Annotated in this window: 41 protein-coding genes and 1 pseudogene; 23 read left to right on the top strand and 19 right to left on the bottom strand. The window is 75.9% G+C overall.

The window, feature by feature from the left end; translation table 11 throughout:
* Positions 1 to 119: 119 nt before the first annotated feature.
* Positions 120 to 554, bottom strand: a complete 435-nt coding sequence (locus tag ACI8AF_RS24425) for a WhiB family transcriptional regulator (RefSeq protein ID WP_456542368.1) — start codon at positions 552 to 554, stop codon at positions 120 to 122.
* A 253-nt stretch (positions 555 to 807) separates the two neighbouring features.
* Here ACI8AF_RS24425 and ACI8AF_RS24420 point away from each other — a divergent pair, with 253 nt between their 5' ends.
* The 9 genes from ACI8AF_RS24420 (at position 808) to ACI8AF_RS24380 (ending at position 11,159) form a co-directional block, all read left to right on the top strand.
* Positions 808 to 2,094: an alpha-hydroxy acid oxidase gene (locus tag ACI8AF_RS24420; protein ID WP_456542367.1), complete on the top strand. Its 1,287-nt coding sequence runs from the start codon at positions 808 to 810 to the stop codon at positions 2,092 to 2,094.
* 113 nt (positions 2,095 to 2,207) lie between these two features.
* Positions 2,208 to 3,653, top strand: a complete 1,446-nt coding sequence (locus ACI8AF_RS24415; protein WP_456542366.1) for an Nramp family divalent metal transporter — start codon at positions 2,208 to 2,210, stop codon at positions 3,651 to 3,653.
* Positions 3,654 to 3,662: 9 nt separating this feature from the next.
* Positions 3,663 to 4,619: a sugar kinase gene (locus tag ACI8AF_RS24410; RefSeq protein WP_456542365.1), complete on the top strand. Its 957-nt coding sequence runs from the start codon at positions 3,663 to 3,665 to the stop codon at positions 4,617 to 4,619.
* Positions 4,620 to 4,627: 8 nt separating this feature from the next.
* On the top strand, positions 4,628 to 5,515 hold the full coding sequence (locus ACI8AF_RS24405; RefSeq protein WP_456542364.1) for a dihydrodipicolinate synthase family protein: 888 nt from the start codon (positions 4,628 to 4,630) through the stop codon (positions 5,513 to 5,515).
* 7 nt (positions 5,516 to 5,522) lie between these two features.
* Positions 5,523 to 6,473 carry a C-terminal binding protein gene (locus ACI8AF_RS24400; RefSeq protein ID WP_456542363.1) on the top strand — a complete coding sequence of 317 codons (951 nt, stop codon included), beginning with the start codon at positions 5,523 to 5,525 and terminating at the stop codon, positions 6,471 to 6,473.
* 40 nt (positions 6,474 to 6,513) lie between these two features.
* Positions 6,514 to 7,455: a phosphoglycerate dehydrogenase gene (locus tag ACI8AF_RS24395; RefSeq protein ID WP_456542362.1), complete on the top strand. Its 942-nt coding sequence runs from the start codon at positions 6,514 to 6,516 to the stop codon at positions 7,453 to 7,455.
* Between the two features lie 204 nt (positions 7,456 to 7,659).
* The gene (locus tag ACI8AF_RS24390; RefSeq protein WP_456542361.1) at positions 7,660 to 8,814 is read left to right on the top strand and encodes a DUF3500 domain-containing protein; all 1,155 of its coding nucleotides are present in this window, start codon (positions 7,660 to 7,662) and stop codon (positions 8,812 to 8,814) included.
* Positions 8,815 to 8,944: 130 nt separating this feature from the next.
* Positions 8,945 to 9,337, top strand: a complete 393-nt coding sequence (locus ACI8AF_RS24385; protein WP_456542360.1) for a nuclear transport factor 2 family protein — start codon at positions 8,945 to 8,947, stop codon at positions 9,335 to 9,337.
* 64 nt (positions 9,338 to 9,401) lie between these two features.
* The gene (locus ACI8AF_RS24380) at positions 9,402 to 11,159 is read left to right on the top strand and encodes a LuxR C-terminal-related transcriptional regulator (RefSeq protein ID WP_456542359.1); all 1,758 of its coding nucleotides are present in this window, start codon (positions 9,402 to 9,404) and stop codon (positions 11,157 to 11,159) included.
* 50 nt (positions 11,160 to 11,209) lie between these two features.
* On the opposite strand, the pseudogene ACI8AF_RS24375 reads toward ACI8AF_RS24380, so the two are convergent.
* Positions 11,210 to 12,121, bottom strand: a pseudogene (locus ACI8AF_RS24375) (MFS transporter); the annotation flags it as partial.
* Positions 12,122 to 12,384: 263 nt separating this feature from the next.
* Between ACI8AF_RS24375 and ACI8AF_RS24370 the strand changes: the two are divergent.
* Together ACI8AF_RS24370 and ACI8AF_RS24365 are read left to right on the top strand one after the other, a co-directional pair.
* Positions 12,385 to 12,591 carry a hypothetical protein gene (locus tag ACI8AF_RS24370; RefSeq protein WP_456542358.1) on the top strand — a complete coding sequence of 69 codons (207 nt, stop codon included), beginning with the start codon at positions 12,385 to 12,387 and terminating at the stop codon, positions 12,589 to 12,591.
* Between the two features lie 87 nt (positions 12,592 to 12,678).
* On the top strand, positions 12,679 to 13,449 hold the full coding sequence (locus tag ACI8AF_RS24365) for an AfsR/SARP family transcriptional regulator (RefSeq protein ID WP_456542357.1): 771 nt from the start codon (positions 12,679 to 12,681) through the stop codon (positions 13,447 to 13,449).
* On the opposite strand, the gene ACI8AF_RS24360 is transcribed toward ACI8AF_RS24365, so the two are convergent.
* Both ACI8AF_RS24360 and ACI8AF_RS24355 read right to left on the bottom strand, forming a co-directional pair.
* A complete protein-coding gene (locus tag ACI8AF_RS24360; RefSeq protein WP_456542356.1) occupies positions 13,421 to 15,031 on the bottom strand; it encodes a hypothetical protein in 1,611 nt (536 codons plus the stop codon). The genes ACI8AF_RS24365 and ACI8AF_RS24360 overlap by 29 nt on opposite strands.
* Before the next feature lie 8 nt (positions 15,032 to 15,039).
* Positions 15,040 to 15,957: a hypothetical protein gene (locus ACI8AF_RS24355; protein WP_456542355.1), complete on the bottom strand. Its 918-nt coding sequence runs from the start codon at positions 15,955 to 15,957 to the stop codon at positions 15,040 to 15,042.
* 222 nt (positions 15,958 to 16,179) lie between these two features.
* Here ACI8AF_RS24355 and ACI8AF_RS24350 point away from each other — a divergent pair, with 222 nt between their 5' ends.
* The gene (locus ACI8AF_RS24350; protein WP_456542354.1) at positions 16,180 to 16,449 is read left to right on the top strand and encodes a hypothetical protein; all 270 of its coding nucleotides are present in this window, start codon (positions 16,180 to 16,182) and stop codon (positions 16,447 to 16,449) included.
* Positions 16,450 to 16,489: 40 nt separating this feature from the next.
* Positions 16,490 to 16,732 carry a hypothetical protein gene (locus tag ACI8AF_RS24345; protein ID WP_456542353.1) on the top strand — a complete coding sequence of 81 codons (243 nt, stop codon included), beginning with the start codon at positions 16,490 to 16,492 and terminating at the stop codon, positions 16,730 to 16,732.
* 346 nt (positions 16,733 to 17,078) lie between these two features.
* Here the strand turns inward: ACI8AF_RS24345 and ACI8AF_RS24340 are convergent, their stop codons facing one another.
* The 5 genes from ACI8AF_RS24340 to ACI8AF_RS24320 form a co-directional block, all read right to left on the bottom strand.
* Entirely contained in the window at positions 17,079 to 17,228 is a 150-nt protein-coding gene (locus ACI8AF_RS24340; protein ID WP_456542352.1) for a hypothetical protein, read from the bottom strand.
* Positions 17,229 to 17,573: 345 nt separating this feature from the next.
* Positions 17,574 to 17,810, bottom strand: a complete 237-nt coding sequence (locus tag ACI8AF_RS24335; RefSeq protein ID WP_456542351.1) for a hypothetical protein — start codon at positions 17,808 to 17,810, stop codon at positions 17,574 to 17,576.
* A 114-nt stretch (positions 17,811 to 17,924) separates the two neighbouring features.
* Positions 17,925 to 18,344, bottom strand: a complete 420-nt coding sequence (locus ACI8AF_RS24330) for a VOC family protein (protein WP_456542350.1) — start codon at positions 18,342 to 18,344, stop codon at positions 17,925 to 17,927.
* A gap of 49 nt (positions 18,345 to 18,393) precedes the next feature.
* Positions 18,394 to 19,191, bottom strand: a complete 798-nt coding sequence (locus tag ACI8AF_RS24325; protein ID WP_456542349.1) for an SDR family NAD(P)-dependent oxidoreductase — start codon at positions 19,189 to 19,191, stop codon at positions 18,394 to 18,396.
* Positions 19,192 to 19,320: 129 nt separating this feature from the next.
* The gene (locus ACI8AF_RS24320) at positions 19,321 to 19,830 is read right to left on the bottom strand and encodes a single-stranded DNA-binding protein (RefSeq protein WP_456542348.1); all 510 of its coding nucleotides are present in this window, start codon (positions 19,828 to 19,830) and stop codon (positions 19,321 to 19,323) included.
* 144 nt (positions 19,831 to 19,974) lie between these two features.
* Between ACI8AF_RS24320 and recD2 the strand changes: the two genes are divergently transcribed.
* The 4 genes from recD2 (at position 19,975) to ACI8AF_RS24300 (ending at position 25,129) form a co-directional block, all read left to right on the top strand.
* Positions 19,975 to 22,233, top strand: a complete 2,259-nt coding sequence (recD2, locus tag ACI8AF_RS24315; RefSeq protein WP_456542347.1) for an SF1B family DNA helicase RecD2 — start codon at positions 19,975 to 19,977, stop codon at positions 22,231 to 22,233.
* A gap of 123 nt (positions 22,234 to 22,356) precedes the next feature.
* Complete coding sequence (locus ACI8AF_RS24310) at positions 22,357 to 23,805, top strand: hypothetical protein (RefSeq protein ID WP_456542346.1); 1,449 nt, start codon at positions 22,357 to 22,359, stop codon at positions 23,803 to 23,805.
* Complete coding sequence (locus ACI8AF_RS24305; protein WP_456542345.1) at positions 23,802 to 24,860, top strand: PD-(D/E)XK nuclease family protein; 1,059 nt, start codon at positions 23,802 to 23,804, stop codon at positions 24,858 to 24,860. The genes ACI8AF_RS24310 and ACI8AF_RS24305 overlap by 4 nt, the downstream gene beginning before the upstream one ends.
* On the top strand, positions 24,857 to 25,129 hold the full coding sequence (locus ACI8AF_RS24300; protein WP_456542344.1) for a hypothetical protein: 273 nt from the start codon (positions 24,857 to 24,859) through the stop codon (positions 25,127 to 25,129). The genes ACI8AF_RS24305 and ACI8AF_RS24300 overlap by 4 nt, the downstream gene beginning before the upstream one ends.
* Before the next feature lie 28 nt (positions 25,130 to 25,157).
* Here the strand turns inward: ACI8AF_RS24300 and ACI8AF_RS24295 are convergent, their stop codons facing one another.
* Complete coding sequence (locus ACI8AF_RS24295; protein ID WP_456542343.1) at positions 25,158 to 25,703, bottom strand: hypothetical protein; 546 nt, start codon at positions 25,701 to 25,703, stop codon at positions 25,158 to 25,160.
* A gap of 98 nt (positions 25,704 to 25,801) precedes the next feature.
* Between ACI8AF_RS24295 and ACI8AF_RS24290 the strand changes: the two genes are divergently transcribed.
* Positions 25,802 to 26,206: a hypothetical protein gene (locus ACI8AF_RS24290; protein ID WP_456542342.1), complete on the top strand. Its 405-nt coding sequence runs from the start codon at positions 25,802 to 25,804 to the stop codon at positions 26,204 to 26,206.
* A gap of 18 nt (positions 26,207 to 26,224) precedes the next feature.
* On the opposite strand, the gene ACI8AF_RS24285 is transcribed toward ACI8AF_RS24290, so the two are convergent.
* The gene (locus tag ACI8AF_RS24285; RefSeq protein ID WP_456542341.1) at positions 26,225 to 26,815 is read right to left on the bottom strand and encodes a dihydrofolate reductase family protein; all 591 of its coding nucleotides are present in this window, start codon (positions 26,813 to 26,815) and stop codon (positions 26,225 to 26,227) included.
* Between the two features lie 106 nt (positions 26,816 to 26,921).
* Positions 26,922 to 27,764, bottom strand: coding sequence for a nucleoside-diphosphate sugar epimerase (locus ACI8AF_RS24280; protein ID WP_456542340.1), 843 nt, complete (start codon positions 27,762 to 27,764; stop codon positions 26,922 to 26,924).
* 455 nt (positions 27,765 to 28,219) lie between these two features.
* Here ACI8AF_RS24280 and ACI8AF_RS24275 point away from each other — a divergent pair, with 455 nt between their 5' ends.
* Complete coding sequence (locus tag ACI8AF_RS24275; protein ID WP_456542339.1) at positions 28,220 to 30,277, top strand: DEAD/DEAH box helicase; 2,058 nt, start codon at positions 28,220 to 28,222, stop codon at positions 30,275 to 30,277.
* Positions 30,278 to 30,304: 27 nt separating this feature from the next.
* Here the strand turns inward: ACI8AF_RS24275 and ACI8AF_RS24270 are convergent, their stop codons facing one another.
* Both ACI8AF_RS24270 and ACI8AF_RS24265 read right to left on the bottom strand, forming a co-directional pair.
* On the bottom strand, positions 30,305 to 31,111 hold the full coding sequence (locus ACI8AF_RS24270) for an MBL fold metallo-hydrolase (RefSeq protein ID WP_456542338.1): 807 nt from the start codon (positions 31,109 to 31,111) through the stop codon (positions 30,305 to 30,307).
* A 5-nt stretch (positions 31,112 to 31,116) separates the two neighbouring features.
* Positions 31,117 to 32,154: an MsnO8 family LLM class oxidoreductase gene (locus tag ACI8AF_RS24265; protein ID WP_456542337.1), complete on the bottom strand. Its 1,038-nt coding sequence runs from the start codon at positions 32,152 to 32,154 to the stop codon at positions 31,117 to 31,119.
* A gap of 97 nt (positions 32,155 to 32,251) precedes the next feature.
* Here ACI8AF_RS24265 and ACI8AF_RS24260 point away from each other — a divergent pair, with 97 nt between their 5' ends.
* From ACI8AF_RS24260 to ACI8AF_RS24250, 3 genes are read left to right on the top strand one after another with little or no spacing between them, the layout of a single operon-like run.
* Positions 32,252 to 32,971 carry a HEAT repeat domain-containing protein gene (locus ACI8AF_RS24260; RefSeq protein ID WP_456542336.1) on the top strand — a complete coding sequence of 240 codons (720 nt, stop codon included), beginning with the start codon at positions 32,252 to 32,254 and terminating at the stop codon, positions 32,969 to 32,971.
* Positions 32,965 to 33,993: a HEAT repeat domain-containing protein gene (locus tag ACI8AF_RS24255; protein ID WP_456542335.1), complete on the top strand. Its 1,029-nt coding sequence runs from the start codon at positions 32,965 to 32,967 to the stop codon at positions 33,991 to 33,993. The genes ACI8AF_RS24260 and ACI8AF_RS24255 overlap by 7 nt, the downstream gene beginning before the upstream one ends.
* A gap of 56 nt (positions 33,994 to 34,049) precedes the next feature.
* The gene (locus ACI8AF_RS24250; protein ID WP_456542334.1) at positions 34,050 to 34,631 is read left to right on the top strand and encodes a TOPRIM nucleotidyl transferase/hydrolase domain-containing protein; all 582 of its coding nucleotides are present in this window, start codon (positions 34,050 to 34,052) and stop codon (positions 34,629 to 34,631) included.
* Positions 34,632 to 34,833: 202 nt separating this feature from the next.
* Here the strand turns inward: ACI8AF_RS24250 and ACI8AF_RS24245 are convergent, their stop codons facing one another.
* The 4 genes from ACI8AF_RS24245 to ACI8AF_RS24230 all read right to left on the bottom strand — a co-directional run bounded on the left by ACI8AF_RS24245 (position 34,834) and on the right by ACI8AF_RS24230 (position 39,468).
* Entirely contained in the window at positions 34,834 to 35,313 is a 480-nt protein-coding gene (locus tag ACI8AF_RS24245; RefSeq protein WP_456542333.1) for a universal stress protein, read from the bottom strand.
* Position 35,314: 1 nt separating this feature from the next.
* Positions 35,315 to 36,745, bottom strand: coding sequence for an APC family permease (locus ACI8AF_RS24240; RefSeq protein WP_456542332.1), 1,431 nt, complete (start codon positions 36,743 to 36,745; stop codon positions 35,315 to 35,317).
* Positions 36,746 to 36,868: 123 nt separating this feature from the next.
* Complete coding sequence (locus ACI8AF_RS24235) at positions 36,869 to 37,519, bottom strand: response regulator (protein WP_456542331.1); 651 nt, start codon at positions 37,517 to 37,519, stop codon at positions 36,869 to 36,871.
* On the bottom strand, positions 37,507 to 39,468 hold the full coding sequence (locus ACI8AF_RS24230; protein ID WP_456542330.1) for a histidine kinase: 1,962 nt from the start codon (positions 39,466 to 39,468) through the stop codon (positions 37,507 to 37,509). The genes ACI8AF_RS24235 and ACI8AF_RS24230 overlap by 13 nt, the downstream gene beginning before the upstream one ends.
* A 138-nt stretch (positions 39,469 to 39,606) precedes the next feature.
* On the opposite strand from ACI8AF_RS24230, the gene ACI8AF_RS24225 reads away from it, so the two are divergent.
* Positions 39,607 to 40,302: a hypothetical protein gene (locus tag ACI8AF_RS24225; RefSeq protein ID WP_456542329.1), complete on the top strand. Its 696-nt coding sequence runs from the start codon at positions 39,607 to 39,609 to the stop codon at positions 40,300 to 40,302.
* 22 nt (positions 40,303 to 40,324) lie between these two features.
* Here the strand turns inward: ACI8AF_RS24225 and ACI8AF_RS24220 are convergent, their stop codons facing one another.
* The gene (locus tag ACI8AF_RS24220; protein ID WP_456542328.1) at positions 40,325 to 40,558 is read right to left on the bottom strand and encodes a GyrI-like domain-containing protein; all 234 of its coding nucleotides are present in this window, start codon (positions 40,556 to 40,558) and stop codon (positions 40,325 to 40,327) included.
* Positions 40,559 to 40,700: the final 142 nt, after the last annotated feature.

Genomic DNA, 40,700 nt, shown 5'->3' with positions numbered 1-40,700 from the left:
ACCGGTGAGTGCAAGCGAGCCTCGCAGCGGACCGCACCGACAGATCGGCTTGAAGACCCGAAGTCAGTCAGGCGCTGGGTCAGGAACGACCGCTGCGGGGCTCGCCCACATCCTCACTGTCAGGCGCTGAGCGGCATGCTGCGGCGCTGCAGGCGGATCCGGCGCCGCTCGCGCTCGGACAGGCCGCCCCAGATGCCGAAGCGCTCGTCGTTGCCGAGCGCGAACTCGAGGCACTGCAGGCGCACCGGGCAGCCGGCGCAGACGCGCTTGGCCTCGCGGGTGGAGCCGCCCTTCTCGGGGAAGAACGCCTCGGGGTCGGTCTCGGCGCACAGCGCGTCCAGCCGCCAGCTCTCGTCACCGTCGGCGGCGTCGGCCTGCGCCGGGGCCTCGTAGGGGAGGGTCGCCGGCGCCGGGGCCCACTCGTCGTTGGGGTAGCCGTCCACGGCGCACTCGACGGCGTAGACGTCCTCGGCGCAGGCCTCGGCCCAGGTGTCGGTGCGGGCGTCCGGGGCCGGCTCGGGAACGAGGGACAGGTACGGGGACGAGTACGACACGGGGAGCTCCTCAGGCGGGGAAGACGCGCACCCGTCGTGACGGACCGGTACGCCCTGTTTGCTGAAAGTGACGGTACGCAGGGACCGGGACGGGCCGCACTGGCACAACGTTGAGGACGTCGGCGGCGTCCTTCGGCATGATCTGCTCACGCGGGCCGGCCCGAACGCGCCGCCGGCCCGAGTTGCGCCCGGCCCGACCTGCGGCGTTCCATCCGGGGAGGAACCGGATCCGTCCCCCGGAGGAGGGCGTTCCGTGCCACCACGGCTACCCCTGGCCCCGATCTCCACCGCCCGGCGCGCGCCGAGGCCCGCCGAGCTCCGGGCCCTGGTGCAGTTCCGGCGGCCCCGGCTGTCGCCGCGGGCCGGGCGGCTGGCCGCGGCGCTCACGGTCCGCGACCTGCGGCGGGCGGCCACGCGCACGACGCCCCGGGCGGTGTTCGACTACGTGGACGGCGCGGCGGAGGAGGAGATCACCGCGGCGCGCAACGTCGCGGCGTACCGGCGAGTGGCCTTCCGGCCGGACGCGCTGAGCTCCGTGGCCGACCCCGACACCTCGGTGGAGCTGCTCGGCCGGCGCATCCCGCTGCCGCTGGTCCTCGCGCCCACCGGCTACACGCGGATGATGCACCACCACGGCGAGGCCGCGGTCGCCCGCGTGGCCGAGCACACCGGCATCCCGTACAGCCTGTCGACGGTCGGGTCGACGTCCATCCACGACCTGCGGGCCGCCGCCCCCGGGGCGGACCTGTGGTTCCAGCTGTTCTTCACGGCCGACGAGCGGCTGAACGAGGCCCTCGTGGCGCAGGCCGAGGAGGCCGGCTACTCGACCCTGCTGCTCACGGTCGACACGGCGGTCTCGGGCATGCGGCTGCGCGACGTCGTCAACGGGCTCACCATCCCGCCCGCCCTCACGGCGCGGACCGTCCTGGACATGTCCCGGCGTCCCGGCTGGCTGTTCCACAAGCTCAGCACCGCCGGGCTGACGTTCGCCGTGCTGGGCAGCGCGGTCGAGGGCAACCCGACACCGGGCGAGGTGGCCGGCATGATGTTCGACCCCGCCATGGACCTCACCGCCCTCGACTGGGTCCGCCGCAGGTGGCGGGGACCGCTGCTGGTCAAGGGCGTCACCACGACCGACTCGGCCCGGCGGATCATGGACCGGGGAGCCGACGGCGTGGTGGTCTCCAACCACGGCGGCCGGCAGCTCGACCGCTCGGCGGCCACCCTCGACGTCCTCCCGTCGATCCGCGAGGCCGTCGGGGACCGGGCCACCGTGCTGATCGACGGCGGGATCCTGCACGGCCAGGACGTGCTGGCCGCACGGGCGCTCGGCGCCGACGCGGCGATGATCGGCCGCGCCTACCTCTACGGGCTCATGGCGGGGGGCCAGGACGGCGTGCTGCGGGTGGTCGAGATCCTCACCGAGGAGTACCAGCGGTGCATGCAGCTGCTGGGTGTGCGGCGCAGCGCCGACCTCTGCTCCCGCCACGTCGCGTTCACCCCGCACGCGGGCGGCGACTACCCGGGCGTCTCGGTCTGACCCACCCCGGCGACCGGCCCCGGTGACGGCCCCTTGCCTCCGGTTGCCGCCGCTCCGCTGCCGTGGGGAAATGGCAGGTGCCCGGTAAGTGACCCGCATCACAGGGGGCGCCCATGGCCACCACGCGCAGAGCCCAGGACCAGCCGGTATCCGTCCTCGACCGCTTCCCGACCAAGCACCTGCCGGCGCCGTCGGTGCGCGACATGCCCGAGCCGCCGGCGAGCTTCCGGCACGTGATCGGGCCGGGCATCATCGCCGCCGGCGTCGGGATGGCCAGCGGCGAGTTCATCCTCTACCCGTACATCGCCTCGCAGGTGGGGCTGGTGTTCGTGTGGGCGGCCTTCGTCGGGCTGGCCACCCAGTACTTCCTCAACATGGAGATCGAGCGCTACACGCTCGCCACCGGCGAGACCGCGCTCACCGGGTTCAGCCGGTACTGGCGGCACTGGGGCCTGGTCTTCGCGATCATGGCCTACTTCGCCAACATCTGGCCGGGCTGGGTGACCAGTTCCGCCACGCTCGTCACGTACCTGTTCGGCGGGAGCGTCGTGCCGATCGCGATCGGCATGCTGCTCCTGATCGGCATCACGCTGACGATGGCGCCGGTGGTGTACCAGGCTCTCGAGAAGATCGAGTTCGCCAAGGTCGCCGCCGTCCTGATCCTCATCATCGTCGCCTGCTTCTTCGCCATCGACGCGGCCGCGTGGTCCGACGTCCCCGACATCGTCACCGAGGCCGACATCCCCGCGGAGGAGCTCGGCTTCGCCCTGCTTCTCGGTGCCCTCGCCTTCGCCGGCGCCGGCGGCGGGCAGAACCTGTGCCAGAGCAACTGGATCCGGGACAAGCGGTTCGGCATGGGCGCCTACGTGCCCCGGATCGTCAGCCCGGTGACCGGTCACCCGGAGGCGGCGCCCTCCACCGGCTTCGTGTTCGAGCCGACGGCGGAGAACCTGGGGCGGTGGCGGCGCTGGTGGCGGCTGGCCAACATCGAGCAGCTGACGACCTTCGTCCTCATCAGCTTCCTGACGATCCTGTTCACGTCGCTGCTGGCCTACTCCACCGTCTTCGGCGAGGAGGGGCTGGCCAGCGACATCTCGTTCCTCGAGGTGGAGGGGCAGGCGCTCAACGACTCGGTCGGCGGCTGGTTCGGCACCTTCTTCTGGGTGATCGGCGCGATCTCGCTCTTCGCCGCCGCGCTCGGCATCGTCGACTACACCAGCCGGCTCGGGGCGGACGTCCTCAAGACCGCCTACCTGAAGAACGCGAACGAGAGCAAGATCTACTTCGCGCTGGTGTGGGGCCTGGTCGCGATCGGGTGCATCGTGCTGCTCTCCGGGCTGGACCAGCCGCTGGTGCTGCTGGTCATCGCCGCGGTGACCGGGGGGCTGATGATGTTCATCTACTCGGCGCTCCTGCTGCTGGTGAACCGGCGCACCCTGCCCCCGGAGATCCGCCCGGGCCCCGGACGCATCGCGGCGCTGGTGTGGGCGTTCCTGCTCTTCGGCTTCCTGTCGGTGCTCACCTTCGATGAACAGCTGGGCAAGCTGTTCGGCGGGTGAGGCGGGGACGTGACGTCGTCGCACGGGGGGCGCGTGGTCACGGCGGGGGAGACGATGGTGCTCGTCGTCCCCACGTCGCCCGGACGGCTGCGGCACGCGACCGGCGTGACGCTGTCCATCGGCGGCGCCGAGAGCAACGTCGCGATCGGCCTGTCGCGGCTCGGCGTCCCGGCCGCCTGGATCAGCGCGCTCGGCGACGACGAGCTCGGCGAGCTGGTGCTGCACCGGGTCCGGGCCGAGGGCGTCGACACCGCGGCCGTGCGCCGGGTGCCGGACCGGCCCACCGGGCTCTACCTGCGCGAGGAGGTCGCCGCGGCGCACCGGGTGCACTACTACCGCCGAGGCTCGGCGGCGTCCACCCTCGCGCCGGGCGCCTTCGATCCCGCGGTGCTCGACGGCGCCGCCTTCCTGCACGTGACCGGCATCACCGGGGCGCTGTCCCCGGAGTGCGCCGAGTTCCTGCCGTGGGCGGCGAAGACGGCGGCGGAGGCCGGCGTTCGGGTCAGCTACGACGTCAACTACCGCAGCCGGCTGTGGGAGCCGGCCGCGGCCCGGGCCGCCACGGAGGCGCTCCTCCCACACGTCGACGTGCTGCTCGTCGGTGACGAGGAGGCCGCCGCGCTGTGGGGCTGGGACCCGACGGCCTGCCTGGACCGGCTCGCCGACGCCGGCCCCCGCGAGGTCGTGGTCAAGCTGGGGGCCCGCGGCTGCGCGGCCGTCGTGGACGGCGAGCGGCTGACCGCACCCGGCTTCGAGGTGCGGCAGGTCGACCCCATCGGCGCCGGGGACGCGTTCGCCGCCGGGTACCTCGCCGCCACCGTGTGGGGGCACGCCCCGGCCGACCGGCTGCGCACGGCCAACGCCATGGGGGCCTTCTGCGTGCAGAACCTCGGGGACTACGAGGGCCTGCCCAGCCGCTCCGAGCTGACCGCGTTCCTCGACCGGACCGTCGACCTCGGGAGGTGAGCTCTCCGGTGACCGATCCCGCCGCCGTCCTCGAGGGCGTCTACGTCGCCAACGTGACGCCGTTCCGCGACGAGCCGCGCTACGGCCTGGACGTCGAGGCCTACCTCGCGCACGTCCGGTGGCTGGCCGGGACCGGCGTCACCGGCGTCGTCCCGTTCGGGACCAACGGCGAGGGGCCGTCGGTGGCGGCGCACGAGAAGCGCGCCGTCCTCGAGGCGCTGCTGCCGGGGGCCGGCGGGCTGCAGGTGGTGCCCACCGTCGCCGAGGGCAACCTGCCGGACACCGTCGACCTGCTGGCCTTCCTCGACGACCTGCCGGTCCGGGCGGTGCTGGTGCTGCCGCCGTACTACTTCAAGCCGGTCGACGTCGACGGCTTGCGGCTCTTCTACGACCGGGTGCTGACGGCGACGCGGCACCCCGTCGTCCTCTACCACATCCCGAAGTACGCGATCCCGCTGCCGACCGAGCTGGTCACGTCGCTGCCGGTGTGGGGGGTCAAGGACTCCGGCGGCGAGGCGGGCTTCGCGGAGGCCGTGCGCGACTCGGGCCGGGGGGTGCTGCTCGGCACCGAGGACGACCTGCCGGGGCGGCTGCCGACGGCCCAGGGACCGATCTCCGCGCTGGCCAACATCGTCCCGGAGCACGTGGTCGCGCTGTACGGGCACGTGCGGGCCGGGCGGAGCGCCGAGGCCGCGGCGCTGTCGGACCACCTGCGGCAGGTGCGGGCCATGACCAAGGAGCACACGTCCGCCGCCGTCCTCAAGCGCGTGGCCGAGCACCGGCACGGGCACCCGATGGGCACCGTCCGGCCGCCGCTGACGCCGCTGCCGGCGTCGTTCGACGTGGGCCGCGCCGCCGAGCGGGCCACGGCCGGTCCCGTCCCCGCCGACCGCTGAGGCCGTCGTGCGGGTGGTCCGGACCGATGCCGAGTACGGCTCGGACGACGTCGAGGCGGCCGTGCTGCGGCCGGCCGGCCACGAGCTCGTCACCGCGCAGGCGCGCACCGCGGACGAGGTCGTCGCGGCCGCCGCCGGCGCCGACGCCGTCCTCGTGCAGTACGCGCCGGTCACCGCCGAGGTGCTCGACGCCCTGCCCCGGCTGCGGTTGGTCAGCCGGTACGGCATCGGCGTCGACGGCATCGACCTCGAGGCCGCCCGCGCCCGCGGCGTCTGGGTCTGCAACGTGCCGGACTACGGGACCGCCGAGGTCGCCCTGCACACCGCCGCCATGCTGCTGGCGCTGCTGCGCAACCTGGCCGGCCACGACCGCGAGGTCCACGCCGGGCGGTGGGACTACCACCTCGGGGGTGAGCTGCGCCGCACCGGCGAGCTCTCTCTCGGCGTGGTCGGGCTGGGCCGCATCGGCCGGCTGACCGCCGAGCGGGCCGGGCCGTGGTTCGGCCGGTGCCTCGGGTACGACCCGCAGCTGCCGGACGGGTCGTGGCCGGCCGGTGTCGAGCGGACCTCCCTGGAGGACCTGTTCGCCCGCAGCGCGGCGGTCACCCTGCACGTGCCGCTCACCGACGGAACGCGGGGGCTGGTCGGCGACGACCTCCTCGGCCGGATGCCCGCGGGCTCCTACCTGGTGAACACCGCCCGCGGCGGGCTGGTCGACCTCGACGCCGTGCTCCGGGCGCTGGACTCGGGCCGGCTGGCCGGCGTCGGGCTCGACGTCCTGCCCGACGAGCCGCCGGGGGAGCACCCGCTGCTCCGCCACCCCCGTGCGCTGCTCAGCCCGCACGTGGCCTGGTACTCCGCCGAGTCCGAGGTGGAGCTGCGGCGCAAGACGGCGCAGAACGTCGTCGACTGGGCGCGAACGGGCCGGCCGACCTCCGTCGTCGTCGAGGGCCGCTGACGGTGCACCGCGGTCGCGGGCCTGGTTGACTCCGGAGCCCATGAAGCTGCTGCTGCCCGACTCGGTCCCGCTGGCCCCGGAACTGCCCGACGGCGTGGCCACCGTGGTCTACGACGCGTCGGCGCCGGTGCCCGACGAGCACCTGGACGCCGAGGCGCTGGTGGTGTGGGGCAGCTCCGAGGCCGACCTCGCCGCGGTCGCCGGCCGGATGCCCCGGCTGCGCTGGGTGCAGACCCTGGCCGCCGGGCCGGACGCGGTGCTGGCGGCCGGCTTCCCCGACGACGTCATGGTCACCTCGGGGGCGGGTCTGCACAACCGGACCGTGACCGAGCACGCCCTGGCGCTCGTGCTCGCCCTGGTCCGGCGGCTGCCGGCCGCCGGGCGGGCGCAGGCTGAGCACCGCTGGGCGCGGGAGCTCGGCGGCCTGCAGCCGCTGCACCCCGCGGGCGCGGTGACGACGCTGATCGACGCCCGGGTGCTGATCTGGGGGTTCGGCTCGATCGGGCAGTCGCTGGCGCCGCTGCTCCGCGACCTCGGCGCACGGGTGCGGGGGGTGGCGCGCAGCGCGGGGGAGCGGAGCGGGTTCGCCGTCGTCGCCGAGGACGACCTCGAGCAGGAGCTGGCGGGGACCGACGTCCTGGTGATGATCCTGCCCGCCACCCCCGGCACCCTGCGGGCGCTCGACGCGCGGCGGCTGGCCGCGCTGCGGGCGCACGCCCTCGTCGTCAACGTCGGCCGCGGCTCGACCGTCGACGAGGACGCCCTCACCGACGCGCTCGCGGCGGGGCGCCTGGCCGGCGCCGCGCTGGACGTCACCGCCACCGAACCGCTGCCGGCCGGCTCGCCGCTGTGGGACGCGCCGGGCCTCGTGCTCACCCCCCACGCGGCGGGCGGCCGGCCGGTCGGCGCCGACGCGCTGGTGACCGCCAACCTGGCGGCCCTGCTGGCGGGACGGGAGCTGCGCAACGTCGTCGCGCGCTGACCCCGGTCAGGCCACGCGGCGCACCCCGGTCGACCTCCCGCTTGCCCGGCGCGGCGCGCGTGCAGGCGATCACGGTGAGCAGGTCGCGACGGTCGTCGGTGGGGGTGGGCGCGGTGGTCTCCCGTCTGGCGCCGGGGTGGTGCCGGTCGCGCTACGGAGGCCGGCCGGTGGGCGCACCCGCGGCCGGGGCACTACATTCCGGCCATGGTGGCCGGGACCCCGGAGGACGGCACCCGGGAGGTCGCCGCGCGGATGGCCGAGGCGGCCGGGGCCTGGCTGGACTGCCTGGACCCGGGGCAGCGGGAGGTCGCCGTCGGGGCGCAGCCGGCCGACGACGCGACCGACGCCGAGCGGCGCCGCTGGTTCTACACGCCGACCGACCACGGCGGGCTCACCTTCCACGAGCAGCGGCCCGGCCAGCAGCGCGCCGCGATGCGGCTGGTCGCCGCCGGGCTGTCGCCGGCCGGCTACGTCACGGTGGCGACGGTCATCGGCCTGGAGAACGTGCTCGACCGGGTCGAGGGGTTCGTCGCGCGGTTCGACCGGGAGCGCGGCCGGGACCCGGGCCTGTACTACCTGCGCGTGTTCGGCCGGCCGGGGGAGACCGGGACGTGGGGGTGGCGGTTCGGCGGGCACCACGTCTCGCTGAACAACCTGGTGGTGGACGGCGCGGTGGCGGCCACGACTCCCTGCTTCCTCGGCGCCGACCCGGCCACGTCGCCGCTGCTCGGCGGTGCGGTGAACCGGCCGCTGGGCCGGGTGGAGGACACCGCGCGCGAGCTGGTCCGCTCGCTGGCCCCCGACCTCGCAGCCCGGGCGGTGCTGCTGCCGACGGCGCCGTCGGACCTGGTCACCGGCAACCGGACGACGGTGCAGCCGGGCAACCGGGTGATCCCGCTCGCCGGCATCTGGCGGGCGCCGTTCGCCGATCCGGCCGAGTGGGCGAAGCTGCAGGCGACGAGCGACGCCATCGACGAGGCGGGGGCCCACGGCGACCCCGAGCACGCGGCGCTGGAGTACACCGCCGCCCCGCGGGGCGTGCCTGCGGCGGAGCTCGACGGCGACCAGCGCGCGCTGGTGCGGGCACTGCTGGGCACCTACCTGGACCGCGTGCCGGCGGAGGTGTCACCGCTGCACCGCTACGACGACGAGGCGGCGCTCGACGCCGTCCACTTCGCCTGGGCCGGGCCCACCGCGCCCGGTGAGCCGCACTACTACCGGCTGCAGGGACCTCGGCTGCTGGTCGAGTGGGACAACACGCAGCGGGGCGCCAACCACGCGCACTCCGTGTGGCGGGATCCGACCGCCGACTTCGGCCTCGACGTCCTGGCCCGGCACCGCGCCGCGGCCCACGGCTGACCCGTCACGGGGTCGGCAGGACTGCCGATCCCGCGGGCCCGCCGTCTGCGCACTTCTGCCGATGCCCGGCGGCCCGTGCGCTCCCTAGCGTCCCGCTCGTCCGAACGAGGACCTCGAGGGAGGGGCAGACATGGACGAGCACCCGCACGTGACCACCGTCAACCGGATGACCGGGGCCGTGCTAGGCGGCGACCGGGGCGCGCTGGAGCCGCTGCTGGCGGAGGACTTCGTCTTCCACTACCGCGGCCCGTACCCCGACCCCGGGGACTACGCCGGCCCGGACGGGTTGACGACGGTGATCGGAGCGGTCGTCGAGGCCACGCACGGCGACATCAACCTGGAGCAGCGGTTCTGCGTGGCGACCGACGGCTGGGTGTGCGAGTGGGAGCACGCCGTCCTCGGCCGGGCGGGGAACCGCCTGGAGTCGGACAACGCCTTCGTCTACCGGTTCGACCGCGACCGGATCGCGGAGATGTGGATGTTCATCGGGGCGGCCCCGGGCAGCGAGACCTTCTTCGCCTAGGCCGGGCACCGTCCGCCGCCCCGGGACGCTGGTGCCGCTCCCGGGGCGGCGCGACACTGTGCGCATGCCGCCGCCTGCCGGCTGCACGAGCGGCCCGTCGCCGGACTGGGAGCGCACCTACCGCGAGCTCGCGGCGGGCGCGACCGCCCGCGACGGGTCGGCCGGGGAGCTGGACCGGCTGGCCACGGCCGCCTACCTCACCGGCCGGGCCGGGGAGGCCTTCGCGCTGTGGGAGCGGGCGCACCGCGCGTGCCTGGCCGCCGGCGACGCCGTCGGGGCCGCGCGGTCCGGGATCCGCCTCGCGGAGTGCCTGGGCTTCCAGGGCGACCTGACCCGGGCCGGCGGGTGGGTCGACCGCGTCCGCCACCTGCTCGACGAGGCGCGGGCCGACTGCGTCGAGCAGGGCTACACCGAGCACGCCACCGCGCTCTGCCGCATCGTCGGCTCCGGCGACGTCGCCGGCGCCCACGAGGGGTTCCTCCGGGCGATGCGGACGGCGGCCCGCTTCGCCGACCGGGAGCTCGCCACCCTGGCCCGGATCGGGGTGGGCCGGTGCCTGGTCTACCTCGGCGAGGTGGCCGAGGGGCTGCGCCACCTCGACGAGGCGATGGTCGCGGTCGAGGCCCGCGAGATCCCGGCGGTCGCCGTCGGGGACTCCTACTGCACCGTGATCGACGCCTGCCAGGAGCTGTTCGACGTCCCGCGCGTCGACGCGTGGACGGCGTCGTTCACGCGCTGGTTCCGGTCCCAGCCCGGTCTGGCGACGTACGGCGCGCACCTCGCGCTGCACCGGGCCGAGCTGCTGCTCCTGCGCGGGGCCTGGAGCGCCGCCCTCGACGAGGCCGGGCGGGCGGTCCGCGGCCTGTCCGAGCGGGAGAACCAGCTGGTGCTCGGCGGGGCGTACTACGTGCGCGCCGAGCTGCGGCGGCTGCGCGGGGAGTTCCGGGCCGCGGACGACGACTACCGCGCCGCGCACGAGCACGGTTGCGAGCCGCACCCCGGGCTGGCGCTCCTGCGGCTCGCCGAGGGCCGGGGCGACGCCGCCGAGGCCGCCGTCCGCCGCCTGGCGGCGGAGGCCGAGGGGCCGGTCGCGCGCGGGCGGGTGCTCGGCCCGTTCGCCGAGATCGTCCTCGCCCGCGGGGACGGCGCCGCCGCGGCCGCGGCGGCCGACCAGCTGGCCGCGGTGGCCCGGCACCTCGGATCGGGCTACCTCGACGCCCTCGCCTGCTCCGCACGCGCCGCCGCGCACGTCGCCGCCGGCGAGGCCCGCGCGGCGCTGCCGCTGCTGCGCCGCGCCGGGCAGCTCTGGGGTGAGCTCCGCGTCCCGTACGAGGGCGCGCGCACCCGGGTCCTGCTGGCCCGGGCCTGCGCAGAGCTGGGGGACCGGGAGACGGCGGACCTCGAGCTCGACGCGGCGGCGGTGACGTTCCGCGAGCTGGGCGCCCGGCCCGAGGCGACCCGGCTCGGCCGTGCGCGGCCGCGCACGGCCGGACCGCTGACCGCCCGGGAGGTCGAGGTGCTGGTCCGGCTCGCCCGCGGGCACACCAACCGGGCCATCGCGCGGGACCTCGTCATCAGCGAGCGGACCGTCGCGACCCACGTGGGCCACATCCTCACCAAGCTCGACCTGTCCTCGCGCGCCGCCGCCACCGCGTACGCGTACGAGCGGGGTCTGGTCGGCGGCCCTCAGCCGCCCCGCAGCTCGAACCACAGCCAGGCGGCCAGCGCGGCCGGCACGGCCACGAAGCCCCCCATCGCGGCGACCGGCGAGGTGAGGTCGCCGAGCCACGCGAGCAGCAGCGGCGTGCCGAAGCCGGCGTAGGCGAAGGCGTAGAACGCGCTGTTCACCGCGCCGCGGGTGTGCGGCGGCGCCAGCCGGGCGGTGAGCGTGAGCCCGGCGGTGAGGCAGAGCCCGCCGCCGGCGCCGAGCAGCACGGCCGACGGCAGCAGCCAGGGCTGCGACCCGGCGGCGACGGCCACCACGCCCAGGGCGAGGCCGAGCGCCCCCAGCGCCATCCCCAGCGGGCCGCCGCCGCGCTCCGCCCGCCGGCCGACCCGGGCGGCGACGGCGCTCGAGGCCAGGGCGAGCCCCGCGATCAGCCCGGCGTAGGCGACGCCGACGCCGTCCGGGACGACGAGCAGCGGCAGCAGGGTGGCCGCCAGGGCGGGGAACGCGAACACGCCGAACGCGGTCGGCGCCAGCACCGCCCAGAACGGCCGGCGCGCCTCCGGCGGCAGGCCGAGCGTCATCAGCTGCCCGCGGCGGCGCTCCTGCACGGTCTCGGGCACGGTGAGCAGCGCGCCGAGCCCGACCAGCAGGACGGCGACGTGCACCAGGTACGGCAGCGTCGTCGGGGCGGGACCGTACTGGGCGAGCAGCCCGCTCATCGCCGGGGCGACGGCGAAGCCCAGCGAGGTCGACACCGCCCCGCGGGTCGCCGCCGAGCGCTGCCCGTCGGGGCCGGCCAGCTCCTGCAGCCACGCGTTGGCCACCGAGAACACGACGCCGGACACCACGCCCTGCAGCAGCCGGCCGGCGTACAGCAGGGGCAGGTGGTCCACCGCCGGCAGGAAGAGCAGGGACACCAGGCCGGCCAGCCCGGCGAACGGCAGCACGAGCGCGCGCCGGCCGAACCGGTCGGACGCCGCGCCCGACACCGTGAGCGCCGCGATCAGGCCGAGGGCGTAGCAGCCGAAGACCGCGGTGAGGTCGGCCTCCGACAGGCCGAGGGTGCGCCGGTAGACCAGCAGCAGCGGGGTGGGGATGTTGGTGCCGAGGGCCACCGTGAACAGGCCGAAGGTGAGCGCGTCCAGCCGCCGGCGGGCGGCGGCGGGGCGGAGCACGTCGTCGTGCACCCGGCGCACGCTACCGGGAGGGGAACGCGCCCGTGACGCCCGCCGAGCAGAGTCGGCGCCGGCCACGTCATCCGGTCGGGGGAGTGCACATGTGCAGGGTCACGGGCAGCATGGGGCGGCGACGACGCAGGGTCGCGACCGGGCCGTGCGGCGCACCGGAACGGGTGACGGGGGCGCGTAGAGGGGTGACGGTGGGCGAGGACCGCAGTGCGGCGCTGCTCGTGCGCGTCTGGCTCGAGGACGCGGCCGACGGGTTCCGGGCCCGCGTGACGGCGATCGGCCGCGAGACGCCCGACGAGGACCGCACCATCGCCGTCGCGTCCACTCCCGGTGAGGTCCTCGACGCGGTGCGTCAGTGGCTCGAATCGTTCACGAATTACGAGACGAAGGCGGATTGACAGCGGCGCGGGAGGCTCCGAGCATCGATCGGCACTGAGGCACCTCTCCCCAAGCGCATTCCACCCAGGTGCCGAGGGGGCCGCCCCGTGACTGTCACCGCGGACCTGCGGGTCACACTCCTCGACGGCTTCTCCCTCGAGGGGTCGGGCTCGTCGTGCCGCTCGCTCCGCGACGAGCTGCCGCGCGCGGTCCAGCGCCTGGTCGCCCACCTGTGCCTGTCCGTGCGGCCGCCGCGGGCGGCGGTCGCCGGCCAGCTCTGGCCGGACGTGCCGGAGGAGCAGGCCCACGGCAGCCTGCGGTCCGCGCTGTGGCGGCTGCAGAAGGTGGTGCCCGGGCTGGTGCAGGTGTCCCCGCGCTCCCTGGCGCTGGCCGACGGCGTCCAGGTGGACGTGCGGGAGCTCGGGGAGTGGGCCCGCAGGTTGCGCGATCCGCGGTGCGCCCCGGACGACGTCGCGGTCCCCGACGCCGGGCTGCGCGGCGAGCTGCTGCCGGGCTGGTACGACGACTGGGTGCTGCTCGAGCGGGAGCGGCTGCGGCAGCTGCGCATGCACGCCCTGGAGCTGGCCGCCGAGCGGTTGACGGCGGGCGGCCGGTACGGCGAGGCGCTGGAGGCGGCCTACGCAGCGGTCCGGGCCGAACCGCTGCGGGAGAGCGCCCACCGCACGGTGGTGCGGGTGCACCTGGCCGAGGGCAACGTGGCCGAGGCGCTGCGCGCGTTCGACTCCTTCCGCGCGCTGCTCGCCGACGAGCTGGGAGTGCAGCCCAGCGACCACATGGCACTCCTGCTCGCGGGCGTCCGCCGGTCGCGCCGCCCGCGAGCGCAGGAGCTCAGACCTTCCAGGACAGGGCGCGGGTGACCCAGCCGAGGTTCTCGTCGGCCCAGCCGAGCAGGCCCAGCGCCGAGTCGAGCAGCTGCGGCGGCCGGCGCACGAGGGTGTCCCGGCGCAGCAGGCCGGCGAAGTCGATGAGCACCGGCTCGGCCCGCCGCCGACCGCTCGCGTCGTGGAAGGCCACGCCCGCCGCGGACATGATCGAGACGATCTCCTGGGCGAGGATGCCGTAGCCGACCGTCGTGGGGTGGACGCCGTCGAGGCTGAACAGGCCGCCGGCCGCCCGCCCGCCCCGGCCGTCCGCGGCCAGGAACCGGGAATCCGGCACCGGGCGCAGCGCGGCGAGTGCCGGGGGCAGGGGGTAGGGCGTCCACCAGTCCGGACGGGCGTTGGGGTCGGAGATGTAGCGGCGGGAGGCCAGCCGGTCGAGGAGGCCGGCGACGTCGAGCAGCAGCCAGTCCCGCGGCTCGGCACCGCCGGCACCCTTGCGGGCGGTGCGGACGGTCTCCTCGATGGCCGCGTTGTAGAGGTCGATCGCGGCGTCGACGGCACGGGCGTCCCGCTCGGTCAGGTGCGGGTCGCGCGCCGGGTCGAACCGGTCGTCGGTCACCCACGGGCGGGCGTAGTAGGGGAAGTAGCGCGAACCCGGCCGGACCTTGGCCCCGAGCCCGCGGGTGATCGGGGGGATCGTGACGTGCGGGACGGTGCACCAGATGACGTGCCGTGCCTCGATGGCCCGCACCGCGGCGGCCAGCTCCGACAGCTCGGTGGCGAAGTGGTCGGGCCGCCAGACGGTGTACCGGCCCTTGCGGCGCAGGTCCTGGAACCCCGATCCGCTCCAGACCACCTCGAGCTCGGTCACCGCCTGCAGGGCGTTGTTCGAGCCGAGGAACACGACGAGCGTCTCGATGCCGCAGTCGGTGTCCGCGTCGTGCTCCCGGCCCAGGGCGGCCGCGGCCTGCACGAGCGTCTGGTCCCGGACGTCGTCGTCCCACCGGGGGTACACGCGCAGCGCGGCCCGCTCCGTGGCGTTCTCGACGACCTGGTCGACGAACGAGTCGCCGGGCCGCTCGATCGCCGACTCCAGCCCTGACGCCGTCCGGGAGAGGACGTCGCGGAGATCCCAGCCGTAGACCGACAGGTCGTGGACGTAGCGGCCGATCCGCGGCGGCGTCCGGCCCGGTCCCCGCTCCCAGTAGTCCTCGACCTCGTCCATGAAGCCGCGGGCGGCGAAGACCGCCAGCGGCGTCTCCCAGATGCTCAGCCGGGAGCCGAACCGCTCCTCCAGGCGGCGCAGCATCAGCTCGATGTTCAGCGGCAGGCCACCCGGGCCTCCGTAGGTCGGGTACCGGTAGCCGGCCCAGCCGAGCTCGGCCGCGGTGATGGCCGGCCACGAGAGCTCGGTGGCGTACACGGCGCCGCTCTGGAAGCCGTGGCTCAGCGAGTCCCCGAGGACGACGAGGCGGTGCGGCGGCGCCCCGCGGGGGTGCGGGCGCACCGGGATGCCGAGCGTCGGGTCGAACTGCGGCTCCCGGGCCTGCGTCTGCTCCGCCTGCGCCCGGACGTCGTCGGGGGTGCCGGGTGGCACGCGCGCGCCGCTGTCGACCATGCGACTTGCTAGCAGACGGGTGTCACCGCCGCGTCACCGGTGCCGCGGGGGCCCCCACCCGTTGCCGGAGCCGCGCGAGGTGGCTGCGGGAAGGGCCCGAGGTCCGAGCGGACCGGTTCGGCCGTCCGGGCGAGCTCGGCGCGCCGCCGTTCGAGCCGCTCCACGTCGGCCAGCAGGGCGGCGCGGCGGGCGGCGGCGTCCCGGTCGAGGCGCTCCCGGGCGGCCTCGGCCTCGGCATCGGCCCGCCGGCGCTGCTCGCGTCCGGTCGCCAGCATCTGCACGATCTCGGCCCGTGCGTGCGCCGTCGCCGCGGCGACGTCCTGCTCGGCCCGCCGGCGGACCCGCTCGGCGCGCTCGACGGCGCGCCGCTCGGCGTCGTCCACCTCCGCGAGCCGCTCCGCCGCCTCGACCCGGGCCGCCATGCGGACCCGTTCGGCCTCGTCGACGAGCTGGGCGGCCTCGGCCGCGACCTCCCGGGCCTCCTGCCGCGCCTCCTCGACCAGCCGCTCGGCCTCGCTGCGCGCACCGGCGAGCACCCGCTGCGCCTCGGCGGCGGCCGCCGCCCGGTCGGCCTCGGCGTCGGCGCGCATGGCCTCCGCCTGGTCGGCCGCGGTGGCGAGCACCGTCCCCATCCGCCTGCCGAGGCGCAGGAAGTCGCCGCCGGCGCTGGAGTGGGCCAGGAGCTCCCGGGCCTCTTCGAGAGCGGCCTGGGCGCGGAGGTGCCGGGCCTCCAGGTGCTCGCGCTCGCGGTCGGCGGTGGCCAGCTCCTCCTCGGCCCACCGGACGTAGCTGTCGACCTGGAAGCGGTCGTAGCCGCCGACGGCGCGGCGGAACATCGGCGCGGCGTCGAGGACGGTGGGCAGGTCCCCGGAGACGGCGGGGCGCCCGCGCTCCCCGGTCGCGTCGGCCTGCAGTGCGGCGCTCATGCCCACCCGTCCTTCTCCTGGATCGGTTCCGAGAGGTGGACGCTAGGTCGCCCGGAGCCGGGACGCGGCCCGCTGCGGAGGGCCGGTCACCCGGCGGGGCGACGGCGCTCGCGCGATCCGGGCGCGCCGCCCGGGAACCGTCTCGCAGAGTGACTCGCCCGGTCGGGTGGTCGTCGCGGAGCGGGCGTGCGGCGGCCCGCGGGGGCGCGCACGCTCCGTCCCATGACGCCCGACGCGACAGCGCCCGCCCCCGGCAGCATGACCGTCCCGCCGCTGTTCGGCTGGGAGCTCCTCCTCGCCGGGTCGGCGCTCGTGGTGCTGCTGGCCGTCGTCGGCCTCGTCGTCCTGGCCGCCGGGCGGGACCGCAGCGGCCGGTCGGAGTGGCAGGCCTGGCTCGACGGCCGGTCGGCGCTCCGCCCCGTGGAGGAGGGCGCCTCCCGCCGGAGTGAGCGGCGCCCGGCAGCGGGGAGGAGTCGGGGATCCCACCGCTGACCCCGTGTGCACGGCGGTGCTCCAGGCGGAGGCTGACCGCATGGACATCACCACCGTCAACGACCGCCACCTCTACCAGGGCCGGGTCGTCGTCCAGGACCCGGCGGACCCGACCGCGCAGATCGAGCTGCGCGGCCGGGTCCTCCGCTTCGGACCGTCCGGCTGGCTCACGGTGCTGGCGGCCGTGACCGACGACGCCGAGATCGAGCTCTACCCGACCAGCCGCGTCCTCGCCGTCACGGGTCTCCGCGAGGCCGCGGTGAGCGGCCCCGGGGTCAGCTGAGGCCGCTCGCGCGGCGCCGCAGCGGCCGGGCGGGCACGGGCGCGGTCACCACCGGAGCGGGCGTGTCCGGCGGTCCTGCGCCGTCCGGCACGTCCGGCAGTTGCCCCAGGCGACGATGGCCAGCGGCGTGGTGGGGGAGCCGCACTCGGGGCAGTCGACGGCCTCCTGCGCACGGTCGCGCGCCTCCCTGATCTCGCGGGAGCGCTCCTCGTGGATCGTGTCGTCGCCCCGGCAGGGGCACCCGAGGTGGGCTTCGGCGCAGCGTCCGCTGTGGATGGCGATGGGGTTCCTCTTCCGGGTCGACGCCTGCCCGATCCCGCGCGCGGGATCGGGGAGGCGCGGGGGGTCAGGCCTCGCCGCCGAGCTCGCCGTCGTCCAGTTCCTGCCGGCGACGGCGGTCCTCCTCGACGTCGGCGCGCTCCTCGGCCGGGCTCTCGGCGAGCGGGTCGGGCGTCCGCCCCCTCGGAGGAACGGGGACCTGCGGCTCGATGGTCATGGGGCCCTGTCTGCAGAGGTGGCCGGCTCGCGGACGGGTTCAGTGCTTCTTGCCGGCTGCCGTCCGCTGCACCGCGGACCCGCTGGACTCCTGGGCCCTGCGCTCGAGGCGCTTCTCCTTGATGGACTTGCCGGACTTCTTCGACATCGACTGTCGTGGGGACTTGTCGGCCATCGCCTGCTCCCTCGTCGGGAGCCTGAGCGGCTCCGTGCCCGGACGCTACGCCCCCGCGGCGCCTCCCGGGAGTACCCGCCCCCGGCACCCCCGGAGGCCTGGCCTGACGGGGGTACCGGGGGCGGGTCGAGAGGAACGGGCCGGGGAGAGGACTCGCGGTCCCGGAGCCGGTCAGCGGGCGGCGAAGGCCGTGAGCGCCTGCCGCTGGTGCCCGTCGTCGGCACCGTCGAGGTAGCGGTCGCTGCGGTCGCGGGCGTCGTGGCGGCGCTTCTCCGTCAGGTACCGACGGCGACGGCGGTTCGCCGTCCACCTCTCCCACAGGGTCGGGATCCGCGAGTCGCGGAACTCGGTGGGGACGGGGCGCGCGGCCGGGCGGATCGTCGTGTCCGGGAAGGTGGTGATCGTCATGGTGTGCTCCTGGGTCAGGGGGCTTCTCGACGCCAGGGACGCTAGGAACGCCACCTCCCGCGGACCTTCCACCGCGACCGGCGCCCCGGGAAGGAGCGCGGAAGGTCGCCCGGCTCAGTCCGGCCAGTCGGCCGCGGAGAGGCCGTCGGCGTGGCCGGCCGGCCACTGGACCAGCTCGATCCGGTTGCCGTCCGGGTCGGTGACCCACGCCGTCCGGATCTCGCCGGGATCCGCGGGCGGGTCGGGCGCCTCGACGTCGATGCCGTGCGCGGTGAGCCGGGCGAGGGCCCGGTCCATCGACCCGACCATCACGCCGAGGTGGCTGAGGGCACCGGGTCCGGGGTCCGCCCGCCGCTCCCCGGCCCGGTGCACCAGCTCGAGGGTGACGAACTCGTCGCCGGGGAGCTTCAGCGTGGTCAGGTGCCCGAGCGGGGTGTCGGGGACCTCGCCGACCACCTCGTGGCCGATGCCCGTGCAGAAGGCGAGCGACCGGTCGCGGTCGGCCACGCGGAGGCCGACGTGCAGGGTCCGCACGGGGTTCCCCCCGGGAGTCGTGCCCGGCGCCGGCCGGGGACGCGGCCCGTCAGACGATGTCGCGGCCCAGCAGGCGCACGGTCGCCTCGTGCAGGGCGGCCTGCACCGCGGGGTCCAGGGCGAGGGGGTGGGGGCGGCCGACCTCGCGTTCGTCCAGGTAGCTCCCGGAGGGGGCCTGCACGCGGGTGGCCGCCGCCAGGGTGGCGCCGCCCCGGTCGGGGCTCTCGCCGCCGGCGCCGAACATGGCGTGCAGCAGCCCGGTGGAGACGACCCCGGGGTGCAGGCTCAGGACGGTCTGCCGCACCCGGCCGGCCAGCCGCGCGGTGTGCGTGACGACGGCGAGCTTGGACTGCGCGTACGCCGTCACCGGCGTGTAGGGACGGCGGTCGAAGGTGAGGTCGGCCAGGTCCAGCGTGGCGGTCTGGTGCGTCGCCGAGGCCACGTTCACGATCCGGCCGCCGGCCGGGACGACGGGGAGGAGCAGGTCGGTGAGCAGCGCCCCGGCCAGGTAGTTGACGCCGAAGGTGCGCTCGACGCCCCACGGCCCGATCGTGCACCGGTCCGCACCCGGGATGCCCGCGTTGTTGACCAGCACGTCGACCGCACCCGTCAGCTCGCGGATGCGGGCGGCCAGCGCCGGGACGGCGTCCGGAGCGGCGAAGTCGGACGGGACGTGGTGGACGACCGTGCCGGGGGCCGCCGCCCGCCGGACGGTGTCCAGCCGGGACGCCACCGCGTCCGGCGGCTCGGGACCCTGCAAGACCAGCGTGCCCGGGCGGCGGGCCAGCAGCCGGGCAGCGGCCAGCCCGATGCCGCTCGTCGCCCCGGTGAGCACGATCGTCGCCACCGCACACCTCCGCGGGCATGCTCCCGGCTGACCGCGCCCGAGGCCAGGGGGCGCGGCGCCGGGTCGGACGGCAGCCGGGACCCGGCCCGCCGACCCGGGGGAAGCGCGCCGGCGGACCGCCCGCACAGGTCAGAAGGGCGGCTCCTCGTCGCCGGCGCCCACCGTCGCCGCGGCCCAGGGGTCGGGGGAGGAGGCGCGGCCGGCCGCGGCGGGACCGTCGCCGTTCCCGCCGGCGGACCCGCCGGCGAACCCGTCGCCGTACCCGTTCCCGGAGCGCGTGGCCTTGGCGATCGTGGCCGTCGCGTAGCGCAGCGACGGGCCGATCTCGTCGACCTCCAGCTCGATCACGGTGCGCTTCTCGCCCTCCTTCGTCTCGAAGGAGCGCTGCTTGAGGCGGCCCTGCGCCATCACCCGCGAGCCCTTCGTCAGCGACTCGGCGACGTTCTCGGCCGCCTGCCGCCACACGCTGCAGCGCAGGAAGAGGGCCTCGCCGTCCTTCCACTCCTGGGTCTGGCGGTCGAGGGTGCGCGGGGTCGAGGCGATGGTGAACGTGGCGACCGCCGCGCCCGAGGGGGTCCAGCGCAGCTCGGGCTCGCTGGTCAGGTTGCCGATGATGGTGAGAACAGTGTCGCCGGCCATGATCCGGTCCTCCGTGTCGTATCGGTGCATCGCTCAGGTGAGCACCCGGAGGCTATGCGGACGTGCCGACAGTTCCGGGCGCGCGGAGCTGTCCCCGGGGCGTGGAACCATCGGCGGCGGGATTCCGGGAGCAGGGGGACGGCGGTGGCGCAGACGCGGACGGGGGCGGTCCTCGAGGCCACCCTGGAGCGGATCACGTTCGCCAACGACCGGACCGGCTACACCGTGGCCCGGGTGGACACCGGGCGGGGCGGCGACCTGGTCACCGTCGTGGGCTCGCTGCTCGGTGCCCAGCCGGGGGAGACCCTGCGCCTGCACGGGCGGTGGGGTGCCCACCCCCAGTACGGCCGGCAGTTCCTGGTCGAGGACTACACCACGGTGCTGCCGGCGACCGTGCAGGGCATCCGCCGCTACCTGGGTTCGGGGCTGGTCAAGGGGATCGGCCCGCGGCTGGCCGAACGGATCGTGGCGCACTTCGGGACGGACGCGCTGCGGGTCATCGAGGAGCAGCCGGAGCGGCTGGCCGAGGTGCCCAACCTCGGGCCGAAGCGGACCCGGCTGATCACCGCTGCGTGGGAGGAGCAGAAGGCCGTCAAGGAGGTGATGGTCTTCCTCCAGGGGATGGGCGTCTCCACCTCGCTGGCCGTCCGCATCTACAAGCAGTACGGCGACGCCTCGATCGGCGTCGTCCGCACGCAGCCCTACCGCCTGGCCACCGAGGTCTGGGGCATCGGCTTCAAGACCGCCGACACCATCGCCGCCGCGGTCGGGATCCCGCACGACAGCACCGAGCGGGTCGAGGCCGGGCTGCAGTTCGTGCTCTCCGAGGCCACCGGGCAGGGGCACTGCTTCCTGCCCGAGACCGACCTGATGGCCCGGGCGGTCGAGATGCTGCAGGTGCCGGCCGACCTGGTGCGGCACTGCCTCGTCCTGCTGGTCGCCGACCAGGGGCTCATCCGCGAGGAGCTCCCCGCCGCCGGCGACGACCCGCCGACGGTGGCGTACTACCTCGTCCCCTTCCACCGCGCGGAGGTCTCGCTCGCCGCGGGCCTGCGCAGCCTGTCGGCCGCCGGCGACGACCGCCTGGCGGTCTTCGGCGGGGTGGACTGGGACGCCGCCCTCGCCTGGCTGCACCGGACCACCGGGGCGGAGCTGGCCCCCGGGCAGCGGGAGGCCGTGCGCCTGGCGCTGACCGAGAAGGTCGCCGTCCTCACCGGTGGACCCGGCTGCGGCAAGAGCTTCACCGTCCGCTCGATCGTCACCCTCGCCGCCGCGAAGGGCGCCCGGGTCCTGCTCGCCGCCCCCACCGGCCGGGCGGCCAAGCGGCTGACCGAGCTCACCGGGGTCGAGGCGGTGACCGTGCACCGGCTGCTGGAGCTGCGGCCGGGCGGGGCCGCCGCCTACGACCGGGACCGGCCGCTGCAGGCCGACCTGGTCGTGGTCGACGAGTCGTCGATGCTCGACCTGCTGCTGGCCAACAAGCTGGTGCGCGCCGTGCCGCCGGGAGCGCACCTGCTGCTCGTCGGCGACGTCGACCAGCTGCCCTCGGTCGGCGCCGGCCAGGTCCTGGGGGACCTGCTCGCGACCGGCACGCCCGTGCCGCACGTGCGCCTGACCCAGGTCTTCCGGCAGGCCAGCCGGTCGGGGGTGGTGACCAACGCGCACCGGATCAACGCGGGCAGCCCGCCCCAGGTCCGCGGCCTCGACGACTTCTTCCTCTTCCCCACGGAGGACGCCGAGGAGGCCGCGCGGACGGCCGTCGACGTCGTCGTCCGCCGGATCCCGGCCCGGTTCGGCCTCGACCCGCGCCGCGACGTCCAGGTGCTCACCCCCGTGCACCGCGGCCCGGCCGGCGCCGCGGCGCTCAACGAGCTGCTGCAGGACGCGCTCACCCCCGCCCGGCCCGACCGCGCCGAGAAGCGCTTCGGCGGGCGGGTGTTCCGCGTCGGCGACAAGGTCAGCCAGATCCGCAACGACTACGACAAGGGCGCGAACGGCGTCTTCAACGGCACCCAGGGCGTCGTCAGCGCGATCGACCCCGTGGCGCAGACCCTCACCGTCGTCACCGACGAGGACGAGGCCGTCGAGTACGACTTCGGGGAGCTCGACGAGCTGGTGCACGCCTACGCCGTCACCGTCCACCGCTCGCAGGGCAGCGAGTACCCGTGCGTCGTCGTCCCGCTGACCACGAGCGCCTGGATGATGCTGCAGCGCAACCTGCTCTACACCGCCGTGACACGGGCCAAGCGGCTCGTCGTCCTCGTCGGCTCGTCCCGGGCGCTGGCCCAGGCCGTGCGCGCCACCGGCTCCGGACGCCGGTACACGGGGCTCGCCCACCGGCTGCGCGGTCGGCCGCTGCCCGCGCCCGATTACGCCGACGGCGAACTCCGACACGCCGGTTAGGGCGTCCCGAGCTGGGGCTTCCCGCCGCCACGCTCGATGTGCTTGCGGATGTCACCCGTTTGTGTCAGACCCCGCCCGTAGTTTCCGGGTCGACATCTTCCCCGTGTCGGCAAGGAGTTCACGATGGCAATCTCCGGCCTCCCCACCCGCAAGCCCACCGGCCGCGTGCCGTGGCCCTGCATCCTCCTCGAGGGCGAGGAGAAGGCTGGCAAGAGCTGGGCGCTCGCCCAGCTCAGCACCAGCGACCGGATCGGAACGCTCTACTGGATCGACCTGAACGAGGGCGCCGGCGACGAGTACGGCGCCATCCCCGGCGCCAGCTACGAGCTCGTCGAGCACGACGGCTCGTACGCCCAGGTGCTGGCCGCCGTGCAGGCGGTCAAGGCGGAGGCGCGCCGGGCCGCCGACGCCGGCGAGCCGCCCGTGGTGCTCGGCATCGACACCGGCTCGGCGATCTGGGACGGCCTCAAGGACTGGGCGAGCGCCCGCGCCGCGAAGTCGGCCCGCAACCGCGAGCTGCTCAAGCGCGACCCGAACGCCGAGATCGTCATCAGCCAGAACCTGTGGAACGACGCCGGCTCCCGCTGGCGCAAGCTGCAGACCGAGCTGCTGACCTTCCCGGGCATCGTCGTGGTGACCGCCCGCGGCAAGGAGGTCACCGAGGTCGACGCCAACGGCCGCCCCATCGAGGGGCAGAAGACGTGGTCGGTGCAGACCCACCGCGAGTTCCCGTACGCCGCCAGCGTGTGGGTGCGGCTGCGCCGCGGGCGCCGCCCGCTGATCGTCGGCGCCCGGAGCGTCCACGTCGGCATCAAGCCGAACGACGACCCGGCCAAGGAGGTCACCGACGAGGCGGCGAACGGCCGGCTGCTCGAGTGGCTGGTCTTCGACGCCCTCAAGTGCGACCCCGGCACCGCCCACGTCCGCGACCTCGTCGCCTTCCACGGCGGCGGGCTGCTCGAGCACGAGCGCGAGGAGGAGGCCCGGACCGCCCGGGCGACCCGGCGCACCGAGCCCGACGTCGCCGACCTGGTCGCGCGCATCCAGGACGCCGAGGACGACGACGACCTGCGCGAGGTGTGGGGCGAGGCCAACCGCGCCGCGCTGCTGCAGACCGACGTCCCCACCCCGAGCGGCTCCTACACCGTCGCCGAGCTGATCCAGGCGCGGCACGAGGAGTTCCTCGAGGCGGCCGTGGAGGCGCACCCCGCCGGCCGCCGCCGGGCCCCGGCCGCGCCGCCGGCGCCCACGACGCCCGCCGCGGTGGTCGAGGCCGCCCGCGCCGCCTCGGCGGCCGCCGCGCCGCGCCCCGAGGCGCCGGCCGCGCCGGCGAACCCGCTGCTGGAGGCCTCGCCGACGCCCGACGACCCGCGCGAGCGCCGGCTCACCGCCGCCCGCAAGGGCGTGCTCGCCAGCCTGGAGACCCTGGGCGTGACCGACGAGCAGATCGCCGAGCGGTTCGGCCGGCCGGCCGAGCACGTGGCCACCAAGCGGCTGACCGCGCTCGTCCGCGAGGTCATCGCCACCCAGCGGTCCGGCGTGTCGGCGGGGCAGCAGGAGATCTCGGCGTGACGGCGGTCCTCCCGGCCCGCCCCAGCGCCGCCGAGCGGCGGGCCGCCCCGAGCCTGGCGGCGGCGGTCCGCGACCTCGACCGCCGCCGGGCCCGCTCCCGGCAGCGGATGATCGGCGCCTCCGAGCTCGGCGAGTGCCGACGCCGGGCGGCCTACCGGGTCGCCCGGCGCCGGCCGACCAACACCCGCACGGGGTTGCAGGCCTTCCTCGGCACCGAGCTGCACCGCGGGGTGCTGCGGGCCCTGCGCCGCCAGTACGGGGGGCTGACCGAGGTCGGGCTGAAGGGCGAGCAGGTCAAGGGCCGCTGCGACTGGCTGCACGAGCCGGTCGTGGAGGACCTGAAGACCACGTCCCGGTTCGGCTTCGAGCGGGTGCTCACCCGCGGCGTGCCGGCCAAGCACTGGTTCCAGGTAGCCGTCTACGCGTGGCTGCTGCGCACCGGGCAGACCGCCGACCGGCGGCTGCCGCCCGGCACCGGGCAGGACGTCGACGGGCTGCGCATCCGCTACCTCTCCCGCGACTCGGGCGAGGACGTCGTCTTCGAGTCCGACCACGACCCGGCGCTGACCGCCGAGGCCCTGATGTGGCTCACCGACGTCTACGCCGCCGTGGAGGACGAGGGCGTCGACGCCGTCCCCCGCGACGGGTTCGGGCCGGGGGTGGACACCATGTGCGACTGGTGCCCGTTCCTGGACGCGTGCTGGGGCCCGCCCGTGGACGCCGAGACCGAGGGCGACGTGTCCCGCCAGTCGCGGCTGACGGTGACCGACGAGGACTACGTCTCGGCCGTGCACGACTACGACGCCTGGCGGGCGGCGGAGAACGAGGCCAAGCGGCACAAGGAGTACGCCCGCGAACGGCTGCGCGGCCGGTCCGGGCCGGCCGACGACCTGTACTGCGAGTGGTCCGGCGGCGGTCTGCGCACGCAGGTCGACAAGGACGCCGCGGTCGAGCGGCTCGCCGAGCTCGGCGAGGTCGTCCCCACCCGGCGGGTCCGCAGCCCGCAGACCATCCGGGTCACGCGCAACGGCACCGGGCGGGAGGCGGTCGCGTGAGCACCGTCGCGACCAGCCACCTGGCCGGTGGCGAGTCGGTCCTGACCAGCGACGTCGTCGGCACCGACTTCGGCCTGCCCCTGGTCCGCCCGAGCAAGGGCGGGCACGGCGGCCGGGTGCGGGTGGTGCGGGCGCGCTGCCGCACCTCCGGGGGAGTCGTCGTGTGGTTCACCGACGGCACCAAGACCCCGCCGCTGCACGGCCGCACGAGCTGGGTGGTGGCCGAGCCGGGCGACGAGGGGCCGGCCCCGGCCCGCGGCGTGGCGTGACGCGGCCGGCCGGTCGACCTCCGCGGGGTCAGTACGCCCGGCGGCGCACCTGGTCCTCGTGCTCGGCGACGGCCCGGAGACCCTCGACCGTCGCCTGGGCCTCCACGTCCAACCCGTCGAAGGTCTCCTCGACCAGCTCCAGCCGCTCCCACCAGGCGCGCACCGCGTCCGGATCGGCCAGGTCCGCCGGCTCCAGGGCCAGCAGCCCCCGGATCGACACGTCGGTCTCCTGCAGCACCCCGGAGTCGTCGTCGGGGGAGCGGGCCCGCGCCGCCCAGAAGACCTCCGCCCATAGCGCGGCGACGCCCTGGCTGCCGGCCGGCGGCACCTGCACCGGGAACGCCCGCCGCCGGGCGCGGGCGACGGCGACCAGCCGCAGGGCCAGCAGCCGGCGCATCGGCCGCAGGAAATCGGGCGCCAGGGCGACGCGGGCGGGCGCCGACGGGGCGGCGACCATGCGCTCGCACGCGGCGGCCACCTGCCGCGCGGCCCGCTCCGTGCGCTCCCACAGCTCGTAGGGCGTCAGCTCGGCGAGACCGCTGGGCGGATCCTCCGCGTCGAACCCGTCGCTCACGCTGCGGAACGCTAGAGCCTGCTGCCGACAGGTCCCGGACGCCTCGCCGTGCGCCGTCGTCCGCCGCGACCCGGCGCGGGGCCCTACGGTGCGGCGCCATGGCGCACCGATCGACGCTCCCCGCGGTTGCCGCGACCCAGTTGGCCGCCCAGCTGGTCGGCCACGGGATCGCCCTGCGGCGACGCCTGCCCTTCGACGTCCCGTTCATGGCCGGCGGCCCGGAGCACCTGGTCCGCGACTGGCTCTGGTTCGGCACCGCCTACAGCGGGCCGCCCTACCTGCTCGGCGCGCAGCTGTGGGCCGTCGCCCGGCTCCTGCGCGGCCCGGACGACCGCGCGCGCTGGGTGCTGCGCTGGATCGGCACCGGCCTGACCGTGGGCTACCTGAGCGAGCGGCTGCCCCGCCTCCGGGTCCGTCCGGGCGGTCTCGACCCGCTCGAGACACCCGTGGTGGCGGCGGGGTGGGGCTGCGCCCTGGCGATGGCCGTGCTCGCCCGCCGCTGAGCCCGTCCCCGGGCCCGGTCAGCCGGCGGCGGTGTAGGTGGCGATGACGGCGCCGGTGCTCGTCGCCCGGCTGTCGGCCAGCCGCAGCGGCCGCGGCGCGTCGCCGTCGCCGAACAGGCGCTTGCCGCTGCCCACGACCACCGGGTCGATCATCAGCCGCAGCTCGTCCACGAGGCCCAGGGCCAGCAGGGACCGGAACAGCACGGGACTGCCGATCAGGTGCAGGTCGGCGCCGTCCTCCGCCTTGAGCGCGCGCACGGCGGCGCCGAGGTCGCCGCGCACCAGGCGGGAGTTCTGCCAGCCGAGCGGCTCCCGCAGGGTCGTGGAGACCACGTGCTTCGGCCGCGCGCCGAGCGGCCCGGCGAGCACCTGCTCCTCCGGCGAGGCGCCGGGCCAGTGCGCGGCGAAGATCTCGTACGTGCCCCGCCCGAGCAGGTAGCCGCCCGCGGCGCGGACGTTCCCGACGATCCACTGCACGGCGACCTCGTCGAGGTAGCGGGGGTGCCAGCCACCGTGGGCGAAGCCGCCGCTGCGGTCCTCGTCGGGGTCGCTGGGCGACTGCACCACCCCGTCCAGCGTCATCCACTCGTCGGCGATCACCCTGCGCATGCCGGCCTCCCGGTCGTCGTCCCCGTCCCCACGGGCCCGTCGCGGGACCGCGCGGGCACCCGGGGGACGGAGCCGGCCGCCCGTTCTCGACATCGGCGGGGGCCGGTCAGACGACGCGGCCCAGCACCGCCGCGGAGTCGGCGAGGAAGGCCTCCAGCGTCCGCGCCGGCCGGCCGGTCACGCGCTGGACCGCGTCGGTGACGACGGCGAAGCTGCCGCTGCGCACCCGCTCGAACGTCAGCACGGAGAGCTCCCGCTCGAAGCCGTCGGTACCGGCCACGGCGTCGTCGATCGACACCTCCCGGTGCACCACCGGGTACCCCACGGCGCGGGAGAGCAGCTCGGCGGTGCGCGGCAGCGAGAGCGACTCCGGCCCGGTCAGCTCGTGCACCTGGCCGGCGTGCCCCTCGTCGAGCAGCGCCCGCTCGGCCACCGCGGCGATGTCCCGGGCGTCGATCCAGGCCACGCTCGCACCCCCGCCGGGGAAGGCCAGCTCCCCGGTCCCGACGAGCTGGTCGCGGTAGAAGCGGGGGTCGGTGAACACCTGCATGAACCAGCTCGGCCGCAGGATCGCCCAGCTGCGGGCGCCGGCGCGGACGGCGTGCTCGGCGCGGGGTGCCCACCCCGCGGGTCCGACGTCGTCGGCGTTCCGCTCGGACAGCAGGACGACGTGGGTCCCGCCCGGCGTCCGGTCCAGCAGCGCGCCGACGAGCTCGGGTGCGTCCGCGCGGTCGGGCCGGACCACGTAGACGGCGTCGACGCCGTCGGTCGCCGCCGGCCAGCCCGACGGGTCGTCCCACGAGAACGCGACCGGCCGCACGCCGTCGAGCGCGACCGTCGCCGGATCGCTGCTGCCGCCGAGCACCTCGACGCCCGGTCGGGCGACGAGCCGCTCCGCCAGCGGGACCCCGGTCGTGCCGCGGACCCCGGTCACCAGGACGCGGGTCATGCCGGCTCCTCCCTGCGCGGACGCGGTCCATCGAACACGACGCCCGCCGACCTGCTCGAACTCCGCTGGTCTACGCTGGGCGGGCAACGGGGGCCGGGAATGATCCCCCCGCGCACGCGTTGACACGGGCGGAACGTCCACGGGCCCGACCGCGGTCGCTGACGAGGACCTCGCCGGCCGCGACCGCCGGCCCGTCCGGGGACCACCGGCGCCCGTGGGACGACTGCCAGGCCCGGGCGGTGACCCCGCCGGGGACCGGCCGGCGATCGGCGCACGTGCCGGACGCCGGCGTCGTCGCCGGTGTCGACGACGACCGTGCGGCATGCCGCCGCAGCGCCCCGTCCAGGGCGCGCGAAGGAGGATCTGTGGCTCGACCAGGCCAGCGCCGGACCGGCGCTCGCCGCTCCGCCCCGCGGAACGACAGACGGCCCCGCCACCAGGGCGACGTCGTCTCGGTGCTCGCGCGCACCGTCCGCGAGGTCGAGGCGGCCGCCCAGCGCGGCCGCGTGACGCCCGCCGTGCGGGCGAAGTTCCAGGCCGTCGCGCTCGTGCTGCGGGAGGAGCGGGCCCGCGCACGCTCGGAGGCGGCCGGCAGCGACAGCAAGCGGGCCGAGCTGCTCAAGCGCCTCGACGGCATCGCGACCATCCTCGCGACCACCGCCGTCCGGGACGCCGGGCTGCTGGCGCTGCTCGCCGACGACGCCGTGGTCTCCGACGCGGCACGTGCCGTCCGTCGCGAGCTGCTCGAGGCCGGCGGCGTCGAGCCCGCTCCCGAGGAGGTCCCGCCGCCGGAGACCCGGCCGGCGCCGGCCGCGCCCGAGCGGCGCGTCGTACCGCAGTCGGTGATCTCCCGGCAGCTGGCCAACCCCTTCCTGGCGCCCGACTTCTCCGCCGCGCCGCAGCGCACGGCGCCGCCGCGCCGGTTGGCCGGCTGGGAGCTGCTCGGCCCCCTCCTGAGCTCGTTCGAGCGCGCCGGTAGCGGCGCCTCGGCGTGCATGGCGCTCCCTGCGCCGTCCTCGCTGCGGGTGCCGGAGGGGCTGGAGATGATGCCGCACCAGGCGCGCCTGGTCGCCGCCGCGGCCGCCGGCCACCGGACCTTCCTGCTCGCCGACGAACCCGGCCTGGGCAAGACGGCGCAGGCGCTGCTCGCCGCGGAGGCGGCGAACGCCTACCCGCTGCTCGTCGTGGTGCCGAACGTGGTCAAGACGAACTGGGCGCGCGAGGCCGGCCGCTGGACGCCGCACCGCCCGGCCACCGTCGTCCAGGGCGACGGCGACACCGTGGACGGGTTCGCCGACATCGTCGTCGTCAACTACGAGGTGCTCGACCGCCACGTGGGCTGGCTGGGCGGCTTCGGCTTCCGCGGGATGGTCGTCGACGAGGCGCACTTCATCAAGAACAAGACGTCGCAGCGCTCGCAGCACGTGCTGCAGCTGTCGGAGAGCATCCGGTCGCGCACCGCGCGGCCGCTGCTGATGGCCCTCACCGGGACCCCGCTGATCAACGACATCGACGACTTCCGGGCGATCTGGCAGTTCCTCGGCTGGATCGAGGAAAGCGGCCCGCGCGGCGAGCTGCTGGACGCCCTCGAGGCGACCGGTCTGACGCCGGCCGACCCGGGCTTCTACCCGGCCGCCCGGCAGAGCGTGATCGACCGCGGCATCGTCCGCCGGCGCAAGGTCGACGTCGCCGCCGACATCCCCGCCCGCCGCATCGCCGACCTGCCCGTGGAGCTCGACGGCGCGGCCGGCCGGTCGATCCGCGCGGCCGAGCGCGACCTGGTCCGCCGGATGGTGGCCCAGTACGAGACCGCCCTGGCGGCCCGCTCCTCCGGCGTGGTCGGGGGCATCGACCGCGACCTCGTGCGCCGGGTCGCCCGCTCCGAGCTCAAGGACGCGGCCACCGGGACCGGCGAGAACGTGTTCGGCATGATGCGGCGGATCGGCCGGGCCAAGGCCGGCCTGGCCGCCGACTACGCCGCACAGCTGGCCCGCAGCGCCGGCAAGGTGGTCTTCTTCGCCAAGCACGTCGACGTGATGGACGCCGCCGAGGAGACCTTCGCCCGGCAGGGCGTGCGGTACTCGTCGATCCGCGGCGACCAGACCCCGTCGGTGCGGCAGAAGAACATCGACGCGTTCGTGGACGACCCGGACGTCGCCGTCGCCGTCTGCTCGCTCACCGCGGCCGGCGTCGGGCTGAACCTGCAGGTCGCCTCGAACATCGTCCTCGCCGAGCTGTCCTGGACCGACGCGGAGCAGACCCAGGCCATCGACCGCAGCCACCGGATCGGGCAGACCGAGCCGGTCACCGCGTGGCGCATCATCGCGGCGCAGACCCTCGACTCCCGCATCGCCGAGCTGATCGACAGCAAGGCGGGGCTGGCGGCGCGGGCGCTGGACGGGTCCGACCAGGAGGTCTCCTCGTCGGCCGACGTGCAGCTCGGGGCCCTCGTGGCACTGCTCACCGACGCGCTGGAGGCGGGGGACGACTCGCCCGAGTCGCTGGCCGGCTGACCCGGCTGGCGGCCCCGGGCCGCCGCCCTAGACGCCGATCCAGCGGCGCAGCTCACCGGCGAGGACGCGGCCGAACCGCAGCTCGGGGAAGTGCGCGCCGGCACCGACGGTGTGCTCGTCCTCCAGCTCGCGGAACAGCCGCTCGCGGACCCTCCCGGCCAGCTCCGGGTCCACGTCACCCAGCGCGTGCCAGCTGGGCTCGTCCAGCTGCACGGGGCAGGTGACGGCGTCGCCGAGCAGCAGGGCCCGGTGCTGCCCCGAGGACACCACCACCGACAGGTGGCCCGGGGTGTGCCCCGGCGTCATGGTGACGTCGACCCCGCGGACGACGGTGGTGTCGCCGGTGAGCAGGTGCAGACGGGCACCGTCGGTGTGCTGCAGGCCGTGCCGGATGTGGTCGAGCATCAGGCTCCCCGGATCGAGCACGAAGTGCCGCCAGTCGGCCTCCCCGAACCAGATCTCGGCGCGGGGGAAGACCGACCGTCCGGCCGGGTCGAAGAGCCAGCCGCAGTGGTCGACGTGCAGGTGCGTGCAGATCACCGCGTCCACGTCCTCCGGCCGGACGCCGAGCGCCCGCAGACCCACCGGCAGCTGACCGCCCACGAGCAGCCGCCGGGGACCGTCGTCGCGCATCGCCGGGCCCATGCCGGCATCGACGAGGACGACGGAGGACCCGGTCCGGACGAGGAAGCAGCCGATCGGCAGCCACGCCTGCCCACCGCGGTCGAAGAGGTCCTCGTGGCCGTGCGCCGTGACGTGGTCCCCGAAGTAGCCGGGGGAGGCCCGGAAGGTGCCGTCGGCGACAGGGTGGACGTCGATCTCCCCGACCCTCATGCGGGTCATCCTCCGGCACCCCGGACGGCCCCGCCCGGGACCGCGACGGCCCGGCCGAACAGCGCGCCGAGCGCCGCGTCGGAGGAGCTCAGGGCGTCGCGGTCGAAGGTGCTGCTGGAGGCCACCAGCTCGGCGGCCCCGGTGCGGTCCAGCAGTCCGGCCAGCCGGCTCTCCACCTGGGCGGGCGTGCCGGCGATCGCAGCGGCGGCGGTGCGCTCGACGTACTGCTGCTGGCGGGCGGTGCGCGGGGCGGCCCGCACGGTGGCCACCGGTTCCAGGGGTGGGAACACGCCGGTGGTGCGGGCCTGCGCCATCGCCCACGCCTCGGGCAGCAGCAGGTCGGCCGCCTCCTCGGCGGTGTCGGCCACCAGCACGTCCACGCTGACCGCGACCCGGGGGTGCGGTTGCTGAGCGGAGGGCCGGTAGGCCCGCCGGTAGCCGGCCAGCGCCTCGAGCCCGGGCTCCGGGTCCCCGGCCAGCCCCAGCAGCGGTCCGCCGACGACCACCGGCAGGCCGAGCTCGGCGGCCACCTGCAGGCCCCGCCCGGTGGCCAGCACGTGCAGCGGCACCGGGCCGGCCGGCTGCGGGCGGACGGTGATCTCCGCCGTCCCGGTGAGGAAGGCGCGCAGCTCGGCGAGGTCGGCGCGGAAGTCGCGGTCGGTCTCCCGCAGGGCGCGGCGCACGGGCGCGGTGAAGCCGGAGGAGCGGCCCAGCCCGAGGTCGATCCGGCCGGGCGCCAGCGCCGACAGCGTCGCGAACTGCTCGGCCACCACGAGCGGTTGGTGGTGCGGCAGCATCACGCCGGCCGACCCGAGCCGGATCACGGACGTCCGGCCGGCCAGGGCGGCCAGCAGCACCGCGGGGGCGGCGCCGGCGATGCCCGGCACGCCGTGGTGCTCGGCGACCCAGAACCGGTCGAACCCCAGGCGCTCGGCCCGGGCCGCCCGCGCGAGGGTGCCGGCGAGCGCGGCGGCGTCGGGCTCACCGGCCCGGGTGCGGGACCGGTCGAGGAGGGAGAGCCGCACCGCCGTGTCGATCACCACCGGTGCAGCGCCGTCCGCCCGGGAGCTGTTCCGCCGGCAACGCGCTTGACCCTGACACGGTGACAAGGTGCCCACTGGGTGGTGGAGGTGGTCCCCGGTGAACCCCGTGCACGAGACGCAGCCCGACACCCGCGTGGCCGACGGCCTGCGGGCACCCGACCCGTCGGTGCGGCTCCAGGCGGCCCTGGCGGCCGGCTCCGCACCCGACCCCCGGCTGGTGGCGACGCTCGTCGAGCGGTGCGCGGTCGAGCCGGACTTCTTCGTGCGGGACATGCTGTCGTGGGCCCTGGCCCGCTTCCCGCCGGAGCACACCCTGCCCCGCCTCCGGCAGGAGCTCGGGTCGGAGCGCGCCCAGGGCCGCAGCCAGGCGCTGCACACGCTCTCCAAGATCGGGGACAGGGGCGCATGGGGGTGGATCACCGGCGATCTGCTCCGCGACGCCGACGACGAGGTCGCGCGGACCGCGTGGCGCGTCGCGGTGGCCCTGGCGCCCGAGGAGGCGAAGGAGCAGCTGGTCGACGAGCTGGTGGGACAGCTCGGCCGCGGCGGCCGCGAGGTGCGGCTGAGCCTGAGCCGGGCCCTCGTCGACCTGGGGGAGGTGGTCGCGCCCGCGCTGGCGGGCGCGGCAGGGAACGCCGACCCGGCGGTGGCGATGCACGCCCGGGCCACCGAGCTGCTCCTCCGGGACCCGGAGACCGGGTTCGACGCGGCGCTCGACGAGGCGAGACGGGTCGTCTCACTCGGCCCGGAGCGGGCCGCGGCCGCGGACGCGACGACGGCGGCGTCCGCCGAGCCCGCCGGGGCGGCGGCGTGCTGATCGGCGAGGTGGCCCGCCGCTCGGGGGTGAGCACCCGGATGCTCCGGCACTACGACCGGCTCGGACTGGTGCGGCCGACCGGTCGCACGGTCGGCGGCTACCGCGAGTACTCGGCCGCCGACGTCCGCCGGATCTTCCAGGTGGAGGGCCTGCGGTCGCTCGGGTTGTCGCTCCAGCAGGTGGGGGCCGCGCTGGAGGACCCGGCCGTCACGCCGGCCGCCCTGGTCGCCGAGCTGATCCGGTGGACGGAGGACCGCCTCGCGCGCGACCGGGAGCTCCTCGAGCGCCTCCGCGCGATCGATGCGTCGTCGGCCACCGACTGGCCGGGCGTGCTGCGCATCGTCGAGCTCGTGCAGGGGCTCACCTCGACGAGTGCTGCGCGCCGTCAGCGGGCCGCCCTGGCTCCGCGGGAGGGCGTGTCGGTCCCCGCCGAGCTGCTGGCGGGGGCGGTCCTGGCCGAGTCCGACCCGAACGTCTCGGGCGCCCTGCGGTGGGCGCTCGCGCGGGCCGGCGGCGACGGGATGGCGACGCTGGCCGACGGCGCGCGGGCGGAGGACGTCGACGTCCGGCGGCGCGCGGTGCGGGCGATCGCCGGGATGCCCGAGGCCCCGGGCGCGACCGAGGTGCTCGCGGACGCACTCGGGGACCCGGACCCGACGGTGCGCGGGCACGCCGCCCTGGCACTCGGCCGGCTCGGCGTGACCGCCGCCGTGCCGGCGCTCGTCGGCATGGTGGTCGAGGGCCGCCACGACGTCGACGCGGCGGAAGTGCTGGGCGCGCTGTCCCGGGACCCCGGCTCCGCGGCGCGGATCGGGACCGCGCTGGTCGACGAGCTCGCCGCGCCCACCGCGGATCCCGCGACGCGCATCCGCCTGACCCAGGCGCTGGTCGAGCTGCCGGGGCCGGCTGCGCTGGAGGCGCTGCGCCACCTGGCCGACGACGCCGACCCCGCCGTCGCCCGCGTCGCGGCCGCCCTCGCCGGGGTCGTCGAGGAGCGGACCCGCGGGGACGACGACCGCTGACGCGGGGAGCGGTATCGCGCTGGTCCGAGGGCCGCCGTGGCTGCGACAGTCACCGCGTGACCGCACCGGCGCAGCTCCCCTCCTCGTTGCCGACGACGGGCGGCCTGCGGGCCGTCGTGCTGGTGGAGGGCGGCAGCGACCGCGAGGCGGTGCTGGCGGCCGCGCGCGGACAGGGGAGGGACCTGGCCGCGGAGGGCGTGCAGGTCGTCCCCATGGGCGGCGCGACGGGCATCGCGCGCCACGTCGCGGCGGTCCGGGCCACCGCGCCGGGCGCCCGCCTGCGCGGCCTCTACGACATGGCGGAGGAGGGCTTCTTCCGGCGCGCCCTCGGGCGCGGCCAGGGGGAGGAACTGGCGGCGGCCGGGTTCTTCGCCTGCGTGGCCGACCTGGAGGAGGAGCTCATCCGGGCCGTCGGGACCGCGGGTGTGGAGGCGGTCGTCGCGGAGAACCGGGAGGCCCGCGCCCTCGCCACGTTCCGGCACCAGGCCGCACAGCGCCGGCGCCCGCCCGCGGCGCAGCTGCACCGGTTCCTGGGCACCACCAGCGGCCGCAAGGTCCGGTACGCGCGCGCACTCGTCGAGCACCTGGACCCGTCGGCGGTCCCGGCACCGCTGCGCCGCCTCCTCGCGTCCCTCTGAGCTCCCGCCCCCGGTCCTTCGTGCGGGGGCGGGATCGACGAGGTGATCCGGGCGGTGGACGGTGCGATCGGGCGCGTCGCCGAGGTCCTGGCCGGGCGCCCACGAGAACCGGCTGGAGCACACGATCCAGCGGCTGGGTGTGTCGATCGACAACGCCGCGGCCGCGGAGATGACCGTGCTCAGCCGTGGTTCCTCCCGGCCGTCACGTCTCGTGCCGGGCGGCTCTCCTCGTCCGGGGTGCGGGGCGGACGACGAGCACCGGGCACGGGGCGTAGTGCTGCACCCGCTGTGCGGTGCTGCCGACGAGGATCAGGTCGCTGAGGCCGCGTCCGCCGGCCGCCACCACGATCAGCCCCGCGTCCTGCTCCACCGCCGCCTTGATGATCTCCGCGGCGGGCGACCCGCTGCGGATCTGCGTGCCGATCTCCGGCCCCCAGCCGTCGAAGACGGCCGCCACCGCGTCGACGGCGCGCTGGGCCGCCGCGCGGAAGCTGCCGGCACCCTCGCCCACCTCGTGCCGTTCGGCGTCCGAGATCTCGTCGGCGAAGGACACTGAGGCCAGCGGCCGGATCACCGCCACGACCGAGACCGCGGTGATCTTCGCGGGATCCGCGAAGGAGGTGAGGTGGCGGGCCGCGGCGAGGGACTGCGGCGACCCGTCGGTGGCGACGACGACGCGCATCTCAGACCTCTCGGGCGGAGGCGTCCGCGGGATCGCCGCGCCGGCTGCCCGGCGGGCGGTTCCGCGAACCGGTGGCGTACTCGACGAGGAACAGCACCACCCCGACGGCGATCAGCCCGGCGCACCAGAGGAGCGAGGTGGGGTCGTCGTAGACGGAGAAGCCGAGGATGGCCAGGTTGCCGATCAGCCCGACGACCAGCAGGGGAGTGCTGGCCCGGAAGGTGCGGTCGGTCTCATCCTGCCCGCGCAGCTTGAGGCAGGCGACGATCACGAGGGCGTAGATGACGAGGAGGAAGACGACGGTCACCAGGGCGAGCCGGTTGACCAGGTCGATGCCGCCCCCGGCCTCCAGCACGACGGTGCCGGTGACGAGCAGGGCCGCGACGACCGCCCCGCTGAACAGCAACCCGACCCACGGGCTGCGGCGGGTGGCGTGGACCTTGGCGAACACACCCGGGACGACGTCCTCCTTGGCCATGCCGTAGAGGATCCGCGGCTGGGTGACGATCGTGACCAGCGTGGTGTTGGTGATGGCGATCAGCGCGATGACCGAGAACAGCGTGGTCATGAAGTCCGTGGAGAAGGGCAGGATGCCCTGCTTCACGACCTCGAGGAGGGCTGCCTCCGAGTCCGCGAGCTGGTCGGTCGGCACGGTGAGGGCGGCGGCCATGGAGACGAGGACGTAGACCACGCCCGCGACGACCATGCCACCGACCAGCGATCTCGGGAACGAGCGGTGCGGATCGATCGTCTCCTCCGCGACGTTCGCCGTGTTCTCGAAGCCGGTCATCGCGAAGAACGAGAAGGCGATGCCCGCGAGGACGGCGAGGGCCGGGTTGCCCGAGACGCTGATGTCGGCGAGGACGCCGAAGTCGGCGTCGCCCTGGGCGACGTACCAGATGCCGATGACGACGACGATGACCAGGCCGGCCACCTCGACGAACGTCATCAGCATGTTCACCACCACCGATTCGGTGATGCCGATGAAGTTGACGACCACCAGGGCGAGGACGAAGACGAGCGAGACCAGCAGTGCCGGCGGAGCGGCCCAGAGCGTGGCGAAGTAGGACGCGAAGCCGGTCGCCAGCGAGCCCGAGGCCGCGAAGCTGGCCGACAGGAAGGACACGGTGACCAGGAAGGTCAGCACCGGGCTGCGGAAGGCCTTGTTGACGTAGAGCGCGGCCCCGGCGGCCTGGGGGTACTTCGTCACCAGCTCCGCGTAGGCCGCCCCGGTGATGGCGGCGACGGTGACGCCGAGCGCGAACGCGATCCAGAACGCTCCGCCGACGGCCGCGGCGACCAGCCCGATGAGGACGTAGATGCCCGAGCCGAGGACGTCACCGAGCGTGTAGAAGAACAGCTGCTTGCCGGTGATGGACCTCCGGAGGCCGCTGCCCTCGTCGGCCACGGTCCTGTCGCTGGTCTGGGTCACGGGGTCCCACGTTTCGTCGAGGGGGGAGCTTGAGTTCGTCCACCGAAGCGCCCTCCGGGCACCGCCGCAATTCGGGACGGTCGCGGTGCGACCCGGGCACCGAGCGGGAGCGGGTACGGGCGGTCAGCCGCGCTGCCGCACGCCCAGCCAGGTCAGCACCGCCAGCACGCGGCGGTTCTCCTCGCCCGTCTCGTGCAGGCCCAGCTTCTGCATGATGCTCGCGATGTGGGTCTCGACCGTCCGCTCGGTGAGGAACAGCCGCCGGGCGATGCCCACGTTGTTGCGCCCCTCCGCCATGAGCGCGAGGACCTCGCGCTCCCGCGGCGTGAGCAGGGCCAAGGGGTCGTCCGCGCGCCGTGGTCCCAGCAGGGTGGCGACGACCTCGGGGTCCAGGGCGGAGCCGCCGCCGGCGACCCGGCGCAGCGAGTCCACGAAGTCGTCGACCTCGAACACCCGGTCCTTGAGCAGGTAGCCGAAGCGACCGCTCGAGACCAGCTGCACCGAGTGCTTCGTCTCGACGTGCTGGGAGAGCATCACGATGGCCAGGCCGGGGTCACGGGCCCGCAGCTCCGGGGCGGCCCGGGCGCCGTCGTCGGTGCCGTCGGGCGGCATCCGGACGTCGACGATGGCCAGATCGGGCCGTTCCCGCGCCACCGTCTCGACCAGGGACACGGCGTCGCCCGCCCGGCCGACCACCTCGTGGCCGGCGTCCTCGAGCAGCCGGGCCAGCCCCTCGCGGAAGAGCGCCGAGTCCTCGCCGATCACGATGCGCACGGCAGCGCCGCCTCGACCTCGGTGCCGCGCCCGACCGAGCTCTCCACGCGCAGCGAGCCCCCCAGGGCGGCCACCCGGTCGGCCAGGCCGGAGCGCACGCCGAGCCGGGCGCCGCCGCAGCCGTCGTCGGTGACCCGGACGAGCAGCTGACCGTCCCGGCGCACGACGCGCAGCTCGATCCGGCTGGCGGCCGCGTGCTTCACGGCGTTGACGACGGCCTCGCTGGCCACGTAGTAGGCCGTCGTCGCGACGGCGTCGGGCAGCGGGCCGTCGTCCACGTCCAGGTCGACGCTGAGCGGGAGGCTGCGGACCAGGTTCGACAGGGCCGCCGGCAGGCCGTCGTCCAGCGCGCTCGGGCGCAGCCCGCGGGCGATCCGGCGCAGCTCGGCCACCGCGGTGCCGAGCTCGGCGACGCTCTGGTCCAGCAGCCCGTCGACGTCGACGGTCCCGTCGTCCAGGTGCCGCTGGGCCAGGCGCAGCTGCATCCCGAGCGAGACCAGCCGCTGCTGGGCGCCGTCGTGGAGGTCCCGCTCCAGCTTGCGGCGCTCCTGGTACCCGATCTCCACCAGCCGGGTCCGGCTCGACCGCGCCTCGCGCAGTGCCTGAGCCACCTCCGAGCGGAGCCGGACCACCTCGACCAGGGTGCTGCACCGGTCGGCGACCTCGCGGAGCAGTTCGGGTGACGCCGGCCCGGTCCCGGGCACGAGGACGCCGGTCGGCTCGCCGTCCTGGCGCACCACCACCCCCTGGTCCGGCACCGGACCGCCCTCGGTGTCCAGGAAGGCGTGCGACCCAGGGGAGCGGAAGCCGACCCGCAGCCCGGGATCGCGCAGCGCCGCGCGGAGCACCTCCTGCAGCTGCTCCGGTCGGCCCCGGCCTGCGCTGACCTCGCGGTGCAGGTCGTCCACTGCGGCCAGCGCGGCCCGGCGGAGCGGGTGCAGGCGGGCGTCGACCACGCGTCGCACGACGCGCAGCGCCGGCAGGAGCAGCAGCGCGACCGCCGCGGTGCCCACGGCGACGCCCACCTCGGAGCCGCGGCCGATCAGCACCCCGGTCAGCGAGGAGGACGCGCCGTACACCGCCAGCAGCAGCGCGGTGACCAGTCCCCACGTGACCGTGAGCGCGATGGCCTTGTCGACGTCGTACAGGTCGTGCCGGAGCACCGCGATCGCCGCCGCGACCGGGGTGGCGACGAGCGAGGCGGTGCCGACCGCGGCGCTGACCCAGGACGGGTGCCCCCAGATCAGGATCTCCAGCCCGCAGAGCAGCGGGTAGAGGGGCATGCCGAGCCCGGCCAGCGCCAGCCACCTGATCTGCTGGCGCTGCAGCCGGTCCGCGCGCCGGTAGCGCAGGACCAGCGACACCGCGCAGGCGAGGCAGAGCGGCAGCATCGCGTAGAACAGCCGGCCGAGGACGTCGACGACCAGAGGCGGGTCGCCGAAGGGGTGCGGCAGGTGCTGCAGCGGCGGCCGGTACGGCGCCTCGTCGAAGGCGCCGTGCACCTGCACCGAGACGACGCAGAGCACCAGCGCCGGCGGGACCCAGGTCCAGCGGCGGGACGGCAGGTGCCCGTCGGGGAAGAACAGCAGCAGGAGGCAGAAGGTGCCGAGCACCCACCACGCGTCCTCGGCGGTGACCGCGACCAGCCAGGCCTGGCGCTCCGGGCGGGCGACCGTGCCCAGCCACCCCAGCCACACCTCCTTGGCCGCCACGTGCGCGACGGCGAGGGAGAGCAGCCCGAGCAGGAGACCGACCACGGCGCCGTCGGGGCGGCGGGCGACGAGGAGCGACAACCCGCTGAGCGCCGGCACGACGGTCAGCGCGATCGCCGGCGCGGCCCAGGCGGTGCCCGGGGGGACGGCGTCCTGGACCGCGAAGCCGATCGCGGCCGCCACGTGGAGGGCGGCCAGCACCGCGACCCCCGTGCTCAGGCGGCGCGCCCACGGCATGGCAGCACTGTAGGGATCCGCGGGCCCCGCGGACCCCGTGCCAGCACGGGCTCCGATCCCCGCGGCCGCCACGATCCGCCGCGGGGGTCGCCGTTCCTAGCGTCCGGGCGTCGTCCACGTCCGACCCGGAGGCTCCCCATGACCATCTCCCCAGGCACGGCCACCCCCGTCGCCGCTCCCCGCCCGGCCATCCGTGCCGCCCGCACCCGGACGGCGTCCGTCGCGCTCGCCGGGTCCGCGCTGACCCTCGCGGGTCTGCTGGCCGCCCCGCCCTGGGGCGGCCGGCTCGACAGCAGCGCCGACCACTTCCTGGCCTACGACCAGCTCGTCGACGGCCGCGACGCCGCCTGGGCCGGCCTGCTCGTCGACGGCTTCGCCCACGCCGTCCTCGCCCTGGCCCTGAGCGCGGCGGTGCTGCACCTCGCCCGGGAGCGCGGTCGGGTCGCGGCGCTGGTCGGCGCGGTCCTCACCACCGCCGGCGGCATCCTGTTCGCGATGGGCGCCGCGGGGTTCGCCACGTTCACCTGGTTCGCCACGGCACCCGGGCTGGCCGAGGGGGCCGGTCGGTCCCTCGTCGACTCCGCCGACGACCACGTCGTCCGCCTGCTCGGCGCCGACATGGCGGGCTTCGTCGTCTTCACGGTCGGCACCCTGTCCCTCGCCGCCGCGCTGATCCGCGCCCGGGCGGTCCCGCTGGGCGCGGTGGTCGGGTTTGTGGCGCTGACGCTGGCGCAGTTCGTGGTGCCGAACGACGTCGTCCACTACCTCCAGATCGGGCAGATGGTGCTGCTCGTCGGGCTCGCGGCAGTCGTCTGGCGCCACGCCCGGGCCTAGCGGCTCGCCGGGGCACGAGGCGTCACGAGCGCGGCGCGACGCGGAAGACCGGCCAGCCGATCTCGGTCCGCCACGCCGACGGGTCCGCCGTGTCGCGCGGGCCGACCAGGTAGGTCTCCCGCACCGGGCCGGCCACCGCCAGCGCGTTGGCCACCACCCAGGCGCCCAGCTCGCCGTAGGTGACGCCGATGTCGTGGTGCTCGCCGAGGTGGGTCGTGACGGCCAGCTCGGCGGCCGGCAGCGTCACCGGGTGCACCCGCCCGCGGCGCGGGGGATCCGCCGTGGGGGGGGGGGGGGGGGCGGCGGCGCCCCCCCCCCCCCCCCCCCCCCGGTCCTGGTAGGCGCCCCCCCCCCCCCCCCCCCCCCCGCCCCCCCCCCCCCCCCCCCCCCCCCCCCCC

The sequence above is a fragment of the Blastococcus sp. SYSU D00669 genome, assembly GCF_054050715.1.
Note: the sequence above shows the minus strand (reverse complement) of the source record. Positions and strands in the feature narration are given on the sequence as shown.

Coding starts and splice junctions, on each gene's coding strand:
- ACI8AF_RS24415 (WP_456542366.1), top strand. CDS start 2,208: ATGGCCACCACGCGCAGAGCCCAGGACCAGCCGGTATCCGTCCTCGAC.
- ACI8AF_RS24395 (WP_456542362.1), top strand. CDS start 6,514: ATGAAGCTGCTGCTGCCCGACTCGGTCCCGCTGGCCCCGGAACTGCCC.
- ACI8AF_RS24390 (WP_456542361.1), top strand. CDS start 7,660: ATGGTGGCCGGGACCCCGGAGGACGGCACCCGGGAGGTCGCCGCGCGG.
- ACI8AF_RS24385 (WP_456542360.1), top strand. CDS start 8,945: ATGGACGAGCACCCGCACGTGACCACCGTCAACCGGATGACCGGGGCC.
- ACI8AF_RS24380 (WP_456542359.1), top strand. CDS start 9,402: ATGCCGCCGCCTGCCGGCTGCACGAGCGGCCCGTCGCCGGACTGGGAG.
- ACI8AF_RS24360 (WP_456542356.1), bottom strand. CDS start 15,031: ATGGTCGACAGCGGCGCGCGCGTGCCACCCGGCACCCCCGACGACGTC.
- ACI8AF_RS24355 (WP_456542355.1), bottom strand. CDS start 15,957: ATGAGCGCCGCACTGCAGGCCGACGCGACCGGGGAGCGCGGGCGCCCC.
- ACI8AF_RS24350 (WP_456542354.1), top strand. CDS start 16,180: ATGACGCCCGACGCGACAGCGCCCGCCCCCGGCAGCATGACCGTCCCG.
- ACI8AF_RS24345 (WP_456542353.1), top strand. CDS start 16,490: ATGGACATCACCACCGTCAACGACCGCCACCTCTACCAGGGCCGGGTC.
- ACI8AF_RS24340 (WP_456542352.1), bottom strand. CDS start 17,228: ATGACCATCGAGCCGCAGGTCCCCGTTCCTCCGAGGGGGCGGACGCCC.
- ACI8AF_RS24335 (WP_456542351.1), bottom strand. CDS start 17,810: ATGACGATCACCACCTTCCCGGACACGACGATCCGCCCGGCCGCGCGC.
- ACI8AF_RS24320 (WP_456542348.1), bottom strand. CDS start 19,830: ATGGCCGGCGACACTGTTCTCACCATCATCGGCAACCTGACCAGCGAG.
- ACI8AF_RS24310 (WP_456542346.1), top strand. CDS start 22,357: ATGGCAATCTCCGGCCTCCCCACCCGCAAGCCCACCGGCCGCGTGCCG.
- ACI8AF_RS24290 (WP_456542342.1), top strand. CDS start 25,802: ATGGCGCACCGATCGACGCTCCCCGCGGTTGCCGCGACCCAGTTGGCC.
- ACI8AF_RS24285 (WP_456542341.1), bottom strand. CDS start 26,815: ATGCGCAGGGTGATCGCCGACGAGTGGATGACGCTGGACGGGGTGGTG.
- ACI8AF_RS24280 (WP_456542340.1), bottom strand. CDS start 27,764: ATGACCCGCGTCCTGGTGACCGGGGTCCGCGGCACGACCGGGGTCCCG.
- ACI8AF_RS24270 (WP_456542338.1), bottom strand. CDS start 31,111: ATGAGGGTCGGGGAGATCGACGTCCACCCTGTCGCCGACGGCACCTTC.
- ACI8AF_RS24245 (WP_456542333.1), bottom strand. CDS start 35,313: ATGCGCGTCGTCGTCGCCACCGACGGGTCGCCGCAGTCCCTCGCCGCG.
- ACI8AF_RS24230 (WP_456542330.1), bottom strand. CDS start 39,468: ATGCCGTGGGCGCGCCGCCTGAGCACGGGGGTCGCGGTGCTGGCCGCC.
- ACI8AF_RS24225 (WP_456542329.1), top strand. CDS start 39,607: ATGACCATCTCCCCAGGCACGGCCACCCCCGTCGCCGCTCCCCGCCCG.